Origin of the sequence: Micromonospora sp. U21 (assembly GCF_018070045.1) — a bacterium.
GTDB lineage: Bacteria > Actinomycetota > Actinomycetes > Mycobacteriales > Micromonosporaceae > Micromonospora.
On the sequence record NZ_JAGPYK010000034.1, the window covers coordinates 1 to 56,516 of the forward strand.

Here is a 56,516-nt window from a genome sequence, read left to right on the forward strand (position 1 = left end):
TGATCGGCTGCCTTCACCACTGCCTCAGCAACCGCATCACCTTCAACGAAACCGTCGCCTTCCCCAACGCTGCCAACCAGCAACTACCTTCCGCTGCTTGACAGCAGTTCCGCATCGGATGTCTTCTTCCCGGCGTCGTAGCCCCGGCTGTCTCGGCCGACGGTGTCAGCGCCCTTCACTGACTGGGAGTCGATGATCCCCGCCGACGGCTGCGGCTCGCGGCCCTGCTGCACCCGCGCCTTGATACGCAGCGCCGCCAGGAGCTTCTCGGTCACGCCGGCGTCTTCCCACCGGGCGAAGTACCAGTACACCGTCTACCACGGCGGAAGATCCGCCGGTAGATACCGCCACGGACACCCCGCCCGCACCACGTACAGGATCGCGTTGACGATTTCCCGACGAGGATGCTTTTCCCGCCGCCCGTCCGTGTTCGGCTCCGGCAGCAGCGCCTCGATCAGCGCCCACTGGGCATCGGTCAGGTCCGAGGGGTAACCACGACGAACAGACACCCGAGCCACCCTGCCCGCTGAAGATCCTCGGTGTCACGCCAACACGCCGTCCACAACAGACCATCTCAAACACGCTCTTACAGCGGTTGGCAGCCGTTGTCAGCGTCAGTTGTGCCCGCCGTGCCCGACGATCTCGCGACCGAAGATCGACAGGCTAGCCTCGCTGGCAATCGCCGAGCTGGAGGTGGCCAGTGACCGAGTGGAGCCCGCGCCAGCGCTGGGCTGTGGTCGTCGTGGTGACGGTGGTCGCGGTAGCCGCGAGTGTGGTCACGATCGCCTGGGTCCAGCGCACCGTGTCGCCCTGGCCGGCAATGGCCGGCACTCCGTATGAGATACCGCTCGGACCGGATGGCTGCCCGGTCATCGAGAAGCGGCGCCAGTTCGTCGACGCCCATGGCCCGTTCGTGCCGCCCGGCGCTACGGAGGTGCTGCTGTGCACCACACCCACGGCGCTGCATAACCAGCGCCCCGGGGTCGCGGACCCGCCACATCAGCGGGTGCTGCGTGCCGGTGCCGCCGACTTCGCCGCGCTGCTCAACCAACTACCCAACCGCAACGAGGCCTGGCGGCAGTGGCAGCGGCGACACAGCGGCTGGTGGCCCGATGCCGCCCCAGAGCCGATGGGCGAGGCCTGCCTCCTAGTCGGATACAGCCACGAGCACTCGTTCGTGCTGCGCTACCCGGACCGGCCACCGGTGCCGCTGATCTACACGTGCGGCGGCCAGGCGGGCGGCCTCACGTCGGGCATTCGGACCCGAATGGATTACACCAAACCGCACCTGGTGGACGAGTTCCTGAGCCGCTTCCAGCAGCGGTAGCCCATCGGTGCGAGCGTGCCGCGACTGCTCGGCTCGACGGCGAGCCGATGGTCGCGCCGCAGCGGTGGCCGGCCTGATCACCCGCGACTGGGCCGCGGACTTGGCCCGCCAGCGGGCGCCTGCGTCGAGGGGTACCCGATGGTCACGCGGCCGGGGCGGGACGCCAGGTAGCCGAGGTTGTTGTCGTGGCCGTCGAGCACCCCGCGCAGGGTGGCGGGGCAAGTGCTGATGTTATACATCTACAAGTCGCCCGGGCTGCTTCCGTTCTCACCGGCCACCACGGTGGACCCGCCGGCGGCGATTTTCCGTGGGCCGTACAGGCCGCTGGCGATGCGGACCGGATCCGGCGTCGTCGCCGACAGGTCGAGACCCACGACACCGCCGCTCCAGCTGTTAGTGAGGCCGTGCCCGACCCAGAGGCGGTCGCCCGCCAGCCACACGTACGCCGGGTACGGGTAGGCGGCCAGGTCGAGCCGCCGGGTGGCGGTGAGGGCCGTGGTGTCGATCTCGGCGATCTCGTTCGAGCCGTTGAGCGCCGCGTAGAGGCGGCTGCCGTCCGGCGTGACGACCAGGCCGTGCGGTTCGGCGAGCCCGGTGACGGCGCCGACCGTGGTGCCGCTGTCGTCGGTGACGACGATCTGATCGCTGGCGGAGATGAACAGCCGGCCGTTGCCGGCGGCGATGTCCTTGACGAAACTTCACCCCCTGCAGAACGGTGCTGGTGTCCGCGGCCTGCGCGGGTGCGACGGCTGCGACGAGTCCGGTCGCCGCGACCAGCGTCGATGCCAGGGCCGAGCGGGCCACTGTGCGGACCCGCATACGCGGGCTCCCTTCGGTTGATACCCCGTGATGCCCGGTGAGCCGGCGTGTCGTGATCGGCGGCCGGTGTCGGGTCGGCGACAAGATCGTCGCTCCATTAATATGGGGCGATGTCGTCGCCAGCGGCGTTACACGGGGCGTAGCACGACCGCGATGGAGATTCAGGTATGGCGGCCGGCGGAACGCCGGTGCGGCGCATCGTCTGCTGCCATCGGTTGTCATCCCCGTGCCTCTCAGCTCGGCCATCACCCCGCCTGTTGTCGTGGGATGTTGCCAGAAGCAGCAAGGAAGCAGCGACGTGCCGCCTGCGGTCGCCGCATGACGTCGCCGGCCTGCTCCCGCTGGCGTAGGTCGTGCTAGCCCTGGTCTTGGTCACCACCGGCCGGCAACCAGCCATCACGCCATCGAGCCCATGAATTCGTCAGGCTGGATGTCGGCGAGCCGTCCGGTTCTGCCAACAGAGCGGACGCCCTTTCACGTCGCCCGACGTGGTCGTCTTACCAACTCGCCAGACCTTCTTCCGCGCCCCGACACCCGAGGCTCGGATGCGCCGCGTCAGCCCATGTGCTGGTCGTCAGACGTCACGAACGTCCGCAGATGGTCGACCGCCGCAGAGAGCGCGTCCTGCAGGGGGCCGATGTCCCGGGCGACCTGAGCGAGGAGCGTGCCGCCTTGATACGCCGCGAGGAACATGTCGGCGAGCCGCGCGGGGTCGGCGGACGCGTCGATGCGGCCGAGTTGCCGCATGCGATCGAGCCCGACGTGGAAGATCTCGCGCCACTGCGCGAACACCTCCGCGAGCCGGTCGTGCACGTCGAGATCCGTCTTGACGATCTCGCTCGCGAGCGAGCCGAGGCTGCAGCCGTCCTCGAACGGACGCCCCGAGAGGACGTAAAAGTCCGTCCAGTCCTGGAACGCCTCGACGGTGTCGAAGCCGGCAAACCGTTCGCTGCGATGGAAGCCGAGGACGCTGTCGGCCTGCCAGTCGATGACCGCCAGGACGAGGCTCTCCTTGGTGGGGAAGTAGTGACTCAGCTGCGATCCACTCACGCCTGCAGCGCGGCGGACGAGCTCGTTGTTGGTTGCGTGGACCCCTTTGCCGTAGATCAACGCGGCCGCATGCTCCAGTATTCGCTCGCGTGTGGCCTGGCCCTTGGGAGTGAGCTTCTGGGCTGCATCCGCCCCGTTGTCCACCTGCATGTCATCAACGTAACACGAACTGGGCTTGCCAACCCATTTTCGATGGTGTTCACTCAAGCGAGTGGACGAAATAGTCCAGTAACGTCACACGGAGGTTCATCACGATGGCTCGCCTGACCGCTCCCGCGCCCGCCGACATCGACGCGAAGACGCAAGGCGCCCTCGACGCCATCGCGAAGCAGTTCGGCTTCGCGCCCAGCATGTTCACCACGCTCGCCGCGAACCCGACCGTGCTCGAGATCGTGATGGGCCTGCAGGGCAGCATCTCGAAGCTCCTGGACGCGAAGACGCGCCACACCATCGCCCTCGCGGTCTCTCAGTCGAACGGCTGCCACTACTGCCAGGCACTCCACGGTTTCATCTCGTCGAACCTCGGCGGTATGTCGGCGGAGGAGATTGAGCTCGCCCGCATGGGCACGTCCAGCGACCCGAAGCGCGCCGCCGTCGCGAAGTTCGCGCAGCACGTGATCGAGACGCGTGGCCAGGTCAGCGACGAGGACCTCGCAGCGATCCGCGAGGTCGGGTATATCGACCCGGAGATCCAGGCGATCGTCACGATCGTGGTCGTCACCCTGCTCACGAACTACCTCAACAACGTCAGCGACACCGTCGTCGACGTCCCCGGCGCCGACCACCAGTCGGCCTGACTTTCCTCTCCACCCGCCGTTCAAACGAAAGAAAGCGCGACGTTGAATCTCGACAAGCTGATCACGAAGCACCTCACCCGCTACTTCGACCCGAGCAAGAGGATCCCGGAGGAGACGTTCCAGCAGCTGCTGCGTTACCTGCGCACCTCGCCGACGACGATCAACATCCAGCCGAACCGTTTCCACGTGCTGGAGACGCAGGATGGCAAGGACAAGCTCGCGGACGCACTGGTCGGCCGCTTCGCGGACAACGCGGAGAAGGTGCGCAACGCGTCACACGCCATCGTCTTCACGACGCGCAAGGACATCCCCGACACACACCTGCAGGAGATCTTCGAGAAGGAGCGCGCCGACGGGCGTTTCGCCAACCCGGAGATCCAGAAGGGGTGGGAGGCGGGCGCCTCTAACTTCGTGGAGATCCAGACGGAGATCTATGGCGGGGACGTGCTCCACTGGCTTGAGAAGAACACCTACCTCGTCGTCGGCGCCACGATGATGGCCGCCGCATCCCTCGGGGTGGACGCGACGCCGCTCGAGGGCTTCGACCGCACGACCGTGGACGCGGCCTTCGACCTGACCGACACCGACTACACGACCACGCTGCTTCTGGTGCTCGGCTACCCCGACGAGGCTCGGGTCTCCCGCCAGCCGGTCTCGCGGTTCGACGCGGAGAAGATCTTCACGCACATGTGACGGACGGGGCGGACATCGGACCGCGGTGCCGGCCCCGTTCACTTCGACTCGATTGCCCGGCGTCCGCACCTACTCGACGAACGCCGGGCAATCGGCCCCCTAAGGACTTCAAGGAGGTCAAGATGCAGATTGATAAGGCAGTGCAGGATCGAGCCGCGGCCCGCGCCGCCGAGCTTCCCGGCTCCGAGCACACACACCAGTTCACCGGCGACTGGGAGGTATGGAAAGTCGGCGGCAAGGTGTTCATGCTGCAGACGTCCATGCCCGGCGATCCCGTCGTGGTCCTGAAAGCGGATCCATCCGACGCGGAGGCGCTCCGCGCAGCTCACGCGAGCATCTCGCCCGGCTACCACATGAACAAGAAGCACTGGATCACGGTGCGGGCGGGTGCGGACGTCGAGCCCGCGCTTGTCGACAATCTCGTGACCGAGTCGTACCTCCTCGTCGTCGCCAGCCTGCCGAAGCAGAGCCGTCCCGTCGATCCCGCTTTGTTCCGCGTCCCGCCCTCCGCCGACTGATCACGCTGACGCCGACCGCGCACAGAGCGCTGTTGCCCTTAGTGGTCGCGCAAATAGGGCAGCGGTTACCGGGCGGATACGAAGCGGGCACATGCATCGGTGATCATGAAGGTTCCTACACCCAGTGGTCATCGGAATGCCTGTGCCCGCTGTCCCATCATGGCTGAGCGACCCCTTGTGGGACCAGTTCGCCGCGCTGCTGCCCGTACGACCGGCTATCGATCCGACCCACCCGCTGGTCTGTCACCGACCACGCGTGGCTGACCGGATCGTGTTCGACAAACTCCTGCAAGTCCTGCGATTCGGCTGGTCCTACGAAGGCATTGCCGACACCACCTGCTCGGCCACCACCATCCGCAACCGCCCCGACGAATGGATTCAACTGGGCGTGTTCGCCCAGTGGCGGCCCCGCAGGCGGCCGGTTCCCATGCCGGCCGGGCACAACGCAAGAATCGAGCCCAGAAACAAGGAGATTCGAGAAATGAGCCTGCTGCGACCTGGAGACCAGTTCCCCGCGCTGACGCTGTCGCTGCCCGGCGGGGAGACCCTGCAAGTGCCCGACGCGCTCGCCGGCGGCTTCGGCGTACTGCTCTTCTACCGTGGCTCGTGGTGCCCGTACTGTAAGACCCAGCTGCGCGCCTTCCAGCGCTCGCTGGAGAAGCTCGCCGAGCTGGACATCAAGGTTGTCGCGGTCTCGGTCGACGACGAGGCCGCCACCAAGGAGACGATCGCCCAGCACGGTCTGGAGTTCCCCTTGGGCCACAGCGCGGACGCCACCGCGTTCGCCGAGGCGACCGGAGCGTTTGTCAACGAGGACCCGAAGTACCTGCAGTCGACCGGCTTTGTGCTCGACCCGCACGGCAAGGTCGTCGTCAGCGTGTACTCCAGCGGGGCGATCGGACGGCTCGTCCCCGAGGACGTCGCCGGGCTGGTCCGCTACCTGCGCGAGCACCAGGCCGCGTAGGCGGACGCCCGCTCGGTCCGCCCGCCCGGAACGTCGGGCGGGCGGACCGAGCGGGCGGGTCGAAGATCAGGGCGTGAGTGCGGTCAGGCAGAGGTCGACCACGGTGTCGACGTAGGTGGCGTCCCCCCGGCTCTCCTGCCTGTCGGGTTCCAATACCCTGTCACCTGGTCTGAGCTGGGCCTTCTACGCGGCTCGTTCGTACCCGTTGATCAGCCCGCCGAGGATGGGCCGGCGTTTGATCCGCTCGTGGGCCAGGTCGACGACGGGTCGGTCGGAGCGTGGAGGCAGCAACTGCAGCGCCCGATGCGGACGCTGCCCGTTGTAGTGGCAGGCGTACTGATCGAGTGTTCGGCGGAGGTGCCTGTCACCGACGATGAGCATCCGGTCGGTCACCTTGGTGCGGACGGTGCGAACAAACCGTTCCGCGTAGGCGTTGACCCGCGGGCTACGCGATGGGATCTTGCACGGGCTGATGCCGGCGTCGGTCAGTACGGCGTCGAAAGCGGTGGTGAACTGCCCGGCCCGGTCCCGGGATCAGGACCTTGAACTGAGCAACCCTGTCACCGAGGTCGATGAGCAGCTACAGACGGAGCTGGTGGGGGACATCGTCGTGGATTGCGACACGTTCATCGGCGGCCCCGGTGACCAGACGATCGTGATGATAACGGCCATACCGGACTCCGAGGACGAGCAGAAACTCGATCTGCTTCGCATCATCGGGCTCCAGCAGCCTCAGCGGCGGCAGGGTTAGGACCCACGTCGTGGGCCGGTTGATGGGGCGCTGCGCGACCTCTTGTCTCGCCGGCCCGTTCCGCCGTCCGTGGTCCGGCGTTGGGCTCGCAGGTCCTCCGGGATGGTGCACCGCTCGGCGATGATCCGGTTGAGCAGAGTGGTGGCGATGTGGCAGAGCGCCGAGTCGTAATGCTTGCCGGCGTCGACCATCAGCCGGTGGTACCGGGCGGCCATCCCGGAATGAACGCCGAGCCGAGCGGCGCAGGCTGGAGCAACTAGGGGCAGAAGCGGCCGATCACCTCGGCAGCCGCGCGCGCCATGGTGTCGCCGCCAGCACCGTCGAGGAGCCCGGCCACCACCGCGTCGGCGGTCGTCGCGTTGAGTACGTCCTCGACGTTGCGACGAAACTTGGCGGCCACCTCGTCGGCGGTCAGCGGGTCGTCCGGATTGCCGCGGGCGTTGCGCACCGTGGCCGACGCCGTGGAGCCGTCCCGCCAGTGGACCGTGACCATCGTCGGCCGCTCGTGCGGGAGGGCGGCGGTGAACGCCGGCTCCTCGCGCAGCCGGACCAGAGCGGCCAGCGCGTCAACCTCGGGGCGGGCCAGCCGGTCGGGCAGGAAACCCGCTGCGGCCAGTTCGCCGTCGAGGGCCAGGGTGGCCAAGCTGACCGGCACCGAGAACCGCGCCTGCAGGTCCGAGGAGACATCGACGGTGGACAGCGACGCGGCGAAGGCGAAGGTGTCGACCTCGATCGCGGCCAGGCCCCCACGCTCGCGCACCGGGTCGGCTACGCCGGCGACGGCGGCGCGGAACGCGTCCAGCGCGGGGTGCACCCAGCGTGCGCAGGCGTACGGCTTGAGATAGCTGTCGGCCAGCCGCCAGCGGGTGCCCAAACCCGTGGTCAGTTCCGCGGCGGACAGATCCGTGCAGACCAGGCCGTCGAGCAGTTCGCGGAGCAGGGCCCCCGACCCGGGGGCGCCGTCGGCCGCGCGGCGGGCGGCGGAGGCGCCGTAGTAGGCGCCCAGGCCAGTCCACAGGTTCCGGACGGTACCGCCGCGCATCGGGACGGCGAGGGTCGCGGCCATCGGCACCGAGCCGGCCAGCTCGATGGCAGTGGCGGTGGTGGCAGGGGGAAGGTCATCCAGCAGAGCGGTGGCAACCGCTGCGGCGATCGGACCGTGGATGCCGTGGGGGTGCAGCCCGGGCCGCAGGGTGGTGCCGACGCCGAAACGCATGCCGATCTCGTTGGCGATCAGGAATACCTCGACGAGCCGTCGGTCGTCGACACCGTCAGCAGCGGCGTGCAGCAGCACGGGCAGCGAGTGCGGCGCCGGGTGCGCCGTCGGCACCGGTGGCAGCCGGTGCCCTTGCGGATGGAAGGACCCGCCGGAATCGGCGTCCAGCCAGGTCGCGGCCGTGCCGAGGGTGAGTAGCCGGCCGAACGGAAGGTCGGTGGTGGCCGGCGGGCGTAGTGATTCGGCCAGCGCCCGCACGGCCGGATACCGCAGGCCACCCAGCAGCGAGCCCAGGGTGTCGAGCAGCAGCGCGCGGGTGAAGGTGAGGACCTCCTCGGGCGGGTCCCCGAGGCTGGTGTCGTGTGCGAAGGCGGCGATCCGCGCGGTGTCGATTCCTGGCATCATCAGCCCTTCCTCAGGCCATCGCGCACCGCTCGGCCCAGCTCGTCGAGCCGGTCCAGGACCCCGCCGACAGCGCCGGCCAACACCACGCCGTCGACGCCGGCAGCGCCGAACGCGGCGAACCGTTCCGCGACCGCGCGCCGGTCGCCGGTTACCACGAAGCGTTCACGGACGAACCGGTCGGCCTCGGCGGGCACGTCGCCGGCGACGCGGGCATCGGCCGTGCCGTGCCGCCGGTAGTCGTGCGCCTCCGCCACGGCGGTAACCCCGGAGCGCAGCGCGGCCGGCACGTCGAACCAGTCCGGCGCCCGCACCAGCCGGGCCGCGCACGACCCGAGCACGGGCGCGGCGGCGGCGTCGGCGTCGGCGTCGTTTTCGTCGTCGGTCACGACCGCGCGGACGAACATCCAGACCGGCACGTCCGCCCGCGCCGAGCGGGCCAACGCCACCGCCTTGCCGACGATCGTGGGGTCCGCGCCCGCGTCGATCAGCACGCCGCCGAGCCGGGCGGCGGTGGCCGCGATGGTGCGCGGCCCGGACGCGGCGCCGAGCAGCAGCGCCGACGCCGGCACCAGCTCGCGCAGCACGTCGAGCGCCGCTTCGTACGCACGCAGAGACGGTGGCGCCAGCCCTTCGTTGCGTACCGAGCTCTCCCCCCGCCCGACCACGGTGAGCACCCGGCCGGGATGGTGCGCCTCCAGGGTGCGTACGGCGCCGGCCACCGTGGCCGGGTGCCGCAGCCCGAGGCTGAGCACGCACGGCCCGGCGAGCCGGGCCGGGGTGGCGCTGAGCACCCGCTCGGTCTCCACCAGGCAGTCGGGAAACAGCCGCGGGCTGTCGGCCAGGGCGACACCGTCGAGCCCTGCCGCGAGCGCGGCGCCGGCCAGCTCGACCGGGTCCGCCTCGCCGGCTGGCCGCGCCACGTTGAGCACGATCATCGCAGCGCCTCCACGAGATCGACGACATCCAGGTCAGCCGCAGCGCGGTCGGGAAGCCCGTTGGACACCACGGACAGGGTGTGGGCCAGACCGCCGGGCATGCCGGTGATGCCGGCATCCCAGGCCCGCATCGCGAGCCAGGCGGCGGCCGGGTCGTGCCCGGGCGCGACACCGGGCGGGCCGATCACCATCAGGCTCGCCGCGAGGTCCAGCAGCGCCGGCAGTTCGTTCTCCGGCACCTCGGCCAGTTGCGCCGCGCACACGGTGGCGGCCAGCACACCGGTACTCACCGGCACCGTGGGCGTCGACACCTCGGCGGCGGCCAGCCCGGCGTCGACGGCCGCCGACAGCTGGGCCGCCGACCGGCGCCGGCCCGCGCCGACCGCGAGACCGACGAGCGTCGGCCCGACCGCCGGACCGAGCGAGGCACACCGTTCGCCATTCCACTGCAGAGCGACGTAGGTCTCCGCCCGGGTGCCGGCGCCGATCAGCGGGAACTCGCCGTCCGGTGTGCCGACCCGGGCCGCCCACGCGGCCAGGGATCCCTCCGGTGGTGAGAGCGCGGCGAACCCGGCGAGCAGTGCGGCAACACTCATTCCCGGTTAACCTCGGTGCTCTCGGTGACCAGGTAGAACTTGAACTTCGTGCGGCCGGCCGGGCCGCGTTCGGCCGGCAGCGGGTGCTCCTCGAACCAGCGCAGGTAGTTCGCGTACGCCTCCTCGTCGGCGTAGTGCATCTCGGCGATCCGGTAGAACGTGTAGCCCTCCGGCACGGAGGCGGTGCCGCCGGAGGCCTGCCGCACCGGGCGCAGCACCTTGTTGAAAACGATCCGGTCGAGGTAGGGGTTGGCCAGGAGGTCCGGCGCGTGCACATCGAAGAGCCAGCGCTCGTACTCCTCGGGGCTGACGCCCTCCTCGATCTCGTAACCAAGAATGATTTTGATCATGTAGTTGCTCTCCTAACCGTCCACAGATGGGATTCGGCGCCTGCGCCGAACCCTTCAAGTCGCACTCGCACCGGCTCGATCCGCACCCCGGCCAACTCGGCGGACACCTCGTCAGCGGAGCGCACGGGAGCCTTGGTGAAGCCGGATCCCCGCTGCCGAGCCACCTCCCGCCGGTACACCGCGATCGTCCACTCCGGCGGCATAACCGACGCCGTCCCGCGGACGGCCACCATCCGGGGTGGAAGCAGGCCGATGTCGAAGACATGCGGCCGCTCGTTGGTGGCGCCCGGCGCGGGAGTGCCGACCCAGGTGACCAGCGTGTGCCGGTCGCGCCGCCATTGCTCGAGCCGCCGGTGGCCGGCCCGCTGCACCAGGCTGACCGACCAGTCCGGTTCGAGGAACGCGGTCATCGTGCGGCTCACCGGAAAGCCGTCGGAGTCGATGGTGGTCACCTGGGCGAAGCCGGCCTCGCCGAGTACGAAGGCGTGCGCGGCGGCGCGGGCCGTGGCGAGGTCCATCAGCGGGTCCACGGCGCGAGGTGCCAGGTCGTCACGGTCGCCGGCGTCCGTCCGACCCGTGCGGCGAGTTCCGCATGGCGGTAGGTCCGGTCCGGCACGACCGCGCTGAGCACGTCGACGGTGACGCCGGGCCGGGTGAACGGGTACGGGTCGAGCCAGAGCACGCCCGGCCTGCGGACACCCACGGTGATCCGCTCGACCGAGCCGAACGGGTGCGTGCGCACGGGCGGCAGCAGCACGTCCTCGGCCGAATGCTCCAGGGCGGCCAGCTGCGGACCCCAGGGCCGCGCCGGTCCGGGCTCGGCCGCCGGCTGTGGCGGCATCACGCACAGGTAGAGCGAGAGCAGGTCCCAGAGCTGAAGCAGCTCATAGTTGTGCCAGAGCCTGGTCTCGAACGCGGCCCGGGGCTCGGCCGCCACCCAAGCCAGTCGCTTCGCCGTCACCCACCGCCGCTCCTCGGCGTCGACCGCCGCGTCCCGCGCCGCCCGGCCCTCGATGCCGAGGTTCAACCGGCCCCGGGCGTCCGGGGCCGACCACCGGCCCCGGTAGAGGCCGGTCCAGTGCATGCCGACCAGGACGCCGGCGTACACGTCGCCGAGCGCCACCCGCTCGATGCCCTGGCGGTAGAGCCGCACGTGTTCGGTGGCGTCAATCTCCAAGAAGTGCAGCGGCCGGCGTTCCAGCTCGTGGAAGAGCACCCGGGCGTCCCACGCCCGCCAGCCCTCGTCATGCCGCGAGGCCGCGGTGCGCACCGGCGAACCCGGCGTCGGCGTCTCGAACCGGTCATTGCCCCACACGGCCGCCAGCTCGCCCGCGACCCGGCCGTGCTCGACCTGCTCGACCAGGTGCAGCGCGCCGTCGCGTCGGGTGACGATCACGCGGCCGCCGCCCGTAGCGCGGCGCCGAGCGAGCGGGCGGTGCCGCCGGCGGCCAGCCCGTCGATCAGGGCGAGCACCGCGTCGGCCTGCCCGGGAAAGCGGTGGTCGAGCAGCCGCCGGGCCTTGGTGCGCAACGCGTCCCGGTCGAAGGCCCGGGGACCGTCGCCGCGCGGCAGATCCGCCGCTCCGGTCAGCACGCTGCCGTCGGCGCGGATGACCCGTACCCGGGCGGGGCGGCCGGCCGGATAGCCGGCGTCCAGCTCAGGGTCGTGCCGCACCTCGACCCGCGCGGCCAGGTCGCGGACCGTCGCCGAGCAGACCGCCTCCGCGCTCAGCGTGGTCTCGTCGAGCGTGCCGGTGAGCAGCGCGACCGCGACCGAGGTGGGCACGCTGAACCGGGCGGCCAGCTCGCTGTCGGCGACCGCGTCGAACCGGGCCGCGTGCGCGAACGTGCGCACCTCGACGCGTTCCACATCCGACAACGGGCCGGTCACGGAGACGATGTCCGCCACCGCGTCGTTCACGCCGTGCAGGTGGGCGCAGGTGGGGTGCGCCTTGGTGTAACCATGGAGCACCTCGTGGCCATGGTCCTGCCCGACACCCGACCAGTCACGGGCGGCGACCGCCGCGAAATGCCGATCCAGCGCGCCGGGCAGCGGTTCCAGACCGGCCACGGCGGCTGCGCCAAGGCTCGCGCCCAGCTGCACCGACGCGCCCAGGAGCGCGTGCCCGCCGGCACGCCCGGCGAAGATGGTCGCCGCGTCGCTGAGCAGCACGGCCGAGCCGGCCAGCTCGACGGCGCGGCGCATGGCGGCCGCATCGCCGGGCGCCAGCAGCCGGGCCACCCCGGCGGCCGCGCCGACCTGGCCCCAGGTGCCGATGTCGTGCACGCCGTCCGGCGTGCCCCCCATCGCCCGGCCGACCCGGACACCGACCTCGTAACCGGCCAGCACCGCCGACAGCAGTTCCACACCCGGTAGGTCCCGGTCCTCGGCGAGCGCCAGCACGGCCGGGACCACGTGCGATGCCGGATGGCCACGGGCCGGTCGATGGCCGTCCTGGAGCTGATCCGCCGCGATCGCGCTGCCATTGAGGAACTGAGCCTCCGCGGCGGGCCAACCGCGCGGCGAGCCCACCACGGTCGACTCACCCGAGCCGCCGGACCCGGCGGCCAGCGCGCGTAGCTCGACCCGCCCGCTGCCCAGCGCGGCGACCGCGATCGTGTCCGCGACCAGGTCGACCACCCGGTCCTGGACGCTGGCGGGTGCTGACGCCCACTCGGTGCCGGCGGCGGTCGCGGCGAGCCGCTCGATCATCCCCGCACCCGGGCCATCAGACCGGCCACGTCGGGCGCGGCGGCCAGGTCCAGCACGGCCGCGGCGATGTCCTCGCGGTCGGGCACCCGCGCGGCGTTGAGCGTGAACTTGGCGGCCAGCTCGGCCGAGCTGAGCAGGTTGTCCGGCCCACCGCGGTTGACGTCGACCCGCACCTCGTGCCGGGTGTCGTCGTGCAGCACCACCCGCAGTACCGCCGGGAACTGGTTCGGGAAGATCTCGTCGCAGCGGGCGTCCGCCACGCAGCGCACCTTCGCCGCCAGCGCCAACCGCGTCTCGTCCGCCGCCGCAGCGTCCGTGAAGTCCTCGTGGCCCAGGCCCAGGCCGCCGCCGCCGAGCAGCGCAGCCGCCACCGTGTAGGGGCCGCTGAACGCCGCGTGGTAGCCGGACTCCGGCCGCGCCTTGTCCTCCGGCGGTTGGGCGATCGTGCGCAGCACCGGCGACGGTACGCCCAACTCGATCGACTCGATCGCGGCCGGGTCGATGCCGCGCGCGCGCAGGGCCAGCGCCGCGTCGATGCCGGCGTGCGTGAAGTGGTTGCACGGGTACGGCTTGAAGAAGATTCCCGGCAGCTCCCAGTGCGTGCCGAGCCGGTCCACCACCGCGTCGACGTCGGCCCGCTCGCCGCAGAACGCGTGCAGGAAGCCGAACCGCCCCTCGACCACGGTCGGCGGCCCGGTGAGCCCGTGCCGGGCCAACTCGGCGGCGACCACGCCGGAGTGCGCTGCCCAGCCACAGTGCACCCGCTTCACGGTGCCGCCGGTCCGGTTGGCCTCCAGCAGGCCGGCACCCATGCTCGCGGCGATCCCGGCCGCGTGCGCGATGCCTTCGGCGTCGGCGCCACCAACCATCGCGGCCGCCACGGCTGCCCCGACCGCGCCGCAGATCGACGTGGCGTGTTGCCCGCGCTCGAAGAACTCGGAATTTCCGAGCGCGCGGTCGTAGCCGCCCATGCCGAGCCGGACGGCGACCTCGATGCCCATCCCGGCCGCGTCCAGCAGCGCGGCACCGGACGCGCCGCGCGCCTCGGCCACCGCCAACGCCGCCGGCACCACCGGCGAGGAGGGGTGCAGAACCGACGGCAGGTGGGTGTCGTCGAAGTCGAGCGAGTGCGCCAGCGTGCCGTTGACCAGCGCCGCGTTCGCGGCCGGGACGCGCAGCCCGGTGCCGATCGCAACGGCCTCCGGCGTGCCGCCAGCCGCCCGGACGTACGCGGTGACCGCCCGTGCGGGCGGTAGCCCGGTGGCGGCGAGGCTGTTGCCGATCAGGTCGAGCACCCTGCGGGCCACGTCCTGCCGCAGGTCGCCGGGAAGCCCACCGCGCCGTACGTCGTCGGCCACCGCCGCGAGCCGCTGGACGATGGTCGGCGTGCTCATGCCGCCACCGCCGCGAACGGCCGGATCGGCGAGCCGGTGCCGCCGACGATGCGCAACGGCGCCATCGCGAAGACGAACGCCGTCAGCCCTTCGGCGGCCGCGTGCTCCAGGTTGAGGTGCTCGATGATGTAGACGCCGGCATCGACCAGCAACACCCGGTGCACGGGCAGCACGCTGTGGCCGTTGCCCGGACGGATCTGCTCGTACGCCGTGGTGTCCGAGCCGGTGGCAACCACCCGACGCGCGGCCAGCCACTCGGCGGCGTCGATGGTGGCCCCCGGCACGCCGGCGGTCTGCCCGAGATAGGTCGTCGCGTCCTCGAAGTGCCGCGCCCAGCCGGTGCGCACCAGCGCGACGTCGCCGGGCCCCGGCTCGACACCGGCCCGCTCGGCGGCGGCGGCCAGGTCGGCCGCGGTCACGCCGTAGCCGGCGGGTAGCACGCCCACCCCGTGTACGGCGGCCACGTCGAGCAGCACACCCCGGGTGAGCAGCGCGGGCGTGTGCTCGGCGCCCAGCGCGCTGAACCGGCCGCCGGTCTGCGCCGCCGCGGCGTCCACGCCGCCGTGCAGCCTGCCGTCGTGGCTGACGTGGGAGAGCGCGTCGACGTGGGTACCCACGTGCCCCCCGGTCACGATCATCTCGTTGGCCGCCGAGCCGCCGTCCGGGCGGACCAAGTCGCCGTGGCGGCGGATCAGGCTCATTCGGAAACCGGGATGGTTCGGCGAGCACGGCATGCCCGTGAAATGCGGGTGCCCGAGCTCGACGAGCCGTACCCCCGTGGTCACCGCGGTGAGTAGGGCGTCGTTCGTGCGCGCCGGGCGGGCCTGCGGCTCGGTGGTCAACTCGTTCCTCCTGATGGTGGTTCGGACGGTTCGGTCAGGTCGTGAACGAGTCGGGCCCGGCGCACCACCGCGGGATCGACGAACCGGCCGTCGGCGTCGAGGACGGCCACCTCGCCGGCCTCCTGCGCGCGGGCCGCGGCGGAAAGGACGGCCCGCGCGGCCGCCACCTCGGCGGAGGTCGGCGTGAAGACCTCGTGCACGACCGGGATCTGTCGGGGGTGCACCACCGACCGGCCGACGAAGCCGTTGGCCTTGGCCCGCTCGGTGCTGGCGCGCAGGCCGTCGAGGTCGGCGACGTCGGTGTAGACGCTCTGCACGGGCGAGGGGAGCCCAGCGGCGCGGGCCGCGACCACCACCCAGCCGCGCGCCCAGGCCAGCCCGTCGTCGCCGGTCACCCGTAGGTCGGCCGACAGGTCGGCCTCGCCCAGCCCCAGCCCGGCGACCAGGGGATGCGCGGTGGCCAACTCGGCCGCCCGGGCCAGCCCGGCGGCGCTTTCCAGGAGCAGTTGCAGCGGCAGCCCGGCCCGGGTGGCGACTTCGCGGATCACGGCCGGGTCTTCGCACCGGGGCACCCGCAAGCCGGTCAGCTCCAACCCGGCCAGCGCGTCGATGTCGTCCTCGCCCCATGGGCCGGTCGGGTCGTTCACGCGTACCCACAGCGATCGCTCGTGGAGGCCCTGGGAGGCCAGCCGCAGGGCGGTTTCCCGGGCGGTCGCCTTCTGGGCCGGCGGCACCGCGTCCTCGAGGTCGACGACCACCGCGTCGGCGCCGGCGGCGAGGGCCTTCGCGACCCGGTCGGCGCGGTGGCCGGGCACGTAGAGCCAGGATCGCGGGGTCACTTGGGGAGCCCGCCGGACCAGCCCAGCGCCCGCGAGATGCGGTCAGCGGCCTCCCACACGAGCGGACCGAAGCGTTCCCGGGCGGCCGCGTCGACCCGGTGCGCGGGGCCGCAGACCGAGATGGCGCCGACGACTGTGCCGTCGATGCCGAAGACGGGCGAGGCGACCGAGCCCGCGCCCTCCTGGCGTTCGCCGTCGGAGTTGGCTACCCCGGTCTCGCGGATCGCGGTGAGCCGCGAGCGGAGCAGGTCGTGGTCGGTCACTGTGCGGCTGGTCAGCGACGGCAGTTCGGCGGCGAGCACGGACTCCCGCTCGGTGTCGGGCAGGAAGGCCAGGATGCAGGTGCTGGAGCTGCCGGCGTGCAGGGGGAAACGGCGACCCACCTCGACCGTCATCTTGATTTCCCGGGTGGACTCGACCTGGTCGAGGTAGACCCGGCCGCTGTGCACCCGCGCCGACACGGTCGTCGTCTCGCCGGTGGCCAGTTGCAGCTCGCGTAGGACCGGCATCGCGACCGTGCGCAGCTGCGATTCGCGCAGCGCGCGGGCGCCGAGTGCGGCGGCCGCCGGGCCGAGCTGGTAGCCGCGGCTCGCCGGGTCGCTGACCAGCAGCCGGCGCTCGACCAGCGTCTGCAGGATCCGGTGCACCACGGCCTTGGACAGGTCGAGGCTGCGCGCTATCGCGGTGACCCCGAGGAAGTCCGGCCCGTCGGTGAACAGGAGAAGGACGTCGGCCACGCGGCTCGCCGCCTCGGTGCCCTGACTTTCTGCCACGTCTTCATCTCCCAGTGCGGTGTTTCCGCCAGCGGAACACGATTCCAGCACCGACCGGCCCGAGGGTCAAGCCCCCAATGTGGCGTTATCCAGGGTTGAAGAAGATTCTGCGACGAACCCTTGACCCAGCCGAACGGGCAGTGCCAGCATCATGCCCCATGCGATGTTCCGTGCGGCGGAACACGGTCACCCCAGGAGCTGACATGAGGAAGACCTGGACCCTGAGCCTCGCCTTGACCCTGCCGCTGGCCCTCGCCGCGTGTGGCGGGTCCGGGCCCGCCGGCACGACCAACGGCGGCGGTGCCCAGTCCGGTGGCACCATAAAGATCGGTTCTCTGCACCCGCTGAGCGGCGCGGCCGCGGCTGACGGGCAGCAGATGGACAACGGAGCCAAGCTGGCCGTCGAGGCCATCAACAACGCCGGTGGCATCAAGTCGCAGGGCGGCAAGAAGCTGGAACTGGTGAGCGCCGACACCCAGGGCAAGCCGGAGGTCGGCCAGAGCGAGGCGCAGCGCCTCATTCAGGATGGCGTGGTCGGCCTGGTCGGCACCTACCAGAGCGCGGTCACTGCGAACGTGTCCACGGTGGCCGAACGCAACAAGGTGCCGCTGGTGATCGACGTGTCCAGCGCGGACTCGATTCTCTCCCAGGGCTACAAGTACACGTTCCGGGTGCAGCCCAGCTCCACCGTGCTCGGCACCGCCGGCGCGCAGTTCCTCGACCAGGTGGCCAAGGCAGCCAACCAGCCGGTCAAGACCGTGGCGGTGCTGCACGAGCAGGGTCCGTTCGGCAGCGCCGTACGTGACGCCTTCAAGGCCGAGGCGGAGAAGGCCGGCATCAAGGTCGGCCCGGCGATCGCCTACGACGCCGCCAACGTCTCCGACCTGACCACCCAGGTCACCCAGGTCAAGGCCAGTGGCGCCGACGTGCTGATGGTGTCCGGCTACTACCGCGACGGCGTGCTGGCGGCCAAGGCCGTCGCCACCGTCAAGCCGCCGGCCCTGAAAGCGGTCTACGGCGTCGCCAACGGTGCGTTCGACCTCCCGCAGTTCCCGAAGGAGGCAGGCGCCGCAGCCGAGGGCTTCTTCGACGCCAACTACCACGCCGACATGACCAACGCCGACACGCAGGCGCTGGCCAAGCTCTACCAGGAGCGTTACAACGACCAGATCCGCACCGGCGCGGTGCTCGCACACGACTCGGTCAAGGTGATCGCCGACGCGCTGGAGCGGGCCGGCAGCGCCGAACCGGCCAAGGTGCGCGACGCGATCGCCAGCGGCTCGGTGCCCACCCTGATCGCCGGCAACGGCCCGATCAAGTTCGGCCCGACCGGAGAGAACGAGAACGCCACGCCGATCCTCATGCAGGTCCAGGGTGGCGTGGTCAAGCAGGTGTTCCCGGCCGACAAGGCGGAGGAGAAGCCCCTCTACCCCGCCTTCAAGAGCCAGTGACCACGCCAGCCGACCAGGGTCACGCCGCCGCCGGCAGCGGCGGCGTGGCAACCCTGGATCCCGACGAGGTACGCCCGACCCGCGGCCGTACCGTGCCGTGGCTGCGGATCGCGGTGATCGCCGCGTTGGTCGTGCTCGCGGTCGTGCTCGCGTACGTCCGCTCCGGCAGCGGGGTCGTCGTCGTGCAGGCGATGGCCACCGGTGTCCTGATCGGCGGCGTCTACGGCCTGATCGCGATGGGCCTCACGCTGATCTTCGGTGTCCTCGACATCGTCAACTTCGCCCACGGCAGCTTCCTGGCGCTGGCCTTGTTCCTGACGTTCGGGCTGACCCAGGCCGGATTGCATCCCTATCTCGCGCTCGCCGTCAGCGTGCCGGCGATGTTCGTGCTCGGCTTGCTGGTGCAGCGCGGCATCCTGGCCGGCGCGATGGGCAAGCCGCTGGAGAACCAGCTGCTGATCACGCTGGGCATCTCGCTGATCATCGAGAACGCGCTGCTGCTGTTCTTCGGCGGGAACCCGCGCTCGGTGGCCCTGCCCGGCGACCGCGGCGTGCCGATCTTCGAAGCGGTGGCCAACCTGTCCCGGATCCTCGCCTTCGTCGGCGCGCTGATCCTGGCCGGACTGCTCTACCTGCTGCTGCAGCGCACCCGGCTGGGCACCGCGATCCGCGCGGTGGCCGCCAACGACACCGGCGCGCAGCTGGTCGGTATCGACACCCGGGTCATCTACGCGGTGACCTTCGCCCTCGGCACCGCCTGCGCCGGCGCCGCTGGCACGCTCGTCGCCCCACTGGTCACCATCGAGCCCACCACCGGTTCGCTGTTCAACATCGTGGCCTTCGTGGTGGTGGTGCTGGGCGGCATGGGCAACGTCGTCGGCGCGCTGGTCGGCGGTCTGGTCATCGGGTTGGCCGAGCAGCTCGGCGGCATCTACCTGCCGGGACAGTCGCCCCTGCTGTCGGTGTTCATCGTCTTCGTACTCGTGCTCTTCCTGCGCCCGCAGGGACTCTTCGGGAGGTCGGCATGACGACCACCACCGACACGCCGGCACCGGAGACAGCGGCCGGCAGGCCGCTGCCCCGCCTGCCGTGGAACAAGCACCTGGTGGCCATCGCGGTACTCGCCGTGCTGCTGGTGCCGCTGCCGCTGATCCTTCCGTCGGCGCAGGCATCGGTCGCGGTGCGGGTGCTCATCTTCGCCCTGATGAGCATCGGCTGGAACATGATGAGTGGCTTCGGCGGCATGTTCAGCTTCGGGCACGCGGCCTACTTCGGAATCGGCGCGTACACCAGCGCCTGGCTTTTGGTCGAGCACCGGGCGTCGCCGTGGATCGGGATGCTCGCCGGCATGGTGATGGCCGCGGCGTTCGCCGCGCTGATCGGCTTTCTCGCGCTGCGGTACAAGCTGCGCGGCGCCTACTTCGCGCTGGCCACCTTCGCGTTCGCCGAGATGCTCCGGCTCTGGGCGACAAACAGCGACTTCGTCAACCGCGCGGTCGGCTACCACGTGCCGCTGCGTCCCGACAGCTCGTGGTGGTGGATCCAGTTCGAGCCAGCGTCGCCGAACTACTTCTGGATCGCGCTTGGGCTCACCGTCGCCGCACTGGTGATCAGCGTGCAGTTCGTCCGCTCGCGCGCCGGACAGTTCACCAAGGCCGCCCGCGACGACGAGGACGCGGCGGCAGCGGTCGGCATCCCGGTGATGCGCTACAAGCTGCTGACGATGGCGCTATCCGCCGCGATCACCTCTGTCGCCGGCGCCTTCTACGTGCAGTACTTCCTGTTCATTGATCCGGACCTGGCGTTCGGGTCGAGCGTGTCGATCCAGGCGATCCTGCCGGCCGTGATCGGCGGGGTGGCGACCATCTGGGGCCCGGTAATCGGCGCCGTGGTGATGGGCCCGCTCAACGACGTGACGGCGACGGTGCTGCGCAACCCGCCACCCGCGCTGGAGTTCCTGCAGGGGCGCAGCGGCCTGGACGTGATCGTCTACGGCACCCTGTTGATCATCATCGTGCTGCTCCTGCCGAAAGGCATCTACGGAACGATCCGCCAAAGGTGGTCCCGGCGATGACACTGCTTCGGGTCGAGGGAATCTCCAAGTCGTTCAAGGGCCTGCGGGCGGTCGACGAGGTGAGCTTCGAGGTCGCCGAGGGCAGCATCCTCGGCGTCATCGGGGCCAACGGCGCCGGCAAGACCACGGTGTTCAACCTCATCGCGGGTGCGTTGCGGCCGGACACCGGCCGGGTGCACCTGGGCGGCAAGGAAATCACCGGGCACGCGCCGCACAACGTGACCGCAGCGGGCATGACCCGGACGTTCCAGCTGATGCGGCCGTTCTATTCGATGACCGTGCTGGAGAACGTCACGATCGCGGTGCTGGCCGGCGGCGCCGCCAAGCGCACGGCCCGGACCGCCGCCGCCGAGCTGATCGATCGGATCGGCCTCGGCCGGTGGCGCGACTCGGCGACCGAGGGCCTGCCCACCGCGGCCCTCAAGCGGCTGGAGCTGGCCCGGGCGTTGGCCAGCAAACCCCGCGTGCTGTTGCTCGACGAGGTGCTGGCCGGCCTGGTGCCCGCGGAGCGGGCGCCGGTGATGGAGCTGCTGGAGCGGCTGCGCACCGAAGACGGCGTGACGCTCGTCTTCGTCGAACACATCATGGCTGCGGTCATGCGGCTGTCGGACTCGGTGCTCGTGCTCGATCTGGGCCGGGTGCTCACCTCGGGCTCACCGCAGGAGGTGACCCGTGATCCGCGGGTCATCGAGGCCTACCTCGGGGAGGACCCGCATGCTCACGCTTGAGGGGGTCAGCGCCGGCTACCACGGCCTGCAGATCCTGCACGAGCTCGACCTGCGGGTCGAGGAGGGCGAGATCGTGGCGATTGTCGGCGCCAACGGTGCCGGCAAGACCACCACGCTGAAGACCATTTCCGGGCTGGTCAAACCGACCGGGGGCACGATCACTTTCAACGGCGGACGGGCCGACGGCGTACGCCCGAGCGAGCTGGTCGCCCGTGGGCTGCTGCACGTGCCGGAGGGGCGGGCGCTGTTCGGGCCGCTCAGCGTCGAGGAGAACCTGCGGATGGGCGGCTGGACCCGTGGCCGCAAGCCGCTCGATGAGCCGTTGGGCGAGGTCTTCGACCTGTTCCCGATCCTCGCCGAGCGGCGCGCCCAAGCCGCCGAGACGCTCAGTGGCGGGCAGCAGCAGATGCTCGCGATCGGCAGGGCGTTGATGGCCGGTCCAGGGCTGTTGCTGCTCGACGAGCCGTCTACCGGCCTGTCGCCGAAGCTGACCTGGACCGTGCTCGACGCGATCAAGGCGATCCGCGACCGGGGCGTCTCGGTGCTGCTGGTCGAGCAGAACGCCGCGCACGCGCTCAACCTGGCCGACCGGGCGTACGTGCTGGAGAGCGGCAGCCTGGTCCTCGAAGGCCCGGGACCGGAGCTCGCCCGCGACGATCGGGTCCGAGCCGCCTACCTGGGGCTCTAACGTGACGTCCACTGTGGAAGCTGTGGCCCGGCTCGGCACCTGGGCCGCCGGGCTCCGCTGGTCCGACGTCCCGGACGCCGTCCGCGACCGGCTCGGGCTGGTGCTGCTCGACTCGCTCGGCGTGACCGTGGTCGGCGCCCGGCAGGCCGAGCAGCGGGCCCTGGTCGCCGCATGGCGTCCCGGGTCCGGGCCCGCGCCGCTGGTCGGGGCCGGCGCGACCACCACCGTCGAGGCGGCAGCCTGGCTGAACGCGACCGCGATGGCGCGGCTCGAGCTCGACGAGGGCCACAAGTACGCGAAGGGTCATCCGGCGGCGCACGGGCTGCCAGCGGTGCTGGCGCTCGCCGCCGACCTCGGCGCCTCCGGTCCGGAGACGATGTCGGCGCTGCTGGCGGCCTACGAGGTGGCGGCGCGTTTCGGCCGGGCCACCACCCTTCGGACCGGCGCGCATCCACACGGCAGCTGGGGCGTCGCGGGCGCGGCGGCCGGCTGTGCGCGGTTGCTCGGCCTGCCCGGTGAGGGCGTCGCCGCAGCGATCGACGCAGGCGCCGGCCTGCCGGTGGCCGGGCACTTCGCCAGCGCGCTGGACGGCAACCCGGTCCGCGACGCCTGGCTGGGAGCCGCCAACGTGTCCGGGTTGGCGGCGGCGCGGATGGCCGCGGCCGGCGTCGCCCGCAACACCGGTACGCCCTCGTTGTCGCTCGGCGACGTGCTCGGCCGGTTCGACCCCGCGCCGCTCACCGACGGGCTCGGCACCCGGTGGGACGTGCAGCTCGGCTATTTCAAGCGGCACGCGTCCTGCTCGTTCACCCACCCGGCGGCTGACGCGGCCCTGCTGATGCGGGCCGACGGGCTGACGCTGGACGCCATCGAGGAGGTCCTGGTCGAGACCCACTCGCTGGCCGGCGGGCTCGGCCGGACGAGTTGGGACAGCCGGTTGGCCGCGCTGTTCTCGACGCCGTTCGTGGTGTCCGCCGCGCTGGTGCACGGCACCGTCGACCCCGCCGTTTCCGCCGACGACCAGCGCGACGACCCGCGCGTACGCGCGTTGGCCGCCAAGGTGGTGCTGCGGGTGGCTCCGGACCTCGACGCCCGACTGCCCGACGAGCGTGCGGCCCGCGTCACCGTCCGCACCCTCGGCGGGCCACCCAAGGTGATTGAGGTGCCCAACCCGGTCGGCGACGCGGCCTACCACCCGATGACCGAAGGCGACGTGCTCGCGCTGCTCGGACGCCTGCTCGACCCCGACACCGTCCGAGCCGTGCACGAGGTCGCCGCCGGCCTGGCTGGCACCACCGACGTCGGGCCCGACCTGCGCCGGCTCGCCGAGATCTAGGAGAGAGACCGTGCGGATCTACGCCGTGACCCCGATCCATGTCGACGCCGAGGAACTGGCTCGCCGGCAGGCGCGCTACGCCGCGCTGTCGCCGCCGGGCATCGACGTCGTGCTGCACGACATCGGAGCGGACGCACCGCGCGCCCTGGACACCAACGCGCAGGTGCGGGAGAGCGAGGCGCTGGTCACCGCGGCGCTGCGCGGCGCGCCGGCCGGCTTCGACGCGCTGCTGCCGGACTGCGTCCTCGACCCCGGTGTGGCGGACCTCGCCGGCACCCTGCCGGTGCCGGTCTTCGGACTGCTCCGTCTCAGCCTCGGCTGGGCCGTGCTGAGCGGGCGCAGGTGCGCGGCGGTGGCCCGCAACCAGGCGATCGCCGACGAGATCACAGCCCGGGCCGGGGTCTACGGGTGGTCGGCCGACCTGCTCGGCGTCGAGGTGCTCGACCTCGACGTGCACGCGATCGCCGACACCTCCCGCTGGGCCAGCACACTTGGCGTTGCCGTCGGCACGCTCGCCGCGGGCGGCGCGCGTTCGGTGATCAACGGCTGCTCGGCCGTCGACCTGCCGGCCGGCGCCAGCCTGCCAGCTCGGGTGGTGGACCCGACCGCCCTGGCGCTGCGGCTGATCGGAGCGGGGGAGGTGGGCGCGTGACCGGGCCGGACCTCGTGGTCGCCGGCGCCGGCGGAGGGCTCGTCGCCGCCCTGCGCGCCGCCCAGCTCGGCCTCGACGTGTTGGTGGTCGAGGCCAGCGAGCACTTCCGCCGAGGCAACAACACCTCGATGTCGACCGCGATGATCCCGGGCGCCGGCTCGCGGTGGCAGCGGGCCGCCGGCGTCGACGACTCGGCCGAGCTGTTCGCGGCGGACGTCGCGCGCAAGACCAAGGGGCAGGGCGACCAGAGGCTCGCCCGTGCGCTCGGCGCGGTGAGCGCCGAGCTGGTCGAGTGGCTGGCTGACAGCGCCGGGCTGGAGCTGTCGCTGGTGACCGACTTCCACTACCCGGGCCACTCGGTCGATCGCTGCCACACCGTCGAGGGCCGGCACGGCACCGTGCTGCTCGACCATCTGGTCCAGCGGCTGGGCAGGGCCGGTATCGACATGCTGGTCCCGGCCCGACTCGTCGACGTGGTCGTCGACGCCGGCGCGGTTCGGGCCGCCGTGGTCGAGCGACCGGACGGCACACGCGAGGAGATCCCGACCGGGGCGGTGCTGCTGGCCACCAACGGCTACGGCGCTGACCGGACCCTGGTCGGCGAGCACCTGCCGGAGATTGCCACGGCGGTCTACCACGGCAGTGAGATGTCCCGTGGCGATGCGCTGCGGATCGGCACCGAGCTCGGCGCGCAGAGCGCCTTGCTCGACGCGTACCAGGGGCATGCCGCCCTTTCGGCCCGCTCCGCGACGCTGGTCGGCTGGGCGACCGTGATGCACGGCGGTGTCCTGCTGGACACCACCGGACGGCGGTTCGGTGACGAGACGACCGGCTATTCCGAGTACGCCGCCGCGCTCGCGGCCCGCCCGGACGCGTTCGGTTGGCTGGTACTGGACCGCCGGATCAGCGACGCCTGCCTCGCGTTCACCGACTTTCGGCAGAGCGTGGAGTCGGGCGCGCTGCTGGACGCTGCCGACGAGGCCGCCCTGTCCTCGGTCACCGGGCTGCCGGCCGAGGCCGTGGCCGCGGAACTCGCCGAGACGGCGGCGGTGGCTCGCGGCGAGCGGGCCGACCGGTTCGGCCGCACCTTTTTCGAAGCACCACTGGAGCCGCCGTACCTCACCGCCCGGGTGGTGCCAGCGCTCTTTCACACCCAGGGCGGCCTGGTGGTCGACGAGCATGCCCGGGTGCTGCGCCCGGGCGGCGCGCCGATCCCCGGCCTCTACGCCTCGGGCGGTGCCGCGGCCGGCATCTCCGGCCATGGCGCGGCCGGTTACCTGGCCGGCAACGGCCTCCTGCCCGCCCTCGGCCTCGCCTACCTCGCGGCGAACCACGTCGCTCGTACCACGGGAGGAAACGCATGAAACTGCTGGAAACCCTGATCAAGAACGTAACCGTGGTCCGGCCCGACGCCGGCTCGCCCGACGGCGACCGGCTCGACATCGGCATCGCCGGCGGCAAGGTGGTGCGGGTGGAGGCCGTCATCCCGGCCGACGAGGCGCAGACCGTCGTGGACGGGCGCGGCCGGATCGCGTACCCGGGCGCGGTCGACGCGCACCAGCACTGGGGCATCTACAACTCGCTGGCCGAGGACACCGCCACCGAGAGCCGCGCCAGCGCCCAGGGCGGCGTGACGACCGGACTGACCTACATGCGCACGGGGCAGTACTACCTCAACCGGGGTGGCTCGTACGCCGAGTTCTTCCCGCACGTGTTGGCCGCCTCGGAAGGACGCTCGTTCATCGACTACGGATTCCACCTCGCGCCGATGATGAAGGAGCACATCGACGAGATCCCGTCGATCATCGAGAACTTCGGCGTCACCTCCTTCAAAATCTTCATGTTCTACGGCAGCCACGGGCTGCACGGGCGGTCCAGCGACCAGAGTTCCTTCCTGATGATCCCGCCGAACGAGCGCTACGACCTCGCTCACTTCGAGTTCGTGATGCGCGGCGTGCAGGCGGCCCGGGAGAAGCTGACCGAGGCGGCGCCGCACGTGTCGCTGTCGCTGCACTGCGAGACCGCCGAGATCATGACCGCCTACACGAAGCTGGTCGAGCAGGACGCATCGTTGCAGGGCCTGGCCGCCTACAGCGCGTCACGACCGCCGCACTCGGAAGGGCTCGCGGTGACGATCGCGGCGTTTCTGGCCGACGAGACCGGGCTGCCCAACATCAACCTGCTGCATCTCTCCTCGCGCAAGGCCCTGCGGGCGGCGATGTTGATGGCCAGGACGTTTCCGCATGTCGACTTCCGGCGCGAGGTCACCCTCGGACACCTGCTGGCCAGTGTGGACAGCGCCCAGGGCCTGGGCGGCAAGGTGAACCCGCCGCTGCGCCCGCAGGAGGACGTGGAGGCGCTCTGGGAGTACGTGCTCGACGGCAGCGTCGACTGGGTGGTCAGTGACCACGCTTGCTGCAAGGACGAGACGAAGTTCGGCGACCCGCGCGACGACATCTTCGCCGCGAAGTCGGGCTTCGGCGGCGCCGAATACCTGCTGCCCGGGCTGGTCTCGGAAGGGCGCAAGCGCGGCCTGTCGCACCAGCGGATCGCGCAGTTGGTCGCCTGGAATCCGGCCCGCCGCTACGGCCTGCCCGGCAAGGGCACCATCGGGGTGGGCTTCGACGCCGACCTGTGCCTCGTGGAGAACACCACCTGGACCGTGCACGCTGCCGACTCCGAGTCGACCCAGGAGTACACGCCGTTCGAGGGCTTCGAACTCGGTGCCCGCGTCACCGACACCTGGGTCCGGGGGCAGCGCGTGCTCGACGCCGGCAACATCGTCGGCACCCCGAGCGGCCGCTACGTGCACCGTCCGTACCAGGGGTGAGCATGTCCAGTGTGAACGACGGACCGCTGGCCGGCCTGCGGGTGCTCGACCTGTCGACCATCCTGGCCGGCCCGCTGGTGGCGCAGCTGCTCGGCGATTTCGGCGCCGAGGTCATCAAGATCGAGCACCCGAGCCGCGGGGACGGCATGCGCGGGCACGGGTTGGCCAAGGACGACCAGCCGCTGTGGTGGAAGATGGTGGCCCGCAACAAACGGACGATCGGGCTCTATCTCGGTGACCCGGCCGGAGCGGAGATCTTCCGTAAGCTCGCCGCCACCGCCGACGTCGTGATCGAGAACTTCCGGCCCGGCACGCTGGAGCGCTGGGGCCTCGGCTACGACGTGCTCTCCGCGGACAATCCGCGGCTGATCCTGCTGCGGGTCACCGGCTTCGGTCAGTCCGGCCCGTACGCGGCGCGGCCGGCCTTCGGCACGCTCGTCGAGTCGATGAGCGGTTTCGCTCACCTGACCGGCGACCCGAACGGCCCGCCGACGTTGCCAGCGTTCGGTCTGGCCGACTCGATCGCCGGGATGGCGGGTGCGGCGGCGGTCTCGATGGCGCTGTTCCAGCGGGAGAAGGACGGCCACGGTCAGGAGATCGACCTCGACCTGCTCAGCCCCATCATGACGGCGGTCGGGCCCGGCGTGATCTACGCCGACCAGCTCGGCGTCGATCAGCAGCGCACCGGCAACCGGTCGGTCAACAACGCGCCGCGCAACACCTACCGGACGACTGACGGGCAGTGGGTGGCCATTTCCACCAGCGCCGACAGCATCGCTCGGCGGGTGCTGACGCTGGTCGGCCATCCGGAGGTGATCGACGAGCCGTGGTTCGCCACCGGACGCCAGCGGGCGCAGCACGCCGACCTGCTCGACGGCTACGTGGGGGAGTGGATCGGGGCGCGGACCCGCGACGAGGTGCTGCGCGCGTTCGAGGAGGCGGGGGCGGCGGTGGCGCCGGTCTACAAGCCGAGCGAGTTGCTCGACGACCCGCAGGTGCGGGCATTGGATCTGGTGACCACGGTGGACGACCCTGACCTGGGGCCGGTCCGGATGCAGAACGTGCTGTGGCGGATGAGCCGCACGCCGGGCCGGATCCGGTTCACCGGGCGCGCACTGGGTGCCGACACCGACGCGGTACTCGGCGACGAGCTGGGCCTGTCGGCGGAGGAGCTGGCGGCCCTGCGGGAACGCGACGTGCTTGGTTAGGTTCCGCCTAGCGGAACGATAAGCATACGAGGACGTGGTGAAGCGGTATGGCTCGCTGGCCCGCGCACAGCAGTTCGCCCGGCTGTTCCTGCTGCCCGGCGTCTACCACTGCGCCGGCGGTCCCGGCGCCGACCGGGTCGACTGGCTCGGCGCGATTCGCGCCTGGACGGAGCGGGGCCAGGCGCCGACCTCGGTGCTGGCCAGCAAGGTGAGCGGTGGCGTGACCAAACGGAACGTCCGGTGTACGAGTACCCGCTGCAGGCCACCTACGACGGCAGCGGTGATCCGAACGCGGTGGCCCACTGGAAGCCGATGCTCGGCCCACGCGGCTGGCGCTGATCGCATCCTGAGCGGGCCCGCGCATCTCGCGCGGGCCCGCTCAGGATCGGTTCCTCGGTTGGGCGAGGAAGCGCAGGTACTCCATCCGGTCGAACGGGTTTCCGTCGGTGCGGGGCCGGCGCGGCGGGTCACCGGACACCGGGCGGTCGCCGCCGGGCACCGACGGCGTTCGAATCAACTTCCGTGGAGTTGTACTCCCGCATTGCGAATTGGCGCCTTGCGCATAAACATCTCGAAGGTAGCTAGAGACAGGGGCTTCGGCATGGGATGGCGGGCCGGAATTGCGCGGATCGCATGCTGGTAGTTGAAAAAGACTGCGGGGTCGTTGGGATATCGGTTGGGTGAAACGCCTGCGAAGGTGCCGGCGACGTGAGCTCGTCGTAGCAGCCCACGCCATTTGTCGGCGCTCGCCGTGCCCACCGAGTCGACGCCGTGGCAGAACAGCCCGAGGTGTAGGTAGTCGTACTCGTCACCGCTGTCGAGATAGCGGTGCACGGCTTCGAGAGACGGCTGGACCGGGAAGGTCGTCCAGTAGGGGACGGCACCGGTGCGTAGCGTCCACCACGGGTCCAGCAGCATGAACGAGTCGATCAGCAGCCGGTCGGCCGGTAGGCCCCGCTGTCGGTGCCACCAGCGGAACAGGTCGGCTATCACCGGACTGAGGTCCTCAGGTTCGTCGAACACCAGCCTCATCAGCCGGTAGCCATTGTGGTCTGCGAAGGCGGCGATGTCGTCGCGGAGCGCCGGCTCGAAGCCCCATTCCGCTTCTGGGCTCTCCGCGTCGGCTGGTGGCGCCTGCCAGCTGCGGACCGAGGCGCCGTAGCGACGAAGATAGTCGGCGACCCGCGGTCCTCCGTCGCGGTATTCCTGCGGTGACATGCCGCCAACGGCACCGAACTGGAACAGGTGTCGCTCGCCAATGCGGGTCGTGGGCCACCGCTGACCGCATTCGGCGGTCAGGATGATGCCGCCTGGTTCGAGGGTGTTGGTGAGAAACTCTTCGTACGCTCGGCCCAACCGGGTGCGTTTGACGCGAAAGTATGCCATTTGGCGCAGCGTGAGCCGGTCCTGGTTGGGGTCGTGCATGTGATGGAGCACGAGGTCGGGGTTGCGGTCGAGTAACGCGCGGGCAGTGGATTCGAACGCGTGTGCGGCCCGCATCGGATCGTCCGGCGAGACCCGACGTTGGCGCACCGGAAGCAGCAGCGTCTGCGGCAGCCACGGCACTCCCGTCGCGGCGCAGAGGTGGATCAGCGCGCCACTAGAGGAGCCGATCACCACGGCGGGGTAGCGGCGGCGCGGGTACAGCGCGGCAACCGATTCGGCCACCGTGTCGATATCAATCCCGGTGATGTCCGACTCCGGGCGTCCCTCGGCGCCGCTGAACACGCTGTAGATCCACTCACGGGAGCGCAGTGGCAGCCTCGCGGCGACCATGGCGGCGGGGCGCAACACCCGCAGGGCGGGTTTGCCCAGCGGCGGCGTGTCACGGCCGTGAAGGAACCGGGCCAACGCAACGACCATCGCGGACGCGGAGTCAAAACCGGCGATCTCGCGGGGCAACTTCATGGGCACCTCCGGTTCACGAGGCGTGCGACCGATTCATGCCCGCCGGTACGGGTACCAAGCACGTCATGCCCGACTTCCCCCGCGACGTGACCACGTCATACCACGACGGGCTCCTCGGTCGCATGCGTAGTCGCTCGGTTGGTGCGGCGAGGCCTGGCATGCCGGAGGTCGTGCTCGTGCAGGGCATGGCGGTAGCCGACTACCTGCTACCGGGCTTGGCCGCGTTCGGCCAGTGGACTCGCGCGCACCTGGTGGAACTGCCCGGGTTCGGCGGCAGCGGCGATCCGCCGCACGAACTGTCGGTGCCGGAGTTCGGCGAGGCCGTGTCCGATTGGCTGACCCGGCGGGATCTCGGCGCCGTTGTCCTGGCGGGGCATTCCAGTGGCACCCAGGTGGCCGCCGAGGCCGCGGTGAACCATCCCGGCGTGGCCGGGCTGGTTCTGGCCAGTCCCACCGTCGACCCCGTCGCCCGCAGCGTGGTGCGGCTGCTCGTGCGCTGGCAGCTTGACGGCCGGCATGAACCTCCGGGCCTGACGGAGTCGCACTGGCCGGAATGGAAACGCGCCGGCCTGCGTCGGCTGGTTCACCTGGTGCGGGCTCATCTGCGGCACGTCATGGAGGAACCATTGGCGCGACTGACCGTGCCGCTGCTGGTCCTGCGCGGCGAAGAGGACCGGCTGAGCACCCGGGAGTGGGGACAGCGACTGACCACCCTTGTGACCGACGGCCGATACGTCGAATGTTCGGGTGCCCACACGTTTCCGTGGCATGACCCGCGGGCCTGGTCGAAACCAGTCCACGGATTCGCCCAGATGGTGAGACCGTAGGACCTGGTCGTGGTGCCCGTCCCGGTCGTGGCGGGGGTTCCCGTCGGACGAGAGGAGTCAGTCCGGGTGATCCGACAACAGGACAACCGGCGTCTGGCCGTCCTGGCCCTGTCACGCCGAGCATGGACAGCGATATTGACCATCACGGCTGGCGCGGTGGCCGCCGTGGTCGCAATGCGCCGCCACGGTCGGTGAGCGGGAGTCTGTCATCGGGACTCGTCCGTGTCCGGTATCTCGGACTACGATCCGCGGCCAGCCTCCACCGGCACGAGCCCACGACGGAGCTGATGAATGTGCCGCCCGGGGTCTTGTTCCGCCGGGCCGCCGTCGGTCACTGAACCGTACCGCGATCATCAGCCGCCGGATATCGCTCTGCCGGCTGGTTACACGATTCGGTGATGACGTGACGGGTAGTCCTCGACGTGGCCGCATCCTCCCCATCTCGACCGGGCAGTCGGGCACCGCTCGTCGCCCTGGGTAGCCGCATCCGGAGCCTGGCCGCCGGTACCCGACGTCGGGGGAGCAGGGCGGGTCGGCTGCGGCGGCGCCAAATGGAGATCATTGCGTTGATCGCGCTGCAGGCGGGGCTCGCGGCGGCCCTCGCCTGGTGGCTGGCGCACGATCTGCTGGGCAACCGTCTGATCGGTGCCGGGTCATGGCAGACGGGCGTCATCGTCGCCCTGGCCATCGCTGTCGCCCTCGGTCTCGCCGGCCGGGGCGGCACCGTCGTCAGCCAGGTGGGCGGCACGGCGGTGCTGATCGCCACGCTCTCCTCAAGCCAACGGAATCTGGAGTTGCTCCGGATCGTCGATGCGGTGACCGGCAGTCTGGTCGGTCTGGTGGTGGTGGCGTTGCTGCTGCCGCTGCCGCTGCACCCTATGCGCATCCTCAACCGGGCGGCCGCGCCGATCTTCGACGCGCTCGGAGCCTATCTCCGCGAGATCGAGACCGCGATGCGCAACAGCGACCCGGAGCGGGCGGTGCGCGCGCTCAAGGGACTACGGGCCATGGGGCCGGACGTGGAGCGGCTTCGCGAAGCACTCAGCGGGCCGAGGAGGTGGTGACGGTCGCACCATGCCGATGGCACTGGCGACAACATATTGAACGTTACCGACGGGGTGTCACCTACATGGTCCGTGTGATCGACGACGGGGAGGCCCTGGCTCGAGGGTCGGCCACGATGATGCAGTACCACGAAAAACTGACCCCGAATCTCCCCGACGCCATCGCATCCCTGGCAGAAGCCGTTCGACAGTTGCATCGGGAGTCGCGAGCCGACAATCCCCACGAACAGACACGACGGCACGCCCTGCGGGCGGCGGAGGAAGCTGGCCGAGCCACTGCGGCGGGATCGCAGAACTTTGGTGTCACCACGGCTACGCAGATTCGGGTGACCGCCAGCGACCTGCTTCGTGCGACCGGCTGCTCCGTGGACGAGGAGCGACGCGGTGACGCTCAGGACCAGCGCCAGTCATCGGGTGCCGGCACAGTGAGGCGATCCTGCGTGCCGGCGACCGAATTCATTCCCAGACCGTCAGGTTCCGAGCGACGAGCGCCCGCCTGCCCTCGAAATCCTGGTACGGTCCCGGCGGCCCGAGGTGGTAGCGCTCGCTGAGCTCTCGGTGGGAGAACCGGATCACGATTCCCTCCAGGGTCACAAGCTGCGGCGGCGCCGGCGCGGACGCGGCCACCGACAGCACGAGCAGGGTCCCGTCGGTCAGATCCAGGTCGCGTACGACGAACGCGGCACCGGTGATGATCCGCTCGACGCTGGCGGTCAGGGTGAGTCGCTCGCCCAACTCCGCCCGGGCGACCGTGCCCGGTGCGGTGGTGGGCACCGGCTTGGGAGTGGGTTGTGGAGCCGCACCCGTGCAACCCGCTGCGAGCAGGACCGCCACCGGGATTGCTGCCAGTGCCGGGCGCACCCGGCCGTACCGTCGGTCCATCCGTGGTTCCTCCCCCCGTCGTGCCGTGTGTTCAAGAACTTCCCGGGCATGTGGCGGCACGACCGCGGAACCGTGACGTTTGCGTGACGATCCCGCCAGCCATGACGGGAACACTGAGCTGGCGCTGGGATTCACGGTGGCCGGTTGGCGTCGAGCATCGATACGTTGGAGAGCCCGCTGTCCCCGGTGTCGTGCCAACGCGCGGCCTTCGGGATACTTTCGTCGCGTCACCGTGTGCCGTGTCCGCAAGGAGTTGACTGAACCGGACGGGCGGTCAGCCGGCTTCGGAGCGGTCCACAACGCCGGGCAGTGGGGTGCTTCCCGGGAAGGCGCGGTCGAGGAGCGTGACCCCCTCGTGGGGATGTGCCTGGTCGACCAGTTCCGACCGGGAGGCGCGCTTCTCGGCACGGTCGACGCCCATGGCCCGGTTGCGGTGTTGCTCCAGGGCGGGGTCGCACTGCCGTCGCGGTTGAACGACCACATCAGCATCGGCTCGCCGAACGGCAGGCCGTCGGCCGGACCGGTGTCGAGGCGGCCCACCCGCGCGTCAATGGAAGGGGCTCGCACTGCTGTTGGTCGGCGTACCTCGGAGGACGGGACGGAGGCGGGGCCGTGACCTGCCGTCATCTTCGCACTAGGCTTCCCGGCAGCCGAAGCGAGGAGGCGAGATGGCGGTCGATCCCACCGGCGGCGACCTGCGGGACTTTCTGACGGAGGATTCGCAGGCACCTGTGGTCATGCTCAACCTGCTGCGGTTTGCTGATGGCGGCCGTGATTCCTACGCACAGTACGCCGCGGAGCTGCGAAAGACGTTCCTGCCCCGCTACGGCGGCGAGGTGATCTACGCCGGCGAGGGCGGTCGGGCATTGGTGGCCGAGGACGGTCAGGCATGGGACGTCGTCCTGCTGGTCCGGTACCCCAGCCGGCAGGCGTTCTGCGCGATGGTCGCCGACCCGGCCTATCAACAGGTCACCCGACTGCGCACGGTTGCCCTGCGAGAGGCCGTGCTGCAGCCCACCGTGCCCTGGTCGCCGTCCTAGAGATCGGCCGGCGGCGTCACCGGGATGACGGGCGATCCCGGCCGGCAGATCCTGCTGGTCGATGTCGCGGCGGGCCCCCCAATACTCATTGGTTTCCTGGCCCTTGCCCCTCTGTTCGCCGTCGCCGTCGAAACACCGCGCCGCACCCCTGTGCACCGGCACGTGGGTGGCGAACCGCACGACGACATCGCAGTTCTGCTGGTCGAGCGCAAACCCGTGGTCTGCTGAGCGACGAGATCTCGTGCTTGGCGATCTTGGATGTGGCTTCCACCATCGCGCAGCGCGACACGAGCCCTTCTTCCTACGCTGGTACTACCTGCGGATCGTCGGCGGCGTCATGCGTGGCCATGGTCTCCTGCCGGCGAGGTTCCTCTCTCAGGATGGCGCAGTGCAGCCAGGTGTCCGGGATGGCGAAACCGTCCACGAGCGTACGCAGGTGCGGGCGTAGCTCTTTGAGCAGGCCGTTCACCACGCCGGTGATGGCCTTGGCGCGGGCTGGCGTGAGTCGGCCGTGCTCCAGAAACCAGCCCTTGTTGGTCTCGATGACGCTGAGCGCGTACAGATCACAGACCCGGGAGAGCAGCGCCCGAACCGCAGGGTCGGCGGTGTCTTCGATGCCGGCGACGAACGCCTCCAGGGTGACCCGGTCGATGTGCGCGGCGGCGACAGCGAGGACGTGGTCCTGCACGTCGTTGAAGAGGTCGAAGGGGTGGCCCGCCTTCGTGGCCGCACCGTTGCGCAGCCGGCGGACCGCGCCGTCGAGGAGGTGCCTCTCGCGGTCCTCAAAGACCTTGAGCTGCCAACCGCGGTCGGTGACGGCGACCTCGTCGTCGCGGCCGGGCACGGCGCTGATCAGCCGCTCGATGAGCGACCGTGCGGCGGTGCGCTCGAGCACCATCTCGCGAACCTGTTCGGCGACGAAGGAGGCCCGCCCCCAGCCGTCCAGCGAGCCGAACGCGTCCCGATAGCCGGTGAGCAGCCCCTTGGCCACCAGTTGCAGCAGCACCGTGTTGTCGCCCTCAAAGGTGGTGAAGACATCGGTGTCGGCCTTGAGGCTGGGCAACCGGTTCTCAGCCAGGTAGCCGGCGCCGCCGCACGCCTCCCGGCACATCTGAATGGTGCGCGTCGCGTGCCACGTCTGCGCGGCCTTGAGCCCGGCGGCACGCGACTCCAGTTCCCGTTGTCGGCGCTCGTCGACCGGCCCGTCGCCGCCCTGAACCTCATTCAGCGCGGCGACCAACTCGGCCTGTGCGAAGTGCAGCGCGTACGTGGTGGCCAGGGCCGGCAGCAGCTTGCGCTGGTGGGCCAGGTAATCGTTGAGCAGTACGTCCCGGCCCGCGTCGGGCGTGCCGAACTGCCGGCGGATGTCGCCGTAGCGCACCGCGATGGTCAGCGCCGACTTGGTGGCCGCCGACGCGGCGCCGCCCACGCTCACCCGGCCGCGAACCAGGGTGCCGAGCATGGTGAAGAAGCGCCGGGAGTCGTTCTCGATCGGGCTGCAGTACGTTCCGTCCTGCGCGACCTGGCCGTACCGGTCCAACAGCATGTCCCGCGGCACCGTCACGTGGTCGAAGCTGAGCCGTCCGTTGTCCACGCCGAGCAGGCCGGCCTTGGGTCCGGCGTCGCCGATGGTCACGCCGGGCAGCGGATTGCCCTGCGCGTCGCGGATCGGGACCAGCCACGCGTGTACGCCGTGCCGCCGCCCGTTGGTGATCAGCTGCGCGAAGACGACCGCCATCCGTCCGTCGCGGGCGGCGTTGCCGATGTAGTCCTTGCGGGCAGCCTCGTGTGGGGTGTGCAGGTCGAAGGTCTGTGTCTGCGGGTCGTACGTGCAGGTGGTGCGCAGTTGCTGGACGTCGGAGCCGTGGCCGGTCTCGGTCATCGCGAAACAGCCGAGGGTCCTGCCGATGATGATGTCCCGCAGGTAGGCGTCGTGGTGTCGCCTCGTGCCGAGGGCGGCGACGGCACCCCCGAACAGGCCCCACTGGACGCCCGCCTTGACCATCAGCGACAGGTCGACCTGAGCCAGCATCTCGCTGGCGACGATCGAGCCGCCGACGTCGCCCTTGCCGCCGTGCTCGGTGGGGAAGGCCGACGCCATGCCCAGCTCGACGGGAAGTTGGGTGAGTAGCCGGCTGATGCGCTCCCGTGCCTGATCACCGGTTTCGCCGTACACCGGAAGGAAACGCGCGTCGAGGTGATCCCGATGCGCGTTGCGGACCGCGGCCCATGGTCCGTCGAGCACGTCGCGCAGGCGAGCGAGGTCGATGTGATCGACCATGGTCCCCCCTCAGCTAATGGGCATATCGGTACCGACCGTGCCCAATCCAGAATACCGGCGCCTCAGTGAGCCGCTGAGGGAGGCCGTGGTGAGACGGGACACCAACCGTGTGTAATCCCACGCCTGCGCGGGTGCCATCCAGGAAGGAGTTGGGCGCTGGCTCAATGAGGGACGCTCTCCTCACGTAGGCGCCGATATCAGGAGTCGCGGCGCGACCCGCAGGGGAGATCACTCGAGTGGGCCGCGATGGAATATGACAGTTGCATGACAGTTCTTTATCAACCCCGTCAAATTCTGGAACCGCTCTCCAATAAGGTGTCGACGCGCTGGTGAGGCCCGTTCGAGCGGGACGATCGGCGCAGGTGGCGCGCAACCTGCGCGGTCCGACCAGTGTGGGTGATGGGTCTCACGACATGTGCGGACGACCAATCCGACACCGGTACTCGCAAATTTTTGTGTGGATATCCACAACCCTGCGGCGTCGACTGGATTTGTCGCGATGACGTCGGTAGGTTTCGCCGCCGGGCCTAGGTGACCCGCCGAATGTGATCGATGTTGATATCGACGACGAGACGCGAAGATGGCGCCGGTGATGCGATACACCAGCCGGTTTCCGTCGAGAGGGGGATCGTGTCCGCGCTCATAGTGCAGTCGCTCTACAAGATTTTCGGCAGTCGGGCTGACGAAGCGGTACGACGCCTGGCGGACGGGAAGCCCCGTGCCGAGGCGCTGGCCGGGCTGCCGGCCACGGCCGCAGTGATCGACGCGAACTTCGAGGTACGCCCAGGCGAGATCTTCGTCGTCATGGGCCTCTCCGGTTCCGGAAAGTCGACCCTGATCCGGATGCTCAACGGCCTGCTGCATCCCACCAGGGGCAGCGTGCGGGTCGATGGGGTCGAGCTGACCACCCTCAAGCCGGCGGCGCTGCGCAAGCTGCGCCGCGAGAAGATCAGCATGGTGTTCCAGCATTTCGCGCTCATGCCGCACCGGACGGTGCTGGAGAACGCCGGGTACGCGCTGGAGGTCGCCGGGCTGCCCAAGGCCGAGCGACGTGAGCGGGCCATGGACGCGCTGCGCATGGTGGGCCTGACGGAGTGGGCGGACAACCTGCCCCACGACCTTTCCGGCGGCATGCGGCAGCGGGTCGGGCTGGCCCGCGCGCTCGCGGCCGGCACCGAGATCCTGCTGATGGACGAGGCATTCTCGGCACTGGACCCACTGATCCGCCGGGAGATCCAGGACCAACTCCTGGAACTGCAGGCCGAACTGGGCAAAACGATCATCTTCATCACCCACGACCTGAACGAGGCCATGCGGCTCGGCGACCGGATCGCCGTGATGCGGGACGGTCGGATCGTTCAGATCGGCACCGCCGAGGAGATCCTCACCGACCCGGCCAACGACTACGTGGCGCAGTTCGTCGCCGACGTCGACCGGACCCGGATCCTCACCGCCGCGTCAGTCATGGAGAAGCCCCAGCAGGTGCTGGACGTCAACGCCGGTCCCCGGGTCGCGGCGAAGGCGCTGCGGGAGAGCCAGACCTCGGTGGTCTACGTGACCGGACCGATGAAGAAGTTCCTCGGCACGGTCACCGAGGACGAGGTGTTGCGGGCGCTCCGCGAGGGCCGCCCCCACCTCGACGGTTACGTGTCGACCGAGCGGGTCCGCACGGTCACCGCGGACACCTCGGTGGCCGACCTCTTCGGCGACTGCGCGGAGAGCCAGCACCCGGTGGCCGTCCTCGACGAGCGCGACCGGCTGATCGGGGTGATTCCCCGGATCACCCTGCTCACTGCGCTGGCCGCCGCGGCCCCGGACGAGCCGGCGCAGGACCAGGACCAGGACCAGGTGGAACTGGTCGGAACGAAGGGAGAGCCGGCATGAGTCTGACGCAGTCGCCGCTGGACAGTTGGCTGCCCCGGGTGCCGCTGGGCGCCTGGACCGAGGCCGCAGTCGACTGGGCCACCGCCAGTCTCGGCCCGTTCTTCGACGGTGTCGCCACCGCGGTCGAGGCGCTGGTGCGACCGCTCAACGACCTGCTCACCGGCGTACCGGCGGTGGTGGTCGTACTGGTGCTCGCCGGGCTCGGCTGGTGGCTGCGCGGGTGGAAGTTCGCCCTCGGCACCGCGGTCGGCCTCGGCCTGGTGGCCGGAATGCCGTACTGGGAGGAGACCATGAGCACGCTCGCGCAGGTGCTCGTGGCCAGCACCCTGGCGTTGCTGATGGCAATCCCGCTGGGCGTGCTCGTCGCCGAGAACAAGCGGGCCTCCGCAGTCGCCCGGCCGGTGTTGGACCTGATGCAGACCATGCCCGCGTTCGTCTACCTCATTCCGGCGATCTTCTTCTTCGGCATCGGCACCGTGCCGGGCGTACTGGCCACCCTGGTCTTCAGCATGCCGCCCGGCGTCCGCCTGACCGAGCTGGGTCTGCGCCAGGTCGACAAGGAGATCGTCCAGGCCGCCGAGTCGTTCGGTGCGCCACCGTGGATGGTGCTGCTGCGGACCAAGCTGCCGCTGGCACTGCCCACGATCATGACCGGCGTCAACCAGGTCATCATGCTGGCCCTGTCCATGGTGGTGATCGCCGGCATGGTGGGCGCCGGCGGCCTCGGCGACGTGATCATGTTCGCGTTGTCCCAGGTCGAGGTGGGCAGTGGCTTCGAAGGTGGGATCGCCGTCGTGATCCTCGCCGTGGTGCTGGACCGGCTCACCGACTCGGCGGGCGACCGCTTCCCGTCCGCCCGGGCGCAACGCCTCGCGCGGCAGGCCGCCTGACCCGTCTCTCCGCCGGCAATCCCTTTCCCGCGTACGCGGGGTCCGCCGGCATACCCGACAGAGGAAGGACAACCCTTTGTTCACGACACTGAAGCGCGCCCTCGCGCTCACGGTGACCGCCACCCTGGCCCTCGGCGGCGCTGCCGCCTGCGGCGAGCAGGACGACGCGTCCGACAACGGCAAGAAGATCACCATCGGTTACATGGCCTGGGACGAGGCGATCGCGGCGTCCCACCTGTGGCAGGACATCCTGCAGGACAAGGGCTACGAGGTCGAGCTCAAGAACCTGGAGGCCGGTCTCGTCTACGGCGGTCTCGCAAACGGCGACATCGACCTGTTCCTGGACAGTTGGCTGCCCCAGACGCACGCCTCCTACCTGGAGAAGTACGGCGACAAGCTGGAAAAGCTCGGCGTCTGGTACGACGACGCCAGCCTGAGCATCGCCGTGCCGAAGTACGTCGAGGGCGTCGACTCGCTGGCCGACCTGGCCGACAAGGCCGGCAGCTTCGACGGGCAACTGATCGGCATCGAGCCGGGCGCAGGTCTGACCAAGGCCACCCAGGAGAAGGTCATCCCCGAGTACGGCCTGGACGGCAAGCTGAAGCTGAAGACCTCCTCCACCCCGGCGATGCTGGCCGCGTTGGACGGCGCGATCGCCGACAAGAAGCCGATCGTGGTCACCCTCTGGCACCCGCACTGGGCCTACGCGAAGTACGAGTTGAAGGACCTCGCCGACCCCAAGGGCACCCTCGGCCAGGCCGAGCAGATCAACACGCTGGCCCGTACTGGCTTCGGCGAGGACTTCCCCGAGGTCGCCGCGATGCTGAAGAAGTTCAAGATGGACGGTGAGCAGCTCGCGTCCCTGGAGGACCTGATGTTCAACACTCACAAGGGCGACGAGGAGAAGGCCGTCGAGGAGTGGCTGAAGGCCAACCCCGATTACCTGAACACGCTCTCCTGAGCCGCATGATGCGAGGGGCCCCGCCGGTTCGGCGGGGCCCTCGTCGTCTCCGTCAGTCGTCCGACTGTCCAGTGACAGATGGGCGCTCAGTCGTCACGTAAGCGGGCCGGAAGCGTCATCGTTTCGTCGCATTGTCCCGGCCGTCCTGCGGGTAGCGAACAAGGATCAGACGCTACGGAAGGAGCAGCTCATGCCACACGACACGACGGCGATTCTGGTCAAGCTCGGTGACTCCGGGCAGACGATCGAGGCTGCCGAGCAGGACGTGCGCGGCCGGCGCGTCCTCGACGTCGACGGTGACGACCTGGGCACGGTCGACGACCTGCTGATCGATCGCGAGGAGCACAAAGTGCGGTTCCTGCGGGTCGAGCACGGAGGAATTCTCGGCATCGGCGCCACCGCCACCTTCCTCCCGGTCGAGGCCATCAGTGACGTCACCGACGACACGGTACGGGTCGACCTGACCCGGGAGAAGATCGAGCAGGCCCCAACGTACGACCCGGAGGTCGTCGAGGAGGCCGGCTACTACGAGGACGTCTACTGGTACTACGGCTATGCGCCGTTCTTCGGCCCGACCGGGGTCGCTCCGCCGTACCCGGTGCCCCCGACCCGACGCTGAGTTTCCGGCTGCCTTCGACCGACCGGTGTTTCGGCGGCTGGACACGGTCGCCGAAGCACCGAATCATCTGTGAGGAAACGCCATGACCTACGTCCCCTGGTTTCTGCCCGACGAATTTCCATCGCTGATCCATGTCCAGCCTGCCTCTGATGATGCCCGGCTGGCCTGCCGGCTGCTGGAGAGCATGCAGCGGGATCCCCGATTGCGTCACGAACGTATCTGCATCGAAGTGCAGAACCGCGTGGTCATCCTGGACGGCGTGGTCACGTGCACCGACGCGAGCAGGGAGGCCCACGCGCGCGTCTGGAGTACTGCGGGAGTGCACGACGTCAACAACCGGCTACGGCCGTTGGAGCGGTGAACGGTCGGTCCAACGGACACCGCTGGCGATGGGTGTCGCGGCGCAGCGCATGCAGGTGAGGGCGGGCCGGTCTGATGACGGTGGGATCGGACCGGCCGCCCTCAGCCTGCCGAGAGCTGTGGTGGATGTCGTCAGCGACGTGCGGCCTCGCCGCGCTGCGGGAGGCCTTCCTGCCGCACCAGTTACGCGAGCGCGCTACGCCGCTGCCGGACACTGGTCACGCGTCCGGGCGCCCGTCCAAGTGGAAGGACGAGTAGTGGATCGTTTGTGCCACCAACAGGCCGTCGCGGACCACGTACGAGTCGACGCCGTCGTGCAGGGCCGTATCGTTCGCAGTGCACCGCCCGGACCAGACGAGCATTCCCACCTCACCATCGGTGAGAACCTGCCGATAGCGGTAATCGCCGTCAGGAACATAGCTGCGCAGGATTCCGGCAAGGTAACGCACCCCGTCGTGGCCGTGATGAATGCCCTCGGCGGACAGCAGCCGCACCTGCGGGTGGTAGTTGGCCCGCAGATCACCCTCGAGGTCGCCGTCCTTGCGGCAGCGCAGATGGTCCCGCAGCACCTGTTCGGTGGTCCGTGTCATGGTGATGTCCTCCTTGGCTAGGTCATGCGCCGACCGGGGCAGCGCTGACGCGCCATACCACCCTGACCCGGGTTGAACGGTACTTCGGCTACGGCGTCGCCCGCGCCTACGCCGACCACACCGACTCCACCGTGCCGGCCACCACCACGTACATCAAAGCCGACCTTCACGAGATGCTGGCCCATAAGGCGGCAAATGCTGGTCGGGCGGCACGGGTCGCCGTCGCGCAGAGGGCGACGGTGCGGCGATGCCGCAGTGGACCTTGTAGCGTGGCCTGGACCTCGCCCGGCGTGCTGCGAGGATGGTGAGCGCGCTGCCCAGCAGGAACAGGCCGACCCCTGGCACGTCACGGTCGGGCCTGCGCCATGCTGCGTGAGCGCGCGACAGGTCGCGCCTGTATCCGGCGGTGGTGAGAAGCCTCCGACGTCCGGTGTCGGTCCGGCTGGCGAACGGGTGTGGCTACGGCGGGGTGCCGCACAGGTCGAGCGCGAGGACCTTCTCGATCGCGCGGCCGAAGTGTCGTGGAGTCGGCGGGCAGGCATGCCAGTGCGGCTTCCAACACGGCCGGGTCGATGACCGTTGACATCACGTCCCCAGATGGTCACGCAGGGCGTGTACTTGCGCCCGAGCATCGGAAAGCGAGATCATCACGCATGCTCGACCCCTCGCCCGAGGACGACGGGACTTCACCAACGGTTTCTACGCCGGGTTTCGTGGGTCGCGATCGCGAGATGGCGGCGCTCACGGGCGCCTTGGCCCGGCCACCGGCGATCGTGCTGGTAGAGGGCGAGGCGGGGATCGGGAAGAGCCGCCTGCTGCGAGAGTGGTTGGCCGCGCCGCACCAGCGCACTGCCCTGGTCTCGGTGTGCCCACCGCTTCGAGAGTCGCTGACGTTGGGGCCGATCGTCGACGCGTTCCATCGGATCGACCGGCCGGCGTCGCGAGTGCGGCTCACCGAGCTTGCGGGTGCGTTACGGCCCCTGTTTCCTCAATGGTCCTCGGACCTGCCGCCCGTATTGGAGCCCTTGGACGATGCGAAGGCGGCACGGCATCGCCTGTTCCGCGCCCTGGACGAGCTGCTCCGAGCTCTGCGCGTCGACGTTCTCGTGCTCGAGGACGCTCACTGGGCCGACGAGGTGACCTTGGAGTTCCTGCTGTACCTCACCTCCCGACAGCAGTCGGACGGGCCAAGCCTCGTGATCTCCTATCGCCCGGAGGAGGTGGACGCCGGATCGCTGTTGCTGCGGCTGACGTCCCGGCTGCCTGCTGGCGTGACCCAGCTGAGGATCGCCCTGGCGCCGATGCGACCCAACGACACGGCAGCGCTGGTGTCCTCGATGCTGGACGGTAACCCGATATCGCAGGAGTTCACGACGTTCATGCACGAGCGGACCGGTGGCATTCCTCTGGCGCTGGAGGAGTCGGTTCGCCTCATGTGCGACCGTGCCGACCTCGTCTTCCGCGACGGGCAGTGGGTCCGCCTGAAGCTGCGCGAGCTACAGGTGCCGCCAACGGTGCGCGACTCCACCCGGGAGCGGGTGGGCCGTCTGTCGCCGACGTCGCAGCAGGTGTTGCGAGCCGCGGCGACGTTGGCTGAGCGGTCATCGGTCGCCACGATCGCGGTGACCGCCGGTCTGTCACCAGATGTGTGTCGAGGCGCCATCGCAGAGGCGGCCGATGCCGGCATCCTTGACGGAGACGACCGCGGCCAGTGGCGATTCCGGCATGTGCTGGCCGCCACGGCTGTCTACGAAGCGATCCCGTTGACCGACCGCAGACACTTCCACCTGCTGGCCGGCCGGGCGTTGGAGGACATCCATCCGCCGCCTGTCGCACGCCTTTCCCGCCACTTCCGTGAGGCGGGCGAGACGGAGTCCTGGGCGCGGTACGCCGAGCAGGGCGCCGAGCTGGCCATGGCCTCGGGTGACCACACCAAGGCGGTCGCCTTGCTGGTCGATCTGTTGTCGCGGTCCGAGCTGCCGCCGTCGGATCGGGCACGAGTCGCGCGCATCGCCGGAGTAGCCGCACTGAGCCGTCGTGAACAGGTCGACGAGGTCTACCACCGCGTGATCCGTACCTTGCGCGCGGTGCTGGAGACCCCCGATCTCTCCGCACGCCAGCAGGCCGAGATTCGCAACCCCCTGGGTCGGCTCCTGATCACCGGGGGTGAGGCGCAGGCCGCACTCAGCGAGCTTGAGCAGGCGGTGGCCAACCTCGACCATGACCCGGTCGAGGCGGCTCGGGCGATGACCTATCTTGGATGGGCCTATGCGGGACCGTGGCCGGCGTCGACTCATCGGCGTTGGCTGGATCGCGCCGCTGAGCTCACCGCCGAAGTCGATTCTCCCGCAGAGCGGCTGAACCTGGCCGGCAACCGTGCCGCCGCGTTGCTCATGCTCGGCGAAGAGGAGGCCTGGGACGTCGTCGCCGACCTGCCCACCGACGGAGCGACCTCGGCGGAGCGTCTCGATGTGGCCCGCATCCACGCAAATGTCGGGACCGGCGCACTGATCTGGGGCCGGTACGCCGAGGCGGAGGAACATCTCGTCGTGGCCATGCGCCTTGCCGAGGCCGAGCAGGCGTCCCGGTTGCAATACAACGTCCGGCTCGAACAGGCCAACCTGGCGTGGCTCACCGGTCGGTGGGAGGGTCTCGCGGAGCGAAGCGCGGCACTCGCCGATGCCGACCGAGACCGGCCGGCGCTCTACCTCGGCACCATCCGGCTCGCGGCCCGGCTGGCAGCCGCGGCCGGACGGCGGCGCGCCGCGGAGGAGCAGTTCCGGCTGGTCCTCGATGAGTCTGCCCGTCTCGGCGCAGCCGACGACACGATGGAGGCCGCCGCCGCGCTGGCCAGATTGTGGCTGACGGACGGAAACAGCGGCCGGGCGCTGCAGATCACGAACGAGCCGATGGACACAGTCCGCAGAAAGGGCATCTGGGTCTGGGCGACGGACCTCGTCCCCGCCCGGATCGAGGCGCACCTCGCCGCGGGCGACCTCCAGGCCGCGACACGCCTGGGCGACCAGTTCGCCAGAGGACTGCGTGGCTCTACGGCGCCTGCGCCTCGCGCTGCGCTCACCGTATGCCGTGCTCTGCTGGTCGCCGCAGCCGGAGACCACGCCCGGGCGGCGACGGCATACGACCGGGCGGCGCGCGCCTGGAACGCGTTGCCGCGCCCCTTCGACGCCATGCTCGCCCGCGAGCGTCAAGCCGAGGCGCTCATGGCGCAAGGCCAGATCGAACAGGGCCGAGAGCTGCTGGCCGCACAGTACGAGCCACTGTTCAGGCTCGGAGCCCGCGGCGATGCGGACCGTGTCGCACACCGGCTTCGTGAACACGGCGCCGAGGTTCCGCGATTGTGGCGCGGCGGTCGACGGGGGTACGGCGACCGGCTCTCACCTCGTGAGCTCGACGTGGTCCGACTGGTTGTCGCCGGCAAGACGAATCGGGAGATCAGCCGGATTCTGGCCAAGTCACCGGCCACGGTGGATCAACAGCTACGTGCGGCGATGCGCAAGTTGAAGGTGAACTCCCGGACCGCGCTCGCGGTCAAGGCAGTAGAGGCCGGAGTGTTCGCAGAAGAGGACTCCCTCGATGACGCGTCATGAAAATTGACGTATCCGCTGGATAGCGACGGTCGCTCGGCCCGCCGAGCATGACTCCATGATTCATAGCCCTTGGGCGATGCATGCCTGAGCGACCTGTCGCGCGTGACGACGCCGCCATCGAGCACCCGCCACCAGCCGAGCTGCCCCGCGAGCCGCGCGCCAGCGCCCCCGACGCCCATGACGTTCACGGTGGCGACGACCACAAGAACCACGACCCCTACCAACCCCTGTAGGTCGAAGGACTCTCATGACATTCAAAGCCCTCGCGGCTTCGCTGGCCGCAGCGGTGGGCCTGAGCCTGATCCAGGCACCACCGGCGTCCGCCGCCGAGCCGGATCCCGGCGCCGCCGCCAACAAGATCGCCTCGAGTCTGAAGGACCGCTTCCGTACGTCTCCGGCTTCCGACTTCTGGATCACGTTCGAGACCAAAGCCGACCTCGGGCCGGCGAAGAAGCTCACCGACTGGACCGCTCGTGGTCAGTTCGTCTACGACGCGCTGACCGCAGCGACGAAGGATTCCCTGGCATCCGTCTCCACCGACCTCGACCGGGCAGGCGTCAAATACACCTCCTACCCGCTCGTCAACGCCGTGCTCGTCAAGGGCGGCACGCAGAAGCTCGCGCTCGACGTCGCCTCGGTCGGGCAGGTCGCCAAGATCCACGCGTCGCCACAGGTCGCGCTGGTCGAGCCCGTGGACGAGAAGACGCCAGCCGACCAGGCCGTCCGCCCCACCACCCCCGCGGCCACCGCCGAAGATGGCACCGTCTCGTGGGGCCTGGACGCCATTCACGCCCCCCAGGCCTGGGCCATGGGGGCCACCGGTGCGGGCATCACCGTGTCCAACCTCGACTCGGGCGTTCAATTCGATCACCCCGCCCTGATGCAGCAGTACCGCGGCACGAAGCCCGACGGCACCGTCGAGCACAACTACAACTGGATGGCCACCCGGGGCACGTGCACCGGCGCACCGTGCGACGACAACGGACACGGCACGCACACCATGGGCACCATGGTCGGCGACGACGGCACCAACCACGTCGGCGTCGCCCCGGACGCGCAGTGGATCGCGACAAACGGCTGCTGCGACAGCACCGGCATCGAGTCGTTGCTCCAGTCCGGCTGGTGGTTGCTCGCCCCGACCGACGTCCACGGGAACAACCCCGACCCGTCCAAGCGCCCCCACGTCATCAACAACTCGTGGGGCCAGAACGCCGAGCACAACTTCGACGACTTCTTCCAGGCCATCGACGAGGCCTGGAGCGCCGCGGGCATCTTCAGCGTCTGGTCATCGGGCAACACCGCGCCGTACGCGGCCTGCGACACCGTCTCCTCGCCCGGCTCCGCTGAGAGTGCCTACTCCGTCGGCGCCTACGCGTCGGACGGCACGCTCGCGTTGTTCTCCCGCAAGGGCGAGGGTGAAGGTGGCCGGATCAAGCCCGAGATCTCCGCTCCGGGCGTCGCCGTCCGTTCGTCCTACCCGAACAACAGTTACACCGAGATGGCCGGCACATCGATGGCGGCTCCCCACGTCGCCGGCGCCGTCGCGGCGCTGTGGAGCTACGACCCGACCCTCATCGGGCAGGTCGAGGAGTCCCGCCGCCTGCTCGCCGAGTCGGCCGTCGACGTCGACGACACCGAGTGCGGCGGCACCGCCGACTTCAACAACAAGTACGGCGAGGGCCGGCTCGACCTCGTCCGCCTGCTCGAGCTCGCGCCCCGCAAGGGCGGCACCCTCACCGGTGTCGTCACCGCCAACGGCGCCCCGGTCCCCGCCGCGGAGGTGACGATCAGCGGGCCGTTCAGCCGGTCGATCGGAACCGACAAGGACGGCCGGTTCACGACGAACCTCCCGGTCGGCGACTACCAGCTCAGCACCAAGGTCTTCGGCTACCTGACCGCGACCGCCAACGTCACGGTCGCCCTCGGCCAGGACACCTCGGTCAAGCTGCCGCTCACGGCCGCCGCGAGGCACGACATCAGCGGCAGGGTTGTGGACGACAAGAAACAGCCCGTCCCGAACGCCGACGTCTCCGTCATGGACACGCCGCTGAAGCCGGTACGCACGGATGCCAACGGCGCGTTCACGATCACCGCTGTCCCCGAGGGCGGGTACACGCTGGCCATCAAGCCCAACGCCTGCTTGTCGCCCACGACGGTCCCGCTGACCGTCGGCGCGCAGAACGAGTCGCGCGAGATCCCAGTCGGGCTCGTCGTCGACAAGGGCGGCTACAGCTGCTCCCTCTCTGAGGGGGAGTACCTGCGCGGCACCGACCCGGTCGCGTTCACGAGCGGCGTGTGGGCGACGGTGAAGCTGCCGTACCCGATCGCGCTCTACAACGGCAGCCACGACACCCTCGGTGTCAGCCTGCGCGGTGTGATCTCCCCGGACACCGCCACCGGACCCGGCAGCGGCGGTGCGGGCATCTTCCCGTTCTACGTCCAGACCCCCGTCGAGTTCGCCCCCGGCGGGGGAGTCTTCACGGCAGCCACCAAGGTCGACGGCGAGGACGCGTTCGTCGTCGAGTTCCGCAACGCCAAGCTCTGGGCCTATCCGATCCGGTCGGAGTACACGGAGCCGGTCAGCTTCTCGGCCACGCTCACCCGCTCGGGCAAGGTGATTTTCGGGTACGGCGATGGCATCGGGACCGACGACCCGGTGACCGGCGGCGCCCGCGCCATCACCGGCATCCAGGGCTGGGCCGGCGTGGACGGCATCCGGTTCTCCGACAACGTCCCGGTGCTGCACGACGGGATGATCGTCACCTACGACCTTCCCGACTGGGGCTACCTCGACGCGACCGTCGTCGACAAGAACGACGGGCTGCCGGTGTCCGGCGCCAAGGTCTCCTTCGCCGACGAGGACGGCCTCGTCGAGAGCGTCACGACCAACGGGACGGGCACCGTGCATCGCCAGCTGCCGGTCGCCGACTACACGATGACCGTCGAGGCGCCGAACTACGTGATGGAGTCGTACGACTTCACCCTCGACAAGCTCTACGCGAACGCCAAGATTGACGCGCGTCTGACCACGGGTGTCGCCGGCCTGAAGGCCAACGGCCTCGATGCGTTGTTGGGCACCGACCAGAACGGTGTGGGCTCGCTGACGCTGACCAACAACGGTTCCGCCCCACTCACGTACAACCTGGGCGAGGCCGCGCGCCACCCCGACCTTGACGCCGCCGGCGCCACCGCGCGCACCGGCAAGGGTGCGGCCAGCGCCATCGACCTCACCGCGTGGAAGGCCGGTGCCAGCGGCATGAAGCCGTCGAACGCCGACGGCAAGGCTGCGACCGCGACCAAGGCGGAGGCACAGGCCGCAACCAAGGTCGGCCCGACCTCCGGCGGGGATGTCATCACTCGGATCCCGATCCCGGGCACGATCGCGGAGAAGGAGCCCACCGGCATCGGGTACGACGGCGACGTCTGGGTCCACGACTACAACGCGCGGACCAACACCGCCTACACGGTGACGGGCAAGCCGACCGGGAAGGTCTTCGACGCGTCGTGGAACCCCGCGTACCGGGCGTTCGACATGGCGCTCGACACCAAGACCGGTGACATGTGCCAGATGGAGGACAGCCCGGCCAGCTACATCCACTGCTTCGACCGGGAGACCGGGAAGGAGGCCCGGCAGATCAAGGGTGACTGGTCCACGCTGCAGCTGACCGGACTCGCCTACAACCCGACGGAGGACGTGTTCTACGTCGGCGGTCGGAGGAACGGCATGATCGGAACCGTCGCCGGGACGTCGCACGACAACGCGGGTGCACTGCTGTCCTTCTGCGCGCCGCCGCTGCCCGAGGTGATGGGCCTGGCCTACAACCAGGCGTCCAACACGATCTGGTACACCGACCTCACCTCGAACCGGCCCACCCGCCTGCTGCAGGTCGACCCCGTCGACTGCTCGCTGGTCAACGCGTGGTGGTTCCCGGGCCAGAAGGCGACCCAGGGCGGTGGCCTTGAAACCGACTCGACCGGGGCGCTGTGGGCGGCGGACCAGGTCGCCGATGACGTCGTGCTCGTCGACGTCGAGGACGATCTGCTCACCGACCTGCCGTGGCTGTCGCTCTCCTCGACCGGCGGCACCCTCGCCCCGGGTCAGTCGGCGACCGTCAAGGTCTCGATCTCCTCAAAGGACGCCAAGCCCGGAGTCCTCGGCGCGAACATCGTGGTGAGGTCCGACTCCGGACGCCAGTCCAAGACCTACGTTCCCGTGACGCTCACGACCACGAAGTACCAGGTCGGCGTCAACGCCGGCGGCTCAAAGTTCACCGACGGCTCCGGCTTCACCTGGTCCGCCGACCAGGCCGCCGGCAAGAAGGCGTGGGGTTACGAGGGGAAGACGAAGGTCACCTCCACGAAGTCCGGGATCGAACGCACGACGGACGACGCCCTGTTCCAGTCGCAGCGCACCACGCCCGACAAGCAGCTGTTCTACCGCTTCCCTGACGCTCCCAAGGGCACCTACTCGATCGATCTCGGGTTCGCCGAGATCGAGAAGGTGGCCAAGGGCAAGCGGGTGTTCGACGTCCTCGTGGACGGAACGCTGACGGAGTACGCGTACGACACGGCCGCGGCCGTGGGGCCGAACGCCGCCGACTGGCGCACCGCGGTCGTGAAGCACGAGGGCGGTCCGTTGACCGTGGAGCTGCGGGGCTCGAAGGGCCTGAAGGCCCCGACCATCGCCGCGCTGCGGGTGACGCTCGACCCGCGCGCAGACACGGCGGAGCCGGAGCCCCAGCCCGAGCAGCCGGAGCCGGGTCCCGTGCCGGTGGCCCCCGCCGGTCGCTCGTACTCGATGAAGGTGACCGACGGGCTCTACCGCCAGGGTACGGAGGAGTCCGGGTGGCACGGCGATGACGTCTGCGGCGTGCTGTGGTTCGACTCCAGCTTCCTGTTCCCTTTCTACGACACGGCCTGGGACGGCGTGTGCGTGACGACGAACGGCCAGCTGATCTTCGACCAGGCCAGCGCCGTGGGGAACAACACGGAGCTGCCGTCGCCATACGCGTTCGACGCGATCTATCCGCTCTGGGACGACCTGGTCGTCGACGACGAGGCGGGCATCTACTTCGGCACCACCGAGGTGGACGGCCTGGCCGCTGAGGTCATCGAGTGGCGCAACGCCGCCTTCTACAACGACCGGACGGCTCGCGTCAGCTTCTCGGTCACCCTGATCGCCGACGGACGTATCCAGATCGGGTACGGCGACGGCGTCGGCGGCGACAACCCCCTCACCCGAGGGTCGTCGGCGACGGTCGGCGTGGAGAGCCTGACGCGCAACCCCGCGAGCCAGCACTCCTTCAACCAGCCCGTGCTGAAGGCCGGCCTGGGGCTGGAGTACACGCTCCCGGCCGCGGGCACGATCGAGGGCACGGTCACCGACAAGAACGACGGCAAGCCGATCGAGGGCGCGATCGTCACGCTCAAGGGGCCGAACGGCGAGCGGGTCATCACGACCGACGCCAAGGGCCGGTGGAAGGCTCAGGCGCTGGTCGGCGAGAACACCGTGCAGGTCGAGGCGCCGAACTACGTCACCGCCAGCCACCCCGTGACCATCGCCAAGAAGGATCAGGCCGAGGTGGTCGACACGGCGTTGACCACGGGCGTCGCCACCGTCACCGGAGGTGACTTCGACTGGCTCCTCGACAAGGACCAGAAGGCGACGGCCGACGTGACCGTGACCAACAACGGCTCCGCCCCGCTCGAGGTGCGGCTCAGTGAGCAGAAGCGCACCAGCGACGGCGGGCACGAGGCCGCCGACCTTCCGTGGCTGACCCTCACGGGCGCGGCCGCAACCGGCACGGTCACGCTGGCGGCCGGGGAGTCCACCACGGTCACGGCGACGGCCGACAACGCCGGCGTCGAGCCCGGCGTGCTCGGCGGGGACGTGCTCGTGGCGTCGAACGCCGGCAAGGGCGAGGCCCAGCTCAAGTCGGTCCGCCTGGCGACCTCGGCCTACTGGAAGGGCGTCGACGTGGGCGGCTCCGGGCACGTCGGTGCCGACGACTTCGTCTGGTCGCCCGACCAGGAGCTCGGTTCGCGGCCGTGGGGCTACGTCGGCGGCAAGGCGCATTCCACCAAGGCCGACATCGCCGGCACCGAGGACGACGCGCTGTTCCGCACCCAGCGGACCGGCGAGACGTTCAGCTACGTGTTCAAGAACGCCCCCGCCGGGACGTACCGGATCGGCCTCGACTTCGCGGAGATCGAGAAGGTCAAGGCCGGCAAGCGTGCCTTCGATGTTCTGGTCGATGGCAAGGCCGTGCTCCACGACCACGACGTGCAGGCGAGGGCGGGTGCGCTGACCGCGGACGTGAACACGGTCACCGTCGAGCACGCCGGTGGCGACCTGAAGGTCGAGCTTCGCCGCGAGATCGGCGAGCGCGCCCCGATCCTCAACGCCCTGAAGGTCCAGGAGGACCCGCGCCCATGAGATAGCCGAACCGGTCCGCCAGCAGTGGTCAGAGCCTCCTCGGAGAAGGATTGCCGTGGAGGCTCTGACCGCGACTGAAGCGCAGTGGTATCGGTATCACCCAACCGACGCCCGTTCACCTGTGGCTTGAGCGGAAACCCGCTCTCCCGTGATACGGGTAGTTTCACCACGTGGCGGCCACGTGTTCAGGCGGACTCTCGCACCGTCGTCCCAAGAGCATTGTCGATCAGGTACCGCCAGCGTCCATCCGCGCCGCGGCGCACGACATCGCTTGCCGAGCCTTCAAGGTGCACGTGCTCGCCGTCGGGACCTGTGCCATCAATTGACCAGTCCAACACGATCTGGGCGATATCGCCGGCAACGAACACATGGCGCGCCTTGGCCTTCAGCGGCAGACCGAGACTGACATCGCGCTCGAGTTGCGCTGCGATCTCAGTGGGATCAGTGACGGGTCGGCCGTCTCTCGCGACGAACACGGCCCCCGGCTCGAACTGGGCCATCATTGCGCTGACCTTGCCGGAGTTGAATCGCTCAACCAGCGACTTGACGACGCCTTCGGGTTCAGTGGCGAGTGGATAGGACTCAGGCATGTCGGCTCCCTGTTCGTGTTGGTTCGGTCCGGCCACGACTGGAAGAACTGGTCCAGTATAAGAGGAGTCTCCCGCAGGAGTCTGGCGGTTAGATCCCAAGGGAAGTACGCCTGACGACGGGAAATGCACAACGCTGGCCGATGAGCCGCCTCAAGGGACATTGACGGCTAGTTGACCAGCTGCGACGAAACGGTCCAGATGTGGCCAGGTGGCTGCACGCGTCCACGAGCACCATGGCGGTGTAGAGGAGATCTCGCAGGCGGCCGCAGCCGGGCGGTTGACGGCGCGTGAAGCGAAGACGAAGTCCAGAATCGCCCGCCGATCTTAGGGGCGCCATTGTTCGGCACGATGGATAGGGGTGTCCTCCCTGAGGAGCAGGAGCGGCTGACTAAGGAGAAGCCGCGACCCACTCACAACGAATACCGACAGACCGCTTACGATGCCACGGCCAACAATCCAAGCAGTGTTGGTGTATTGGCGGAACTGGTGATGCTGCGCGATCCGGTGCGGGGTGCACGGACCGAATGGAACGGCGCTCAGGTGCGGGCCGGCGCCTCGCCGACGGCGGCGTTGCAAGCCTGTTCGCCGACCTGGCACCGTCCGTGAGCCGGCGCGACCATCGGCTCACGGTCGTCCGTCCGCGCTTCATCGATACCGTCAGCTGGACGGCGAGGGCTTGCTGCTCGTCCCGTCAGCGTTCGTGTGGCGACCGTCTTCTCCAGCGCGGTGCCGCCCTGGCAGCCGACCCTGCCCAGATGAAGCTTGGTGGTCCAGCCCTCGCGGGAACGGCCCAGGGCGCGGTCGGTGGGCTCGGGCTCACCGCTGCCGCCGGGTGGTTCCTTCTGCACCTCGGGCCGGGTACGGGCACCGGCAGCATGTTGATTCGCGCGGGCGATGGTGGAGTCCACGCTGACCTCCCAGGTGATCAACCCACGGGCGTCGGCGCGGCTCTGCAACCCTGTGACGATCCGCTGCCAGACCGCGGCGCGCCGCCAGCGCCGGAACAGTCCGTACACCGTCTGCCAAGGCTCGTAGCATTCCGGCACGTCGCGCCAGGGCGATCCCACCCGCACCCGCCAACGGATCCCGTCGATGAGCTGCCGTTTACTCCACTTCGGTGGACGACCTGGTTTCTCTCCAACGGGCAACAGCGGCGTCAGCGCCGTCCATTGCGCGTCGGTCAGGTCGAAACGCCTCGTCACCGCTACCCTGGCCCCAAGGTCTCCGGACTGATGGTCTTCATCTTGGTCGATGAACCACCTGCCGGAGACCTCGCTACATATCGGGCACCGACACGCGCGTACTCGCCGGCTTGATTCGGCCTGAGCCGACTATTACTCGGCTTCGACCTCGGTGCGATAGGCAGTCAAGCCGCGTCGCTGATAGTTGCGTAGTGCATTCGGATGGTCAAACGAGCATGTGTGCAGCCAAACCCTGCGTACAGTCGGAGACTCCACGGCCTCACTGTTCCAGGCTTGCCGGATGGTCAGCGTCAGCGCATGGCCACCGAGACCTCTCCCGACATATTCGGGCAACAGCCCAAAGGTGGTGATCTCCACATCTCCGTCACGCTGGGGTTCCAAATTTGCAACCCCCACGGTCTCGTCCTTCAGGGTGATGAACCAGTACTGGCGCAGTGGACGACACCGCATCAGCTCCTGCCACTCTTCGTTCGTGCGAGACGTACTCCGCCACCCGTAGGGGGCTCCGACCTGAGCATTGGTGGCACGCACGAGCGGCAGGCCACCGTCAACGCGCCGTAGGAGAAGTTGCGGCACCACCTTCCCAGGCCGCAGGTCCTTGGCGCTATTCATCTCCAGGTAGGTGACAACCTTTGTCATGCCGGCAGGCTACCCATCGTTCCGAGTAGGCCCAACATGAGCACTTCTGAAACGCGGCCCAGGTCTATGCCGCACGCCCCGCCTTCGCCACCCATGTCCCGCTGAGTGCGACCGCGAACACGAGAGCGGCAAGCATCCAGGCGAGCCAGGAAGGACCGTCAGGACGCACTACGGTCCATGCAACGATCAAGGACCCGATCACCACGACCGCCAGGGCTACCAGATAACCGACGCCGACAGCGCTGGTCGGAAAAGGCAGACGAGCTCCCCAGGCTTTCCCCACGATACGGCTAGTCACACGGCTGGTCACTCCCACAAGTAGGGCGGCGGCGACGAGAAAGAGGCCCGAGATCTGCTGCGGCAGAAGAGCAGTTGCCACGACTGCAGCGCCTGTGATTACTCCGGTTATCGCGTAGTACCACCAGGGAACGACAATCTGGCGGTCAGCCGCGTTCGACCGGGCGAACGATTCTTGTTCTTCTGCTGAGGCGGGGCCCATAGCCGTGAGTCAAGCCCTGGCCCATTGCTGTGTCAAGCTCTGTACGAATGGGGGTGTAGCGGTGGGGTGAGTCCGGTTGCCGGGTAGGGTCGAGTCGCCTTCCGTCCGAAAGACCTCGAAGTGCTCCTGGCTACCCTTGCAGGCTCCTGGCCTGACCACGTTCTGCCGCCTCGAGGAGCTCGGCCTCCGGGCTGTCGAGCAGTGCATTGAGCCGGGCCCGCCGTGATCGAGTGCCGCGTCGTCGAGCCGGACGAATGGTGCTCTCGCTGCGGCGCCGAGGGAGTGCCGCCAGGAACGGTCGGGCGGAGTCCGGCCCATGCGCCGTTCGGTCACCGACCGACCCTGGCCCGCTTCGGCCGTGATGTCCCGTTCGACCAGCGGATTCATCAGGTCCGTGGTCTGGAACATGCCACGGTCGGCCATCATCTGGCGCAGATGCCAGCGGTAATCCAGCTTCTGGGCCACCAGCGGTCCTTCTCGTCCGTCTGGGCCGGTCCCTGGTCCGGCGCGAGTGCCTTGCGCAGCGCGGTGTTCATGAAGACGTCGGACACGTGCGTGTAGATCGCCGTGGAGCTGTCGTTCGGCTACCGATTCCAAGCCGGTATGGCCGACTCCATCGCCTCGATCACGGCCGCACGGCGGCCTCCTGCGAATCGCGATCATCTTCGATAAGCAGGTCGCCGGTGACCCGGACGATCTCGACATGTACATGCAGCAGGTGCCCGGCGGGGCACGGTTCACTGAGGAGGCGATCTACGACGAAGCCCTGCGGCGTGGTCTCATCGACGCGAAGCTGAAGTAGGAGGTCGTCGAGCTGTACGACCACCGCAACGCGGTTGTGCACCGGTTCTTTCTGATCGGACTGCGATACATCGACCTGGAACCACACCTTGGTCGATAGGAGCTGGTATTCCAGCAGACCTACGGCATCGTTGCGGAGCTGGAGGGACCGGCAGGTACGCGACGGTAAGGGTATGACCGTCGAGGGCAACGACCCCGAGGCCATCGCCGCATCCCTCGCCCGCATCGCCGGCAAGCTCGGCCTCCCAGACGGGGGAGTGTCTGGGGTGAGTCCACGAAGGTGCTCGCCGTCGGCCGCCTTGGCGGGGTCGGGGTGAGGGGCGAGTTCACGCAGCGTGTAGCCGTATGGCGGACGGCCGCCGCGGTATCGGCCTACCAGGAGTGTCCGCGCGGCCATGGCGGTGCACCGAGGCAACAGCCGCCCTGACCGCCGCCGTCACAGCCTCAGGCAGCCCGGTCCACGAGCCGCGGGCCGGGCAACCGCTGATACGCGCCTTTTGGGGGTCCATCGTGGAGCATGAGCGCGGTGTACCGTCGCCGCATGACGGTGCTGCAGGAGTTTGTCGCCGCTCTTTCCAGCGGCCGGATCCAGGTTGTCGACCTCACCGCTCCACTCTCGGACCAGACCCCGATCCTGGGTCTGCCCGAGCAGTTCGGCCAGACCTGGCCGTTCCGGCTCAGCGAGATCAGCCGGTACGACGACCGCGGCCCGGCCTGGTACTGGAACAACTTCTCCACCGGCGAGCACACCGGCACCCACTTCGACGCCCCGGTGCACTGGGTCACCGGTCAACAGGGCGCGGACGTGTCGCAGGTCCCGGTGAGCCAGTTGATCGCCCCGGCGGTGGTGATCGACCACACCGCCGACGCCGCCGACGATCCTGACTTCCTGCTCGAGGTCGAGCACATCAAGGCGTGGGAGGCGGAACACGGTGCCCTGCCCACCGGTGGCTGGCTGCTGTACCGCACCGGCTGGGACGCGTACGGCGACGACCCGGAGCGGTACGCCAACGCGGGGCGTACCCCGGGCATCTCCGTCGAGTGCGCCCGCTGGCTGGCCGAGGAGTCGCCGATCCAGGGCGTCGGGGTGGAGACGGTCGGGACCGACGCGGGTGCTGCGCATTCGTTCGACCCGCCGTTCCCGTGCCACTCGTTCCTGCTCGGCCAGGAGAAGTACGGCCTGACCCAGCTACGTAACCTGGCGCAGTTGCCGGCGACCGGCGCGGTGGTGATCGCCGGACCACTGCCGATCGTCTCCGGGTCCGGCAGCCCGTGCCGGGTCCTCGCGCTGGTCGAACGGTAGGACCGGGCCACAGATGCGGGTAGCCGAGGTGGTCGGGCGGGTTCTGTACGGACACGGCGCACGGTACGTCTTCGGGGTGGTCGGCAGCGGCAACTTCCATGTCACGAACGCGCTTGTGGCGGCCGGCGCCCGGTTCGTGGCGGCGGCCCACGAGGGCGGCGCGGCGAGCATGGCGGACGGGTAC

At 69.7% G+C, this 56,516-nt stretch carries 52 protein-coding genes and 5 pseudogenes (1 of these 57 running past the window's edge); 33 read left to right on the plus strand and 24 right to left on the minus strand.

Annotation, left to right across the window (positions count from 1 at the left end):
- Positions 1-116: 116 nt before the first annotated feature.
- A pseudogene (locus KBX63_RS35655) lies at positions 117-518 on the minus strand (IS5 family transposase); the annotation flags it as partial.
- Between the two features lie 182 nt (positions 519-700).
- On the opposite strand from KBX63_RS35655, the gene KBX63_RS29390 reads away from it, so the two are divergent.
- Positions 701-1,327 carry a hypothetical protein gene (locus tag KBX63_RS29390; RefSeq protein WP_210916857.1) on the plus strand — a complete coding sequence of 209 codons (627 nt, stop codon included), beginning with the start codon at positions 701-703 and terminating at the stop codon, positions 1,325-1,327.
- A 239-nt stretch (positions 1,328-1,566) separates the two neighbouring features.
- Here KBX63_RS29390 and KBX63_RS29395 read toward each other — a convergent pair whose 3' ends face one another.
- A complete protein-coding gene (locus tag KBX63_RS29395; RefSeq protein WP_210916858.1) occupies positions 1,567-1,767 on the minus strand; it encodes a hypothetical protein in 201 nt (66 codons plus the stop codon).
- Positions 1,768-2,701: 934 nt separating this feature from the next.
- Entirely contained in the window at positions 2,702-3,346 is a 645-nt protein-coding gene (locus KBX63_RS29400; protein ID WP_210916860.1) for a TetR/AcrR family transcriptional regulator, read from the minus strand.
- 104 nt (positions 3,347-3,450) lie between these two features.
- Between KBX63_RS29400 and KBX63_RS29405 the strand changes: the two genes are divergently transcribed.
- The 5 genes and pseudogenes from KBX63_RS29405 (at position 3,451) to KBX63_RS29425 (ending at position 6,168) form a co-directional block, all read left to right on the plus strand.
- Complete coding sequence (locus KBX63_RS29405) at positions 3,451-3,993, plus strand: carboxymuconolactone decarboxylase family protein (RefSeq protein WP_210916861.1); 543 nt, start codon at positions 3,451-3,453, stop codon at positions 3,991-3,993.
- A 42-nt stretch (positions 3,994-4,035) separates the two neighbouring features.
- Positions 4,036-4,686, plus strand: coding sequence for a nitroreductase family protein (locus KBX63_RS29410; RefSeq protein ID WP_210916862.1), 651 nt, complete (start codon positions 4,036-4,038; stop codon positions 4,684-4,686).
- 122 nt (positions 4,687-4,808) lie between these two features.
- On the plus strand, positions 4,809-5,204 hold the full coding sequence (locus KBX63_RS29415; RefSeq protein WP_210916863.1) for an MmcQ/YjbR family DNA-binding protein: 396 nt from the start codon (positions 4,809-4,811) through the stop codon (positions 5,202-5,204).
- A gap of 142 nt (positions 5,205-5,346) precedes the next feature.
- Positions 5,347-5,604, plus strand: a pseudogene (locus KBX63_RS29420) (transposase); the annotation flags it as partial.
- 81 nt (positions 5,605-5,685) lie between these two features.
- Positions 5,686-6,168, plus strand: a complete 483-nt coding sequence (locus KBX63_RS29425) for a peroxiredoxin family protein (RefSeq protein ID WP_210916971.1) — start codon at positions 5,686-5,688, stop codon at positions 6,166-6,168.
- 183 nt (positions 6,169-6,351) lie between these two features.
- On the opposite strand, the gene KBX63_RS29430 is transcribed toward KBX63_RS29425, so the two are convergent.
- Positions 6,352-6,657: a transposase gene (locus KBX63_RS29430; RefSeq protein WP_247663621.1), complete on the minus strand. Its 306-nt coding sequence runs from the start codon at positions 6,655-6,657 to the stop codon at positions 6,352-6,354.
- On the opposite strand from KBX63_RS29430, the gene KBX63_RS29435 reads away from it, so the two are divergent.
- The gene (locus KBX63_RS29435) at positions 6,629-6,919 is read left to right on the plus strand and encodes a hypothetical protein (RefSeq protein WP_210916865.1); all 291 of its coding nucleotides are present in this window, start codon (positions 6,629-6,631) and stop codon (positions 6,917-6,919) included. The genes KBX63_RS29430 and KBX63_RS29435 overlap by 29 nt on opposite strands.
- On the opposite strand, the gene KBX63_RS29440 is transcribed toward KBX63_RS29435, so the two are convergent.
- Genes KBX63_RS29440 through KBX63_RS29495 form a run of 12 tightly spaced genes read right to left on the minus strand, consistent with a single transcriptional unit; the run spans position 6,916 to position 16,981 of the window.
- Positions 6,916-7,134 (minus strand): hypothetical protein, encoded by a 219-nt coding sequence (locus tag KBX63_RS29440; RefSeq protein WP_210916867.1) that lies wholly within the window; start codon positions 7,132-7,134, stop codon positions 6,916-6,918. The genes KBX63_RS29435 and KBX63_RS29440 overlap by 4 nt on opposite strands.
- 41 nt (positions 7,135-7,175) lie before the next feature.
- On the minus strand, positions 7,176-8,540 hold the full coding sequence (locus KBX63_RS29445) for an MmgE/PrpD family protein (protein ID WP_210916869.1): 1,365 nt from the start codon (positions 8,538-8,540) through the stop codon (positions 7,176-7,178).
- A complete protein-coding gene (locus tag KBX63_RS29450; protein ID WP_210916871.1) occupies positions 8,540-9,475 on the minus strand; it encodes an LLM class flavin-dependent oxidoreductase in 936 nt (311 codons plus the stop codon). Before KBX63_RS29450 ends, KBX63_RS29445 begins: the two co-directional genes overlap by 1 nt.
- Positions 9,472-10,071: a hypothetical protein gene (locus KBX63_RS29455; RefSeq protein ID WP_210916872.1), complete on the minus strand. Its 600-nt coding sequence runs from the start codon at positions 10,069-10,071 to the stop codon at positions 9,472-9,474. Before KBX63_RS29455 ends, KBX63_RS29450 begins: the two co-directional genes overlap by 4 nt.
- The gene (locus KBX63_RS29460; RefSeq protein WP_210916873.1) at positions 10,068-10,421 is read right to left on the minus strand and encodes an EthD domain-containing protein; all 354 of its coding nucleotides are present in this window, start codon (positions 10,419-10,421) and stop codon (positions 10,068-10,070) included. Before KBX63_RS29460 ends, KBX63_RS29455 begins: the two co-directional genes overlap by 4 nt.
- On the minus strand, positions 10,418-10,939 hold the full coding sequence (locus tag KBX63_RS29465; RefSeq protein ID WP_210916875.1) for a hypothetical protein: 522 nt from the start codon (positions 10,937-10,939) through the stop codon (positions 10,418-10,420). Before KBX63_RS29465 ends, KBX63_RS29460 begins: the two co-directional genes overlap by 4 nt.
- Positions 10,939-11,817 (minus strand): DUF3891 family protein, encoded by an 879-nt coding sequence (locus KBX63_RS29470; RefSeq protein ID WP_210916877.1) that lies wholly within the window; start codon positions 11,815-11,817, stop codon positions 10,939-10,941. Before KBX63_RS29470 ends, KBX63_RS29465 begins: the two co-directional genes overlap by 1 nt.
- Positions 11,814-13,133: an MmgE/PrpD family protein gene (locus tag KBX63_RS29475; RefSeq protein ID WP_210916879.1), complete on the minus strand. Its 1,320-nt coding sequence runs from the start codon at positions 13,131-13,133 to the stop codon at positions 11,814-11,816. The genes KBX63_RS29470 and KBX63_RS29475 overlap by 4 nt, the downstream gene beginning before the upstream one ends.
- Complete coding sequence (locus KBX63_RS29480) at positions 13,130-14,527, minus strand: MmgE/PrpD family protein (RefSeq protein WP_210916880.1); 1,398 nt, start codon at positions 14,525-14,527, stop codon at positions 13,130-13,132. Before KBX63_RS29480 ends, KBX63_RS29475 begins: the two co-directional genes overlap by 4 nt.
- Positions 14,524-15,369, minus strand: coding sequence for a cyclase family protein (locus KBX63_RS29485; RefSeq protein WP_247663616.1), 846 nt, complete (start codon positions 15,367-15,369; stop codon positions 14,524-14,526). Before KBX63_RS29485 ends, KBX63_RS29480 begins: the two co-directional genes overlap by 4 nt.
- A complete protein-coding gene (locus tag KBX63_RS29490; protein WP_210916881.1) occupies positions 15,366-16,208 on the minus strand; it encodes a CoA ester lyase in 843 nt (280 codons plus the stop codon). The genes KBX63_RS29485 and KBX63_RS29490 overlap by 4 nt, the downstream gene beginning before the upstream one ends.
- Positions 16,205-16,981 (minus strand): IclR family transcriptional regulator, encoded by a 777-nt coding sequence (locus tag KBX63_RS29495; RefSeq protein WP_210916882.1) that lies wholly within the window; start codon positions 16,979-16,981, stop codon positions 16,205-16,207. The genes KBX63_RS29490 and KBX63_RS29495 overlap by 4 nt, the downstream gene beginning before the upstream one ends.
- Before the next feature lie 203 nt (positions 16,982-17,184).
- Here KBX63_RS29495 and KBX63_RS29500 point away from each other — a divergent pair, with 203 nt between their 5' ends.
- From KBX63_RS29500 to KBX63_RS36910, 11 genes and pseudogenes are all read left to right on the plus strand, one after another.
- Positions 17,185-18,432 carry an ABC transporter substrate-binding protein gene (locus KBX63_RS29500; RefSeq protein WP_210916883.1) on the plus strand — a complete coding sequence of 416 codons (1,248 nt, stop codon included), beginning with the start codon at positions 17,185-17,187 and terminating at the stop codon, positions 18,430-18,432.
- On the plus strand, positions 18,429-19,460 hold the full coding sequence (locus KBX63_RS29505; protein ID WP_210916886.1) for a branched-chain amino acid ABC transporter permease: 1,032 nt from the start codon (positions 18,429-18,431) through the stop codon (positions 19,458-19,460). Before KBX63_RS29500 ends, KBX63_RS29505 begins: the two co-directional genes overlap by 4 nt.
- Positions 19,457-20,506, plus strand: a complete 1,050-nt coding sequence (locus tag KBX63_RS29510; protein WP_210916889.1) for a branched-chain amino acid ABC transporter permease — start codon at positions 19,457-19,459, stop codon at positions 20,504-20,506. The genes KBX63_RS29505 and KBX63_RS29510 overlap by 4 nt, the downstream gene beginning before the upstream one ends.
- Entirely contained in the window at positions 20,503-21,234 is a 732-nt protein-coding gene (locus tag KBX63_RS29515) for an ABC transporter ATP-binding protein (RefSeq protein WP_210916890.1), read from the plus strand. Before KBX63_RS29510 ends, KBX63_RS29515 begins: the two co-directional genes overlap by 4 nt.
- A complete protein-coding gene (locus KBX63_RS29520) occupies positions 21,221-21,922 on the plus strand; it encodes an ABC transporter ATP-binding protein (RefSeq protein WP_210916891.1) in 702 nt (233 codons plus the stop codon). Before KBX63_RS29515 ends, KBX63_RS29520 begins: the two co-directional genes overlap by 14 nt.
- A gap of 1 nt (position 21,923) precedes the next feature.
- Positions 21,924-23,258 (plus strand): MmgE/PrpD family protein, encoded by a 1,335-nt coding sequence (locus KBX63_RS36555; protein WP_210916892.1) that lies wholly within the window; start codon positions 21,924-21,926, stop codon positions 23,256-23,258.
- Between the two features lie 10 nt (positions 23,259-23,268).
- Positions 23,269-23,910 carry an aspartate/glutamate racemase family protein gene (locus KBX63_RS29530; protein ID WP_210916894.1) on the plus strand — a complete coding sequence of 214 codons (642 nt, stop codon included), beginning with the start codon at positions 23,269-23,271 and terminating at the stop codon, positions 23,908-23,910.
- Positions 23,907-25,274, plus strand: coding sequence for an FAD-binding protein (locus tag KBX63_RS29535; RefSeq protein ID WP_210916897.1), 1,368 nt, complete (start codon positions 23,907-23,909; stop codon positions 25,272-25,274). Before KBX63_RS29530 ends, KBX63_RS29535 begins: the two co-directional genes overlap by 4 nt.
- Positions 25,271-26,740 carry a dihydroorotase family protein gene (locus KBX63_RS29540; protein WP_210916899.1) on the plus strand — a complete coding sequence of 490 codons (1,470 nt, stop codon included), beginning with the start codon at positions 25,271-25,273 and terminating at the stop codon, positions 26,738-26,740. Before KBX63_RS29535 ends, KBX63_RS29540 begins: the two co-directional genes overlap by 4 nt.
- An 11-nt stretch (positions 26,741-26,751) precedes the next feature.
- A complete protein-coding gene (locus KBX63_RS29545; protein WP_307871884.1) occupies positions 26,752-27,948 on the plus strand; it encodes a CoA transferase in 1,197 nt (398 codons plus the stop codon).
- Positions 27,949-27,985: 37 nt separating this feature from the next.
- A pseudogene (locus KBX63_RS36910) lies at positions 27,986-28,162 on the plus strand (tannase/feruloyl esterase family alpha/beta hydrolase); the annotation flags it as partial.
- A 299-nt stretch (positions 28,163-28,461) separates the two neighbouring features.
- On the opposite strand, the gene KBX63_RS35670 reads toward KBX63_RS36910, so the two are convergent.
- Positions 28,462-29,856 (minus strand): hypothetical protein, encoded by a 1,395-nt coding sequence (locus KBX63_RS35670; protein ID WP_247663617.1) that lies wholly within the window; start codon positions 29,854-29,856, stop codon positions 28,462-28,464.
- Between the two features lie 158 nt (positions 29,857-30,014).
- Between KBX63_RS35670 and KBX63_RS29555 the strand changes: the two genes are divergently transcribed.
- Both KBX63_RS29555 and KBX63_RS29560 read left to right on the plus strand, forming a co-directional pair.
- Complete coding sequence (locus KBX63_RS29555; protein WP_374102281.1) at positions 30,015-30,683, plus strand: alpha/beta fold hydrolase; 669 nt, start codon at positions 30,015-30,017, stop codon at positions 30,681-30,683.
- 551 nt (positions 30,684-31,234) lie between these two features.
- A complete protein-coding gene (locus KBX63_RS29560; RefSeq protein ID WP_210916907.1) occupies positions 31,235-31,747 on the plus strand; it encodes a hypothetical protein in 513 nt (170 codons plus the stop codon).
- 456 nt (positions 31,748-32,203) lie between these two features.
- On the opposite strand, the gene KBX63_RS29565 is transcribed toward KBX63_RS29560, so the two are convergent.
- A complete protein-coding gene (locus tag KBX63_RS29565; protein ID WP_210916908.1) occupies positions 32,204-32,629 on the minus strand; it encodes a hypothetical protein in 426 nt (141 codons plus the stop codon).
- Between the two features lie 668 nt (positions 32,630-33,297).
- On the opposite strand from KBX63_RS29565, the gene KBX63_RS29570 reads away from it, so the two are divergent.
- Positions 33,298-33,669 carry a DUF1330 domain-containing protein gene (locus tag KBX63_RS29570; protein WP_210916909.1) on the plus strand — a complete coding sequence of 124 codons (372 nt, stop codon included), beginning with the start codon at positions 33,298-33,300 and terminating at the stop codon, positions 33,667-33,669.
- Positions 33,670-33,693: 24 nt separating this feature from the next.
- Complete coding sequence (locus KBX63_RS29575; protein ID WP_210916910.1) at positions 33,694-33,897, plus strand: hypothetical protein; 204 nt, start codon at positions 33,694-33,696, stop codon at positions 33,895-33,897.
- 73 nt (positions 33,898-33,970) lie between these two features.
- On the opposite strand, the gene KBX63_RS29580 is transcribed toward KBX63_RS29575, so the two are convergent.
- On the minus strand, positions 33,971-35,950 hold the full coding sequence (locus KBX63_RS29580; protein ID WP_210916912.1) for an acyl-CoA dehydrogenase: 1,980 nt from the start codon (positions 35,948-35,950) through the stop codon (positions 33,971-33,973).
- A gap of 630 nt (positions 35,951-36,580) precedes the next feature.
- Between KBX63_RS29580 and KBX63_RS29585 the strand changes: the two genes are divergently transcribed.
- The 5 genes from KBX63_RS29585 (at position 36,581) to KBX63_RS29605 (ending at position 40,665) form a co-directional block, all read left to right on the plus strand.
- Positions 36,581-37,834, plus strand: coding sequence for a glycine betaine/L-proline ABC transporter ATP-binding protein (locus KBX63_RS29585; RefSeq protein WP_307871885.1), 1,254 nt, complete (start codon positions 36,581-36,583; stop codon positions 37,832-37,834).
- Positions 37,831-38,724, plus strand: coding sequence for a proline/glycine betaine ABC transporter permease (locus tag KBX63_RS29590; protein WP_210916917.1), 894 nt, complete (start codon positions 37,831-37,833; stop codon positions 38,722-38,724). The genes KBX63_RS29585 and KBX63_RS29590 overlap by 4 nt, the downstream gene beginning before the upstream one ends.
- Positions 38,725-38,800: 76 nt before the next feature.
- Positions 38,801-39,685, plus strand: a complete 885-nt coding sequence (locus tag KBX63_RS29595) for a glycine betaine ABC transporter substrate-binding protein (RefSeq protein WP_210916919.1) — start codon at positions 38,801-38,803, stop codon at positions 39,683-39,685.
- A gap of 190 nt (positions 39,686-39,875) precedes the next feature.
- Complete coding sequence (locus KBX63_RS29600) at positions 39,876-40,304, plus strand: PRC-barrel domain-containing protein (protein ID WP_210916923.1); 429 nt, start codon at positions 39,876-39,878, stop codon at positions 40,302-40,304.
- 82 nt (positions 40,305-40,386) lie between these two features.
- Positions 40,387-40,665, plus strand: coding sequence for a BON domain-containing protein (locus tag KBX63_RS29605; protein ID WP_210916926.1), 279 nt, complete (start codon positions 40,387-40,389; stop codon positions 40,663-40,665).
- 217 nt (positions 40,666-40,882) lie between these two features.
- Here KBX63_RS29605 and KBX63_RS29610 read toward each other — a convergent pair whose 3' ends face one another.
- Entirely contained in the window at positions 40,883-41,254 is a 372-nt protein-coding gene (locus KBX63_RS29610) for a nuclear transport factor 2 family protein (protein WP_210916928.1), read from the minus strand.
- Between the two features lie 653 nt (positions 41,255-41,907).
- On the opposite strand from KBX63_RS29610, the gene KBX63_RS29615 reads away from it, so the two are divergent.
- From KBX63_RS29615 to KBX63_RS29625, 3 genes are all read left to right on the plus strand, one after another.
- The gene (locus KBX63_RS29615; protein WP_210916931.1) at positions 41,908-44,862 is read left to right on the plus strand and encodes a helix-turn-helix transcriptional regulator; all 2,955 of its coding nucleotides are present in this window, start codon (positions 41,908-41,910) and stop codon (positions 44,860-44,862) included.
- 80 nt (positions 44,863-44,942) lie between these two features.
- A complete protein-coding gene (locus tag KBX63_RS29620) occupies positions 44,943-45,095 on the plus strand; it encodes a hypothetical protein (RefSeq protein ID WP_210916932.1) in 153 nt (50 codons plus the stop codon).
- 14 nt (positions 45,096-45,109) lie between these two features.
- Complete coding sequence (locus tag KBX63_RS29625) at positions 45,110-51,298, plus strand: S8 family serine peptidase (RefSeq protein WP_210916933.1); 6,189 nt, start codon at positions 45,110-45,112, stop codon at positions 51,296-51,298.
- Between the two features lie 185 nt (positions 51,299-51,483).
- Here the strand turns inward: KBX63_RS29625 and KBX63_RS29630 are convergent, their stop codons facing one another.
- The 3 genes and pseudogenes from KBX63_RS29630 to KBX63_RS29640 all read right to left on the minus strand — a co-directional run bounded on the left by KBX63_RS29630 (position 51,484) and on the right by KBX63_RS29640 (position 53,729).
- Positions 51,484-51,888 carry a DUF4440 domain-containing protein gene (locus KBX63_RS29630; RefSeq protein ID WP_210916934.1) on the minus strand — a complete coding sequence of 135 codons (405 nt, stop codon included), beginning with the start codon at positions 51,886-51,888 and terminating at the stop codon, positions 51,484-51,486.
- A 701-nt stretch (positions 51,889-52,589) separates the two neighbouring features.
- Positions 52,590-53,090 (minus strand): annotated as a pseudogene (locus KBX63_RS29635) (IS5 family transposase); the annotation flags it as partial.
- Positions 53,091-53,222: 132 nt separating this feature from the next.
- Positions 53,223-53,729, minus strand: a complete 507-nt coding sequence (locus KBX63_RS29640; protein WP_210916935.1) for a GNAT family N-acetyltransferase — start codon at positions 53,727-53,729, stop codon at positions 53,223-53,225.
- A 635-nt stretch (positions 53,730-54,364) separates the two neighbouring features.
- Here KBX63_RS29640 and KBX63_RS29645 point away from each other — a divergent pair.
- Positions 54,365-54,570, plus strand: a pseudogene (locus KBX63_RS29645) (ISL3 family transposase); the annotation flags it as partial.
- 283 nt (positions 54,571-54,853) lie between these two features.
- On the opposite strand, the gene KBX63_RS29650 reads toward KBX63_RS29645, so the two are convergent.
- Positions 54,854-55,117, minus strand: a complete 264-nt coding sequence (locus tag KBX63_RS29650; protein WP_210916936.1) for a hypothetical protein — start codon at positions 55,115-55,117, stop codon at positions 54,854-54,856.
- Positions 55,118-55,570: 453 nt separating this feature from the next.
- Here KBX63_RS29650 and KBX63_RS29655 point away from each other — a divergent pair, with 453 nt between their 5' ends.
- The gene (locus KBX63_RS29655; protein WP_210916937.1) at positions 55,571-56,332 is read left to right on the plus strand and encodes a cyclase family protein; all 762 of its coding nucleotides are present in this window, start codon (positions 55,571-55,573) and stop codon (positions 56,330-56,332) included.
- 13 nt (positions 56,333-56,345) lie between these two features.
- Positions 56,346-56,516 carry the 5' end (the start) of a thiamine pyrophosphate-binding protein gene (locus KBX63_RS29660; RefSeq protein ID WP_210916939.1) on the plus strand. It continues 1,488 nt past the right edge of the window, so 171 of the gene's 1,659 nt are visible here — the first part of the coding sequence; its start codon is at positions 56,346-56,348; the stop codon falls past the right edge of the window.

What these genes read in the sequence shown, in the direction of transcription:
- KBX63_RS29400 (WP_210916860.1), bottom strand. Translation starts at nt 3,346, where the DNA reads ATGCAGGTGGACAACGGGGCGGATGCAGCCCAGAAGCTCACTCCCAAG.
- KBX63_RS29405 (WP_210916861.1), top strand. Translation starts at nt 3,451, where the DNA reads ATGGCTCGCCTGACCGCTCCCGCGCCCGCCGACATCGACGCGAAGACG.
- KBX63_RS29415 (WP_210916863.1), top strand. Translation starts at nt 4,809, where the DNA reads ATGCAGATTGATAAGGCAGTGCAGGATCGAGCCGCGGCCCGCGCCGCC.
- KBX63_RS29425 (WP_210916971.1), top strand. Translation starts at nt 5,686, where the DNA reads ATGAGCCTGCTGCGACCTGGAGACCAGTTCCCCGCGCTGACGCTGTCG.
- KBX63_RS29440 (WP_210916867.1), bottom strand. Translation starts at nt 7,134, where the DNA reads ATGGCCGCCCGGTACCACCGGCTGATGGTCGACGCCGGCAAGCATTAC.
- KBX63_RS29445 (WP_210916869.1), bottom strand. Translation starts at nt 8,540, where the DNA reads ATGATGCCAGGAATCGACACCGCGCGGATCGCCGCCTTCGCACACGAC.
- KBX63_RS29450 (WP_210916871.1), bottom strand. Translation starts at nt 9,475, where the DNA reads ATGATCGTGCTCAACGTGGCGCGGCCAGCCGGCGAGGCGGACCCGGTC.
- KBX63_RS29455 (WP_210916872.1), bottom strand. Translation starts at nt 10,071, where the DNA reads ATGAGTGTTGCCGCACTGCTCGCCGGGTTCGCCGCGCTCTCACCACCG.
- KBX63_RS29460 (WP_210916873.1), bottom strand. Translation starts at nt 10,421, where the DNA reads ATGATCAAAATCATTCTTGGTTACGAGATCGAGGAGGGCGTCAGCCCC.
- KBX63_RS29465 (WP_210916875.1), bottom strand. Translation starts at nt 10,939, where the DNA reads ATGGACCTCGCCACGGCCCGCGCCGCCGCGCACGCCTTCGTACTCGGC.
- KBX63_RS29475 (WP_210916879.1), bottom strand. Translation starts at nt 13,133, where the DNA reads ATGATCGAGCGGCTCGCCGCGACCGCCGCCGGCACCGAGTGGGCGTCA.
- KBX63_RS29480 (WP_210916880.1), bottom strand. Translation starts at nt 14,527, where the DNA reads ATGAGCACGCCGACCATCGTCCAGCGGCTCGCGGCGGTGGCCGACGAC.
- KBX63_RS29500 (WP_210916883.1), top strand. Translation starts at nt 17,185, where the DNA reads ATGAGGAAGACCTGGACCCTGAGCCTCGCCTTGACCCTGCCGCTGGCC.
- KBX63_RS29510 (WP_210916889.1), top strand. Translation starts at nt 19,457, where the DNA reads ATGACGACCACCACCGACACGCCGGCACCGGAGACAGCGGCCGGCAGG.
- KBX63_RS29515 (WP_210916890.1), top strand. Translation starts at nt 20,503, where the DNA reads ATGACACTGCTTCGGGTCGAGGGAATCTCCAAGTCGTTCAAGGGCCTG.
- KBX63_RS29520 (WP_210916891.1), top strand. Translation starts at nt 21,221, where the DNA reads ATGCTCACGCTTGAGGGGGTCAGCGCCGGCTACCACGGCCTGCAGATC.
- KBX63_RS29540 (WP_210916899.1), top strand. Translation starts at nt 25,271, where the DNA reads ATGAAACTGCTGGAAACCCTGATCAAGAACGTAACCGTGGTCCGGCCC.
- KBX63_RS35670 (WP_247663617.1), bottom strand. Translation starts at nt 29,856, where the DNA reads ATGAAGTTGCCCCGCGAGATCGCCGGTTTTGACTCCGCGTCCGCGATG.
- KBX63_RS29555 (WP_374102281.1), top strand. Translation starts at nt 30,015, where the DNA reads ATGCCGGAGGTCGTGCTCGTGCAGGGCATGGCGGTAGCCGACTACCTG.
- KBX63_RS29560 (WP_210916907.1), top strand. Translation starts at nt 31,235, where the DNA reads ATGGAGATCATTGCGTTGATCGCGCTGCAGGCGGGGCTCGCGGCGGCC.
- KBX63_RS29565 (WP_210916908.1), bottom strand. Translation starts at nt 32,629, where the DNA reads ATGGACCGACGGTACGGCCGGGTGCGCCCGGCACTGGCAGCAATCCCG.
- KBX63_RS29570 (WP_210916909.1), top strand. Translation starts at nt 33,298, where the DNA reads ATGGCGGTCGATCCCACCGGCGGCGACCTGCGGGACTTTCTGACGGAG.
- KBX63_RS29575 (WP_210916910.1), top strand. Translation starts at nt 33,694, where the DNA reads ATGACGGGCGATCCCGGCCGGCAGATCCTGCTGGTCGATGTCGCGGCG.
- KBX63_RS29580 (WP_210916912.1), bottom strand. Translation starts at nt 35,950, where the DNA reads ATGGTCGATCACATCGACCTCGCTCGCCTGCGCGACGTGCTCGACGGA.
- KBX63_RS29590 (WP_210916917.1), top strand. Translation starts at nt 37,831, where the DNA reads ATGAGTCTGACGCAGTCGCCGCTGGACAGTTGGCTGCCCCGGGTGCCG.
- KBX63_RS29600 (WP_210916923.1), top strand. Translation starts at nt 39,876, where the DNA reads ATGCCACACGACACGACGGCGATTCTGGTCAAGCTCGGTGACTCCGGG.
- KBX63_RS29605 (WP_210916926.1), top strand. Translation starts at nt 40,387, where the DNA reads ATGACCTACGTCCCCTGGTTTCTGCCCGACGAATTTCCATCGCTGATC.
- KBX63_RS29610 (WP_210916928.1), bottom strand. Translation starts at nt 41,254, where the DNA reads ATGACACGGACCACCGAACAGGTGCTGCGGGACCATCTGCGCTGCCGC.
- KBX63_RS29615 (WP_210916931.1), top strand. Translation starts at nt 41,908, where the DNA reads ATGCTCGACCCCTCGCCCGAGGACGACGGGACTTCACCAACGGTTTCT.
- KBX63_RS29620 (WP_210916932.1), top strand. Translation starts at nt 44,943, where the DNA reads ATGCCTGAGCGACCTGTCGCGCGTGACGACGCCGCCATCGAGCACCCG.
- KBX63_RS29625 (WP_210916933.1), top strand. Translation starts at nt 45,110, where the DNA reads ATGACATTCAAAGCCCTCGCGGCTTCGCTGGCCGCAGCGGTGGGCCTG.
- KBX63_RS29630 (WP_210916934.1), bottom strand. Translation starts at nt 51,888, where the DNA reads ATGCCTGAGTCCTATCCACTCGCCACTGAACCCGAAGGCGTCGTCAAG.
- KBX63_RS29640 (WP_210916935.1), bottom strand. Translation starts at nt 53,729, where the DNA reads ATGACAAAGGTTGTCACCTACCTGGAGATGAATAGCGCCAAGGACCTG.
- KBX63_RS29655 (WP_210916937.1), top strand. Translation starts at nt 55,571, where the DNA reads ATGACGGTGCTGCAGGAGTTTGTCGCCGCTCTTTCCAGCGGCCGGATC.